Here is a 57671-nt window from a genome sequence, read left to right as displayed (position 1 = left end):
TCGACGATGCGTGCCTGAAATTCGAACCCGGATCCTTCAACGTTCTGCTCGGGCGCACCCTGTCCGGCAAGACCAGCCTCATGCGCCTGATGGCCGGCCTCGACAAGCCCGACAGCGGCCGCGTGCTGATGAACGGCGTCGACGTCACCCAGCGCCCGGTGCGGCTGCGCAACGTGTCGATGGTCTATCAGCAGTTCATCAATTACCCGACCATGACGGTGTTCGAGAACATCGCCTCGCCACTGCGCCAGGCCGGTATTTCGAAAGAGATCATCCACAGCAAGGTGCAGGAAACCGCACGCATGCTGCGCATCGAGAAGTTCTTGCAGCGCTATCCGCTGGAGCTCTCCGGTGGGCAGCAACAGCGCACGGCCATGGCCCGCGCGCTGGTCAAGGATGCTGAACTGATCCTCTTCGACGAGCCGTTGGTCAACCTCGACTACAAGCTGCGCGAAGAGCTGCGTCAGGAAATGCGCGAGCTGTTCAAGGCCCGTCACACCATCGCCATTTACGCCACCACCGAACCCAACGAAGCGCTGGCCCTCGGCGGCACCACGACCATCCTGCACGAAGGCCGGGTGATCCAGAGCGGCCCGTCGACCGAGGTCTATCACCAGCCGCAGTCGGTGCTCGCCGCTGAATTGTTCTCCGAACCGCCGATCAACCTGATGCCGGGACGCATTGCCGGCAACGAAGTCAGCTTCGCCAACTTCGTCCACTTTCCGTTGAACGTCGATCTGCGCCCGGTGGGCGAGGGTGAGTTCCGCTTCGGCGTACGCCCGAGTCATATCTCGCTGGTGCCGAGCAACGATGACGATCTCGAACTGGCCGTGACCGTCGAGGTCGCCGAAATCAGCGGCTCGGAAACCTTCCTGCATGTGCGCAACGAGCATTTCCTGCTGGTGCTGCACTTGCCGGGTGTTCATGAATACGACGTCGATGCGCCGATCCGCATCTATATCCCGACCCACAAACTGTTCGTTTTCGATGCGCAGGGCCGTCTGGTGCAAGCACCGGGCCGGCGTGTCGCGAGGGTTGCCTGATGGCCGAAATCCGTTTGCAGCACCTCGCCCACAGCTACAGCAAAACCCCGAGCGGCGCGGAGGATTATGCGATCCGCGAGATGGATCACGTCTGGGAGCAGGGTGGCGCCTATGCTTTGCTCGGCCCGTCCGGTTGCGGCAAGTCGACCTTGCTCAACATCATTTCCGGCCTGCTCAGCCCGTCCCAGGGCCACGTGTTGTTTGACGGCAAAGCGGTCAACGACCTCACGCCGGAGAAGCGCAACATCGCCCAGGTTTTCCAGTTTCCGGTGGTCTACGACACCATGACCGTGTTCGACAACCTCGCTTTCCCGTTGCGCAATCAGGGCATGGCCGAGGCGAAAGTGCACAGCAAGGTGCAGGAAATTGCCGAAGTGCTCGACCTGCAGAATCTGCTGAGCAAGAAGGCGCGCAATCTCACCGCCGACGAAAAGCAGAAAGTCTCCATGGGTCGTGGACTGGTGCGCGATGACGTCTCGGCAATCCTCTTCGATGAGCCGCTGACGGTGATCGACCCGCACCTGAAGTGGAAGCTGCGGCGCAAGCTCAAGCAGATCCACGAGCAGTTCAACATCACCATGGTCTACGTCACCCACGACCAACTGGAAGCCTCGACGTTCGCCGACAAGATCGCGGTCATGTACGGCGGTCAGATCGTTCAGTTCGGCACGCCACGGGAATTGTTCGAGCGGCCGAGCCACACCTTTGTCGGCTATTTCATCGGCAGCCCGGGGATGAATCTGATCGAGGTGCAGCCGCAGCCCGGCGGCGTCGGTTTCGCTTCGACGCACCTGCCGTTGTCCGACGCCTTGCAGCGCCATATCGAGCACGGCCAGTGGAAAAATCTCAAGGTCGGCATCCGCCCGGAGTTCATTCATGTGTGGGACGAGCCGTTTGACGACGCGATGCGGGCCAAAGTCGTACACGTCGAAGACCTCGGCACCTACAAGATCATGACTCTCAACCTCGACGGCGCACCGTTGAAGGTGCGTCTGGCCGAAGACAAACCGGTGCCGCAGGGCACGGCTTACATCAGTTTCCCGGCGCAATGGCTGATGGTCTATGCCGATGAGTTTCTCCTGGAAGTCAGCGACGAGGAGGTGCAGCCATGAACAAGGTGCAGAACAACAAGGCCTGGTGGCTGGTGTTGCCGGTGTTCCTGCTGGTGGCGTTCAGTGCGGTGATCCCGATGATGACCGTGGTCAACTATTCGGTGCAGGACATCTTTGACCAGTCCAGCCGCTACTTCGTTGGCGCTGACTGGTACAAGCAAGTGCTGCTTGATCCGCGTCTGCACGACTCGCTGCTGCGCCAGTTCATCTATTCCGCCTGCGTGCTGCTGATCGAAATCCCGCTGGGCATCGCCGTCGCGCTGACCATGCCGACCAAGGGTCGCTGGTCCTCGGTGGTGCTGATCATTCTGGCGATACCGCTGCTGATTCCGTGGAACGTGGTCGGCACCATCTGGCAGATTTTCGGCCGCGCGGACATCGGCCTGCTCGGTTCCAGCCTCAATGCGATGGGCATCAGCTACAACTACGCGGCCAACACCATGGACGCCTGGGTGACGGTGCTGGTGATGGACGTCTGGCACTGGACTTCGCTGGTCGCGCTGTTGTGTTTCTCCGGCCTGCGGGCGATTCCCGACGTCTATTACCAGGCGGCGCGGATCGACCGCGCCTCGGCCTGGGCGGTGTTCCGCCACATTCAGTTGCCCAAGCTGAAGAGCGTGCTGCTGATCGCGGTGATGCTGCGCTTCATGGACAGTTTCATGATCTACACCGAGCCGTTCGTGCTCACCGGCGGCGGGCCGGGCAATGCCACGACCTTTTTGAGTCAGACGTTGACGCAGATGGCTGTAGGGCAATTCGACCTCGGTCCGGCAGCGGCGTTTTCGCTGGTGTACTTCCTGATCATCCTGTTGGTGTCCTGGCTGTTCTATACCGCCATGACGCACTCCGACGCCAACCGCTGAGGCCCGGCCATGAGCAAGAGAAAGCTTATTCCATTGCTGGTCTACATCCTGTTCCTGCTGGTGCCGATCTACTGGCTGCTGAACATGTCGTTCAAGAGCAACACCGAAATCCTCGGCGGCCTGACGCTTTTCCCACAGGAATTCACGCTGGCGAACTACAAGGTGATCTTCACCGATCCGAGCTGGTACACCGGCTATCTGAACTCGCTGTATTACGTCAGCCTCAACACGGTGATTTCCCTGAGCGTCGCGTTACCGGCGGCCTATGCGTTTTCACGCTATCGTTTCCTCGGCGACAAACACCTGTTCTTCTGGCTGCTGACCAATCGCATGGCGCCGCCGGCGGTGTTTTTGCTGCCGTTCTTTCAGTTGTATTCGTCGATCGGCCTGTTCGACACGCACATCGCCGTAGCCTTGGCGCACTGCTTGTTCAACGTGCCCCTGGCGGTGTGGATTCTGGAAGGTTTCATGTCTGGCGTGCCCAAGGAGATCGACGAAACGGCCTACATCGACGGCTATAGTTTTCCCAAGTTCTTCGTGAAGATTTTCATCCCGTTAATCGGCTCCGGTATCGGCGTCACGGCGTTTTTCTGCTTCATGTTTTCCTGGGTCGAACTGCTGCTGGCGCGCACGCTGACCTCGGTCAACGCCAAGCCGATTGCGGCAGTGATGACGCGCACGGTGTCGGCATCGGGGATCGATTGGGGCGTGCTGGCAGCAGCGGGGGTGTTGACCATCCTGCCGGGCATGCTGGTGATCTGGTTTGTGCGCAACCACGTGGCCAAGGGCTTTGCCCTCGGTCGAGTCTGAGGAGCTGATGATGGAATGGATGAGCTGGACGACACCGACCGCCGCGTTCTTCATCGGCATCGGTCTGATTCTGGTGGGCATGACCACCTGGGAATTGCGCTCGCCGAGCATTCTGCGGCGCGGGTTTCTGCCGATTGCCACCACCCGTGGCGATCGCTTGTTTATCGGTCTTCTCGGCAGCGCCTACCTGCATTTGCTGGTAATCGGCGTCACCGACTGGAGCATCTGGGTGGCGTCCGCGTTGTCCCTGGTGTGGCTGTTGGCTGTGATGCGTTGGGGCTAGTCGAATCGTTCGGCAACGCGGCTCCACAACTTAAACAGGAGGTCTCTATGTTCGATAAAAACAATAAGCTGCGACATAGCATTTCATTGGCAGCCATGCTGGCACTCAGCGGTCTGAGCGCATCTGCCTGGGCCGACGCCTACGAAGATGCTGCGAAAAAATGGATCGGCAGCGAGTTCAAGCCCTCGACCCTGACGGCCGAACAGCAGCTTGAAGAACTGAAGTGGTTCATCAAGGCCGCCGAGCCGTTTCGCGGCATGGACATCAAGGTCGTTTCCGAAACCCTGACCACCCACGAATACGAGTCCAAGGTGCTGGCCAAGGCCTTCAGCGAAATCACCGGGATCAAACTCACCCACGACCTGCTGCAGGAAGGCGACGTGGTCGAGAAAATGCAGACGGTGATGCAGTCGGACAAGAACATCTACGACGGCTGGGTCAACGACTCCGACCTGATCGGCACGCACTTTCGCTACGGCAAGACCGAATCGATCACCGACCTGATGGCCAACGAGGGCAAGAACTTCACCTCGCCAACTCTCGACATCAAGGACTTCATCGGCATCTCCTTCACCACCGCGCCGGACGGCAAAATCTATCAACTGCCCGACCAGCAGTTCGCCAACCTGTACTGGTTCCGCGCCGACTGGTTCGAGCGCGCCGATCTGAAAGCCAAGTTCAAGGAAAAATACGGCTACGAATTAGGCGTGCCGGTGAACTGGTCGGCCTATGAAGACATCGCCAAATTCTTCAGCGAAGACGTCAAGGAAATCGACGGCAAACGCGTCTACGGCCACATGGACTACGGCAAGAAAGACCCGTCGCTGGGCTGGCGCTTCACCGATGCCTGGTTCTCCATGGCCGGTGGCGGCGACAAGGGACTGCCCAACGGCTTGCCGGTGGACGAGTGGGGGATCCGCGTCGAGGACTGTCATCCCGTCGGTTCAAGCGTGACCCGTGGCGGCGACACCAACGGCCCGGCGGCCGTGTTTGCCACCACCAAATACGTCGACTGGCTGAAGAAATATGCGCCACCGGAAGCGGCCGGCATGACTTTCTCCGAGTCCGGCCCGGTGCCATCGCAGGGCAACATCGCCCAGCAGATTTTCTGGTACACCGCGTTCACCGCCGACATGACCAAACCCGGCCTGCCGGTGGTCAACGCCGACGGCACGCCGAAATGGCGCATGGCGCCGTCGCCTAAAGGCCCGTATTGGGAAGAGGGCATGAAGCTCGGCTATCAGGATGTGGGGTCGTGGACATTCATGAAATCCACGCCTGAGAAACAGAAACTCGCGGCGTGGCTGTACGCGCAGTTCGTGACCTCGAAAACTGTTTCGCTGAAGAAAACCATCGTCGGTCTGACACCTATTCGCGAGTCGGACATCAACTCGCAGGCGATGACCGATCTGGCGCCGAAACTCGGTGGTCTGGTCGAGTTCTATCGCAGCCCGGCCCGCGTGCAATGGTCGCCGACCGGCACCAACGTGCCGGACTACCCGCGTCTGGCGCAACTGTGGTGGAGCCATATCGCCGAAGCCGCCAGCGGCGAGAAGACCCCACAACAAGCGCTCGATGGCCTGGCCAAGGATCAGGACCGCATCATGGAACGCCTCGAACGCTCCAAGGCCCAGGCCACTTGCGCACCGAAGATGAACCCGGAACGCGATGCGCAATACTGGTTCGATCAACCGGGCGCACCGAAGCCGAAACTGGCTAACGAGAAGCCGAAGGGTGAAACGGTGAGCTATAGCGAACTGCTGAAATCCTGGGCGGATGCGCGTAAATGATGTTGGAAATGTAAGAAGCGAACGGCACCGGAAGGTGCCGTTTGCTTTTCTCCCCCTTCACTTGAATCGACAGCGGCCTGGCTCCCATATGTATTGTAATGCACGCATTTCGCATACACCTCGATGTCCCTTCAAGGGCTTGAGGGGGGATGGAAGTCAGCGTTTCACGTTGCGAGCAAATTGAGTCAGCAACTGTTTTTTACTTCGCTCGTATGAGTCTATCGTGTACTGGGCAAGCTCAAAGGGGAACGGCTGCATGTCGACGGGGTAAACTTTAGTATCTCTCTCCGACCAGAGGAAATTATGGTCCTGTACATCCTGGTGATATAGGTCCTTTGCTTCCATTTCATCAAACATCTCCAAAAGTGCATTGGCGCCGCTTGCCGGAATGGAACCTTTCTTGATGTCGCCGAGGGGGATGCCATCGAGTTTTATCATCTTGAGGTAACTCTGATTGTCTTCAATAAGTGCCGTCGCCGAGCCTGCTCCATAGTAAGCATTGAAACCCTCGGCTTCGGTTTTTACATACCCCGGAATACTGTTTCGCTTGTCGGCTCCTCTGAACTTTTTATAGACATGTTTTCCGTCGGCGCTTTCGTATATTTCTCCTTCGCCCCCGCCGCCTATAGCAGGGCGACCACCAATATCATCGGCAATCGACGTTGGCTTGTTCTTCAGCGAAGAATCGGTCAATTGCACTTTCTCCATCAACACTTCGATGGAGTGGCTTGCGCTCGCTACTTCTGGAGACAATGGTGGTGTATCAGAAAATCCAAATCTCGTGCTTTCGTTAATGACAGAGTTTGCTGAAAATGGCGTTGATGATTGCGGCGAAGGCGAAGATCCGATGGTCGCTTGAGTCGGGTACTCCTCATTGACGCCTTCACGAATTCGCCCATCAGTATCGAAGTAGGCCAACGGATTGCCTTTCACCATGCTGAACAGATTCAGACCATCAATCGCCCCGGACGGATCCGGATTCAACCATCGCTGCCAACCCGCCACGTAATACCTGAACCCGTAATAATAAAGCCCGGTCGCATCCCGCTCTTTGCCCGAATAGCGCAGCGTTTTATAGCTTGTCTCGATTTCGCTACGCCCGGCAAACCACGCGGTGGTGCCGAAAGGGTGGTATCGCTCCTGACTGATGAGCTTGCCCGTGGCGTCGAGTTCCAGGGTGCAGGAACCCAAATGGTCGTTGAGGCTGTAACGCGCTTGATCGTTGTCGATGCCTTGGGGCGGTTCGGATTCCCAGTGCAACACCTGCACGCTGCTGCGCCCGGCCTGGACACTGATCACCTGCAGTATTTCTCCCGTACCACTGTGGGTACGGATTTGCAGATTCGGCAGATAACGCACTTCGTTCATCAGCGTTTTAGCGTTGGTCTGCATCAGCCGCACTTTGCGCACGCGCATGCCGTCTGCGGCGTATCGGTATTGCTCGTTATCAGCCGAACGGTCTTCACGCAAAACCAGCCGGACTTCACGCAATCGGTTACGCAAGTCCCAGTTGAAAGTCTGTCCTGGTTGCAGGCCAAGCAGATTGCCATTGGCATCGAAGCCGTTGCGCAAATCTTCCTCGCCCGGGTCCATGCCATCGCGCACCGGCAAGCAGCGGTTACTGTGCTTGGCGGCGACCAGGCGGTGACCGTGGCCTTGTGGGCCGTCGTGGATCAATTTGAGCAAATTGCCACCGCAGTCATAGTGGTAGGTCTGGGTGTAATTGGCGATCGCTGCAGGATCTGCCAGTGAAAGCTTCGATGTCTGACCGGCCTCCCAACCCGTGGCCTCGATCAACTGATCGAGACTGTCATAACGGTAGCGGTTGACCGGTTCGATGCGCTGGTTGGCAAAGTATCGAATCGGGAGGGCGGCGTCTTCAATACTCAGCACGTTGCCTACCGGGTCGTAGACATAACGCAGGTCTTGCAGGATGTCATTGCCGCGCTGGCTTTGCAGGCTGATCAGCCTGCCATCCTCGGCGGCGTAGTCCAATGTGGTGATCACTCCGTTGTCAGCGGTTTCCCGAAGGGTATGTCCTTGGGCATCGTACTGGATGGCGCCGACCAGGGTTTTCGGCGCGATGCCCTTCAATTGCAGTCGAACGTCTCGCAACTGGCCGTCTAGGGTCTGGCTGAAAAGCTGTCGGTGTCCTCTGGCGTCGATTTGTTCGATGGTTTCCGAGAGCGGGTTGAAACGCGAGTAGCTCGTGGCGGCAGGCGCGTCTTCGAGCAATTTGTCACGCTCGCTGAGCGATACCGGCCAGTCAGGAGGGTCGAGTGAGCGCAGAAAGCGTCGAGACTGAGCGATGATTCCACCGGTCAATCCGAACTGTTCGAACAACTGCGTGCCGGCCGGATCATCGAGGCGGATGATCTGTCCGCACTGATTCCGCGTGGCAAATGTCGGATTGCTGCCGGCATAACCATATCGCTCCGTGCACAAAGGTTCTCCGTCATCGGCGTGTTCGAACACAGCCAGTGGTCGCAGCTGTTCGTCATACTCGATGCTGCGCACGCTACCCCGGCCATCCCAACCGTGCAGCGGTTGACGCGCCTCGCCCCACAGACTGACGTGCCATCCGGCATCGACGCTGAGCGTGATCAGCACCTGACCGGTCAGTGAGTAAACCGTCCTGAGATTGGCGGGGGCTGATGCGTCGGCGAACAATCGTGGATCGCGCTGCGCCACCCGTCGCCCGTCAACGTCATGCTGAACCGCGGTGATGCGCGCTTCAGATTCGCTGCCATCTTCGCGCCAGTAGGCAACCTGCCGCACCGGTAAGCCTCGGGCATCAGTGACGCTAAGATGCGGTGTCTGCGCATGCTTGCTCACCTTCCTGTCCACCAGTTGCGTCGCCGTTGTTCCGGCGGCGGGTCGAACAGGTCGTTTTCGTCGAAGGCGACGTTACACCAGATCCAGTACCAGACTTCCCGGCGCAGGTGTTTGAGCGTCGGTGGATTGCCTTGCAGCATTTGCTTCGCCAGCACGGTTGCGGTCGGTCGGCCCACCGCGTCGTAGAACTGCTGGTCGTGAAAAGCATGCTTGCGCATCGAGCGATCATTGATGTAGCGCGGTTGATCGGCGAAGTAGGGCCGGTAAATCCGCACAGTCTGGCCTTTGTTGTTGTATTCCACTGGCTCGCTGACACGCCAGCGTCGCTGGGCCTGGGCGTCTATTGGTTTGCCATTGTCGTCGAGGACCAACTCACCGTTGTCATCGACCTGCCAGGCCACGCCCGGGGGGACCTCATGTTTGGTTTGCAGAGTGCGGCCGAAACCGTCCAGGCAAGCAATGCTGACTCGCACTTGCAGATCGGGATCAAGCGGATAGCGGTCGGCCACCAGAGAGACGGCATACACGGGCTCACGCTGTGCATTATCGATTTGCTGCTGGAGTTCGGTTTCATTCAGATCGGGATTTTCCATAGCGGCAAGGTACTGTCGGGCGCGATCGCAAATGTGTCCTTCGGGCAGAATGTAGCCTTGGCTTTTCGCCCAGTCCCACCACTCTTGGGAGCGTGAGGACGTGCGGGAGATGCAACCCATCCAACTGAACGTATCCCAGAAAGCGGCATGGGCGAAGTTGCCAATGGCTTGTTTCGGATCGGCGATGGCAATGGCCGGGTCGCGGTCTGCCGGCGGGACGTAGGTTTGCAGCGGGTCAAAACCCACCGGTTCTCCAAGTTCGGTGCCGTGGAAACTGCTCACCAGCGGCTCGCCGAAAGCGTTGTAGCGCGCTTCCTGCAGGTTGCGGTTGGCATCTTCAATGGCCGCAGGGAGGAAGGTGCGGTAATCCACGTCGAGGCTGCGGGTAGTGCAGCCGTCCGGTAAGGTCACGGCGGTTGTCACACACCAATACGCGTCATAGGTAATCAGGGTTTCGCCGTGACTGCGGGTTTCACGGTATTTCTGCACGTTATGAAAGCCGTCTAGCGTGTGGTAAGTGGAGAAACCTCTGTGCACTGACCACAGATAGTTCTTCGCATCGTCAGGATCATCGATCGGACCGTGGTCTTGCTCGGGCAGAAACAGCGGCATGATGTGGTAACCGACCTCCTGCGATTCGAGTTTCTCTTTCAGGTTGAAGGGTAATTGGCCATCGACCTCGAGTTTGTCATATGCGCTGAGGGCGACGGCGTCCAGTTCGGCCGTCTCCATGTAGGCGGGCAAACCCTCGAAAGTCGCGGCGCCCGGATCCAGCGTTGCACCGCTGCGAGGGTCGATGTAGCGCTGCAGCGTCAATGCAGACAACACTGCTTGCTGCGCCCATTCGCCATCCTCGCGGGCCATTAGCAAAATATGTTCATGGTGGATCGTTGCGGCACTCAGCGCCGCTTTTTCCAGCACCAGCGAATTGCTGCGCAAGCGGCAGGGCAATCCAAGGCGCCAGGCCTCGTCATTGGGCAAATGAATCGATTCTGACCGGAGCTGCGTCAGGTACCATTTTTGTTGCGCATCGTCATGAGCATCCTTCCACCAGTTCTGCTGATGCTCTTCAGTGAACGGCGGCGCATCGCTGCTGGTTTTGCGTCGCGCGTAGTTCACCGTGAAAGCATGCACCACACGGCCGTAGGGGTCCCATTCCAGATTCAACTGGTGCTGGCACATCGGATCGTCGGCAATTGCCGGTTCGTACTGATAACTGATGGATTCCGCGTCCAGGGGCAAGATCACTGCATAAGGCTGGTACTTGCCTTTGGGGCGCAGCACCCGTGCACCATAGCGATGTTCCTGGACCACATAGGGGACTGCGGTCGCCGCGTCGTCACCGGCGGCGAACACTTCCGAGCGCATTACTCGGCCGCTCAGGGTGCGGGCGATCTCTCGCGCAGTCTCCTCATCGGCTTCGGTGAAAGGTTGCGCGATGCGATCATTGAAGTGATAGAGCTGCAGCAGTGTGGGTTTGAGATCGACCGCATCATCGTCACGGCTGTAATAACCGGTTCTTGACGGGTCGATGGTTTCGCCTGTGTGAAACCAGGTCTTGCTGAGAATCGGCGCGGTGAACTCGGTTGCTGACGCTTCGGTGTCGCTTTGCAGTAGCAGGCGAAAACCACGGAATTCGCGCTCGAAACGGTCGTAATAACCGCCGCGATAGCTGAAGAGCTGTGTCAGTGCGTTGCCGGTGATCTCATCATTTTGGATTTGCTCGTGTACCAGGTGCATGGCCATTGGTAGACCGGACACTGGATTTTCAACACCGGCTGCCTGTTGCTCACGTTTTTCATCCAGCCATTCCTGCGCCGAACTGCGGTAATTCACGCTGGCGCTGCAACCCATGTTGTTGCAGCTTCTGTTGAGGAGATAGGGTTTGGCGTCGACGAAATCGTAACGCCAGTGTCTGGGCGACATGTGCGGCAATGTCACCACCAGGCTCGAGCAGCCCAGGCCTTGCAGATCTGCGCTGGTGACCTGCCAGAGCGCGTCATGGGCGAGGCCCTCAGGCCAGGGAAGATCAATGGATGTCTGGGCGAAACCGCTGCCGGCATGGTTCATGAAAATACGCAGGCGCTCGGCTTCCATGTAGATCAGGTCAGCCGCACCCGAGCCGTCGAGATCCGCCAGCAAGACCCGTGAGGCGTTGAATTCATCGTAGGCAAAGGGCAGGGTGCACAGCACAAAGCCTTTGCCGAAACGACCATGTCCCAAATTCGGCCAGCACTTGACTTCGTTATGACGGATCCGCACCAGATGTTGCTGACCGCTGCCGATGAGATCGGCGAATGCAACGATTTCGCTCGGTGTATTGCTCAGCACAGGCAGCTCATCATCATCGCCTGCGGCGGTTTTTTCCGCATGCGGCACGTCGACGGCCTCGGCGAAGCCAGCCGCGCGACGATTGGCATACAAACGCACGCTGCGCGGGCCGACCAGCGTCAGGTCGCTCAGGCCGTCACCCAGCAAGTCGGCGATCTGCGCCATCGGGTGGGAAAATTCGCCGGGAAATGCATCGAAGGGCACGAACCCTGACCAGTTGCGATCTGGGTCGAGGGTGAAAAATCCGCACATGCCCGGCGCGGCGAGCACCCAGTCGAGCTTGCCGTCGCCGGTCAGATCGGTAAGCGACTGATGCACGGGTTTGCCGGCGTCGGACATCGGCACGCCTTCAAGAAGTTTCCACTCGCTGTACTCGACCTGATCGCTGCCGGTCTCTGCGCGCAACGGCTCGCGGTAATACCAGCCGTGGTCATAACGGCAGAGCACACCCGCCAGGCCCTCACCGTACAGGTCAACCAACTGATATTGATGACCATCGTCGAGGCCGGGCATGGCCGTGAATTCTTTCCAGCCTTGCGGCTGCGGGGCGAGGTCGAACGTGTTGTAGCTGAACTCCATGGGCGGTCGGCTTTCGATCTGGCCGAGGCCGTCATAGGCCTGCTGATGCGCCGCGCTCAGATGGCTGTAACCCAGTGGGCTGAGGCGATATTGCAGGAGCAGGCGCTGCACCAGAACCGGATGGTCACCCAACTCTTTGGGGAAGTGATGAAACATCAGCACTTGTCGACACAGGCGTCGGTTGCCCAGCTCGAAACCGTAGGCGTAGATCCAGTAAGGGTCGCTGCGCTCGGCCCATGGCTGTTGCTCTTCAAACGTTGGCACTTGTTCCAGATCGCTGCTGCGTTCGCCATAGTCGAACACCAGTTGAAAGTGCCACAACTGTTTTTCCCGGCTACCGCTGTCCCAGGCATACAGGTGCGCTGAGGCTTTTTCGTTGCCATAACACACGCGTTTGAGATAGCGCTGAGCGCGATAGTCGCGATACTGCGGAGCGACTGGCAGTTCGGTTTCCGCCTTGTATTCGTAGATGATGTGTTCGCCGCGGGTATTGAGGCTTTCGTCGATCATCCAGACGCCGACGCGCTGCGGGTCGGCAGGGTCGGCCCGGCGTGAATTGGCGGTGGTGCCATAGATATGCAGGCTGCCGTCGGCACCGTGAATCAGCCAGAAACCGGCTTTGTCGGTCTCGTTCGACCAATGTTCGATCAAGGCGAATGCACCCTCGACCCGTGGCCAGTGGCGAACGACGTCATACGCTGTCGTCAGGGGCAAGCCGTTGTATTGCTCAGTAGTGCGGAAGATCAATTCACCGGTGCTTTCATTGCGCTCGGGCAGCCATACATCACCGTCAGGCCCCACGACCTGGTCAGTGCCGTCATAAGTCGGCACGCCATTGACCGTGCGCAGGGTCACCGCGTCAACCGTCAACTGCCAGCCAATCCCGCAGGAACTGTTGCCCGTGCCACTGCTATAGCCCAGACCCAATGGCGGGGCAAAACCGCGTCCGGTGGAAATCGGCAACGACAGTTCCAGCGACGCAGTGCCTTTGGTACCCACGCCGGCCGATCCCTTGCCAATACTCTGGATGGCGCCGCCGCCCTTGGGCAGGCTCGGTGTGTTGATCTGCATTGTCGACTGTTGCGGCGGCGGCTGTTCGTTCATAGCGAACCGCCTTCGCATCTCGCGGTGTAGCACACATGCAGGATGATGTCGGGCAAGCGCTGGAGTATGTGCTCCTGACCCTTGGGAAACGTCAGGATCCAGCGTGAAATCGCGCCGGTGTATTCGAATGGCAGATAGCGTTCGTCCTGGAAGTTGAGCTGAAACATGCCGTTGTCTTCCAGCGAACTCGACAGGGCGATCTGTTGACTGGATCGCAGGTTTTCTTTGACGCTGCTGCCGACCGTGGGGGCCATTTCAACTTTGCTGTAGGTCTGTTTCAGCACCGCTCGAATATCTTGATAAGGCCCAAGCACGGCCGGTAGCGTCACGCTTATAGTCTTGATCCGGCGCAGGTAATGATTTTGCCCGGCGTAATCATCGTCGAACATTTGCTGAGTCAGTTCCAATTCACACGTGCCGTTGTCGATCAGCGATTGCTTGATCTGTGCCCACGGTTTATTGATGGTTGAACTCGGGTCCTTGCCGGTCAAATCCTTCAGTGACACGGTTTTCCTGATTTCCAGATCGCGGCGGTTGTGCTGCACGTACTGGCTGTACATCTGTTGCAGGCTCATCTTCAACTCTTCCCCGGCACCGAGGCCGCGGTACGTGGCATTCCACGCGCCGGGATGGACAAAGGTTCGGGTGAAATCGCCCATTTCGTATTGCCAGCAGGCCTCAGCGGCCTGGCATAGCGATTGTGCGTTGGTGAAGGCGGTATGGTAGAAACCGGCGAATTTGCTGTTGAGCCAGTCGTAGGTCTGTGATCGGCTGAAACGATTGCTGCTCAGCAGGAAATCGTGGGTGGCCTTGGCCTGGTTGAGTGCTGCTCGCGCCTGGCGCAGTTGCAGTTGCGTGGCTTTGTGTTGTTCGTCGGAGACGGCAAGCTGGGCCTTGATTTGCTCGGCTTCGAGTTTTGCCTGGTCGCGGGCCTGGGTCCATTCCTGGGCGCGGCGCCGGTATTGTTCGATGCGATCCATGGTTTGGCTTGCGCCATACGCAACGTGTGAAAACGCTTGCATATGGGCCGCGAAGCCGTTGGCAGCACCTTCCAGGCGTGCGCCACCGGCCGCCATGCCAAATATGTTCGGCGCTACAGTCATTGCCTGGCCGATTCCGTGGGCAATCGTCGCTCCGGTCTGGCCGAGACTTCCCAGCAGGTAAGAAGCTCCCGCGCCGATTTCCAAGGTGCTGACACCGTCTTTCAGCAATTTCTCGTAATAACTCACTCGGTCCAGAATGGTGTCCTGACTCGCCAGCAACGCCTCCTTGTTTTTTTCATCAATCTTCTCGGCCTGAACCTGTATTTGCACCGCCATCTCCGCGAGGTTCCACGCCTGCTGCTGTTGCAGTTCCAGGTACTGCGCCTGCTCCTTGCGTTCGATCAGCGACAGTAGCGTGGCGCCGAACGCGATCACGCTGTCCACCGCGTTCTGCGCGAGTGCGAACATGAAACTGAAGCGACAATGGGGAATCTGCGGGTTCAACAAGCGGCTGAGTGCTGCCCCGGACAAGCCTTGGCCCCAAGCGGCGAGCAGTGCGCGCGGATCCAGCGGCGTGGCGAATAACGGCAGGTTCAGCGGAGCGCCGGCCATATCGAGGTTATGTCGCAGGTTAAACAAGCGGCTTTCGGCTCGATCCCAGTGCATGATCAGTTCGGGGTTGAAGGGCCGACGGAAATACTCAGTGTCCGCGCTCGCCAGTAGCGGGTCATGGCCGTCAGGCCGCAGACACAATAGTGGTGCAGGCTGCGAAGCCGGGGCCCTGCCGATGCGCAAAGGTGGCTGTTGTTGCAGCTGCCGGTGCGCGCTGATCAGGCGCTGTTCGAATTGACGCAGTTGCACATTCTTCGACGAACTCAATTCGTCGAGCGTGAGCGGCAACCATTCGTCGATCTGGCGTACATCCGGGCGCGGTCCCAGCAGATCCATGATGTGGACGTAGCGCATCTTGGCTTCAGCCAGGCCGTCCGGCGTCAACTCTGCATACGCCAGATCAGCCTGGCGGCTTTCGATCTCGATAAACAGTTTCCACAGCGCCTTGCGAAAGTGCACCGGAAAACTCAAGGCAATCTGATGCGGATCGTCCGGGTACAGAATGGCCAGGCTGGGGTCGACCGGACCGGGCCATACCGGCTCTTCCAACGGTACGGCCTGCCAGTAACCGGGGTGTCCCGGGTCCGCGCTTTGTCGTGTCGGGTCAAACAGATACGCAAGCCACTGTTTCGCTTCGTCGTACTGCTGCTCTTCGTTCAAGCGGTAGGCCACCAGCCAGGGCAGGTACAGGAACAGTTCCAGGAAATACAGGTAGTAAGCGCCCGAGAAATCCATGGCTTGCGACCCCTGACCGTCCGGGATAGGTGGTTCTGTGTGCTGGGTCTGGGTTTCCCAGCTCAGCAGAGGTTCCATGCCGCTTTCGGCAAGGTTGATCAGTTGCCGGGCGAAGGTGGTGTTCATGCGCACAGCGGCCCGACGTGATCCTTCGGGTTCCTGCCCGTCGCTCAACTCGATGCCGGAGCCGCTGAAGTCAATGAATTGCGCCTTGCCCAAAGAAGGGCTGTCCCCCAGAGACGGGTCGATCATGCTGTTGATGCTGGGCGCTATTTGCAAGTTTGAGGGAGGCACTTCTGCCCATTCAACGGTCAGCGCCTTGAGTGCTCCGCCAATCAGCGTGGTTGCCAAGGAGCCTGCGTGATAAACCAGAACACCATAGATCAGCGGGATTTTCAGTTCCTTTGGATCCTCAGGCCACTCCACTGGCCAGCCGTCGGGCTGGAGGGTGGATTGATCGACCGAAAACGAATAAGTCAGCGAGGAGTCCTTCGACAGGCTATTGACGATGGCTGTAGACGCCAGCTTGCGCATTGCGCTGAATGTTTCAGGCGGCTTTGTTGACAGAACATTCAGCGGGTGTGCGATGAAAAACTGGTAGCCCACGCTGCTGTTATAGCGCCCTGCTGAAGGATGAAGATCGATTTCATTGTGATCGGTGGTAGAACGCCAAAAGGACGTAAACAAAACCATGCTGGAGCCGATCAGTTCATAGAGCACCCTTCGATTTGCATGTTTACCTGCAAGGCACGCCGTTTCTCCTTGCTTGGTGGCGGGTACCGTAAATTCAGTCGGATTCCCGACAGGGTCGGCGATCAAGCTACGCAGCCGATCAGGGTACCCCTTGAAACAGAATGCCGTATCTGCGACATCCATGAAGTCGGTACCAACAGGTTCAATGATGGAGCCTGGAAGTAGCGGAACTTCAAGGTGATTTTCCGAAGGATCGAACACCAGCGTAACTTTGATGAGCTCCTTGTTTTCGTCGTGTTTGTCGAAGACGGAAAGTTTGAAAATCAGGAGGTTGTTGAATCCTGCCGCCAGTCTTGCGGTCAACTCGATATTGGACGCCGCCCGGTTATAGACAAAGTCGACGTCTTTCACGCTGGTCTCGATTCGCGACTGCCACCCCTGATAATCCCAGGTGGTCTTTTCGCTATCCGGTGTCTGGTACTCCACTGCACCAAACATTGGCGTGCCGGAGGGAAGCCAGTATTGGAACCGACCAGCGTTGCCATTGGCGAAAATATTGCCGATCAGCCTCACGTGGGCTTCGCCGTTCTTGAGGACCTCGACGGAGGGAGGTGAGGCCGGTCTGACCTCCGGCGCCATGCCGAATGACGGTGGCAGCCTTGTAACATTGAAGTTCTTGTCTATCTGTACCGTTCGCAGAAAATCATAGGTATCTGCATCGCCCGGAATCTCGGAAGGGACGCCCTGATAGTTCGAATACAGCATGAGCACCATCGACTCAGGTGACGTCGAGTGGTCATACACCGCAATGGTCTGGGTTTGCTCCGCAATTTCTTCCTGCGGTTTTTCGATCAGCGCTTTGGTCTGGCAGTAACTCTCGATGTAAACCCGCGGCGTACTCCAGGTCTCGTCATATTTCTTGTAGCTGGCATATAGGCGGAACCTGGGATTGACCTTGACGCTCTGGTCGGCCTTGCCGTCAACGGGGGCCTGCATGGCGTCCGCATCCTGAAGCTCCAGCTCGGCCCAGATCACGAACAGACGATTGTTGAACCAGCACGGGCGAATGGTGTGTTCCAGCGCCTTTTCCGAAATGGGCACGTTGGCTTTTTGCCAATCCGACCAGGCATTGGGCAGCGGCTTGTCATATTTGACCGGGGTTTCGCCTGCTGCACTCGCGGGCGCTTTGACCGCGCGCTGCGACATGTCCAGTGAGCGCCAGTAATAAGCATTTTCGGCAGGGGATTTGCCGATGAAATAATAAGTACTGTTGGCAAAATCTTCTCCGTCAATGTAGCCATTGCAGATTTTCAGGTTGGCAATTTCTTCGAACCTGGCAAGGTAAGCCAGCACTGCGGTTTGTACTGTTTCGGGCTGAATCTGCGCCTGGTTGAGGTCATTCTCCAGTTGCTCGAAACTGGCGCTCTTGGTCAGGCGCAGGGTCGGGTCCAGATAGATGTCCGGGAACGTGCGCAACTGCTGGAGGGCGGGCCAGATCGAGTAGCGATTGAGGCCGTCGCGCCAGGTGCTGGTTTGCAAAGGCGTAAAGCTGTCATCGCTGTAACCGGGCTCCAGGTTCAGCATCATGCTGTTGATTTGCTGTTGGTAGCTGGCAATGGCGCAGGCCACCGGACTGGTCGGGACATCCTGGCTGACCAGTACATCCAGCAACCAGAATTCATAAAGGTCGTTGGCGGTCTTGATCGTTTGAGCCAGCCCTTGCTCGATCAGGTAGGGATCGCTGGGTATTGCTTCGTGCAGATACAGGGCGAGCATCGCGTCACGCAGTGCTTCGTTAAGCGGCGCATCGAAGGCAGTCGTCATGATCGTTCCTCAACCATTGTCACGTGATGGGGCGGCGTTAGAGTGGGCGGCCATGACTCCCTCACCGACGGCTTTCCAGGCCAGCAGATCGCTTTGTTCGCCCAGCGCGGTGGCTTGCAATAGGGTTTTGGCGGCCAAGCCGCTGGCCTGACAAGCGGCCTGGCAACGACGGACCCAGTCGACTTGAGCCATCGAGGTGGCGCGTTTATCGGGGAGCGAGCTGGTCAGCTCGGCAACTTGCGCCTGCGGCCAGTTCAGCAAACGAGCAAGGGCAGCATCGGCCGTTTCGCTGGCGAGCTGGCGCAGGGCCTTGTTTTTCAATTGGGCCTTGGCTGGATTGGCGCAGCTGAAATAACTCAGGACATGGTCTTCGGACTGGCTCTGGCTGTGGAACCAATGACTGAAGCGTTCAAGCAGATAGAGATCGGAAAGCGAAGGCATGCTGTTACTGCCTTCCTCGTATGCCGCGCCACCCAGCCACATCGGATTGATTGCAAACAGGCGCAGAGCGCTATTGCTCAAACGCAGCTCTCTGGCGATCTCGGCGTGGCGAGCCACCCGTTGATAATCCTCGATCAACGCTTGGGGCAGCGGGGTCTTGAGTGCTTGCTGCAAAATGCTATAGGGCGTGGCCCACGCCCAGTGAATGACCGCCCGGCAGCAATCCGGCGCGAGTTTCGCGGTTTCCTGGAAAAGCCCTTCGAGCAACTGGGCCTGACGGTCATGCACATCGAGCAGGAACTTGACGAGTCTGTCTGCGCAAGCATCTTTGACAGGTTGGGCCAGCCCTAGACCTTTGAGCGCTTGCGCGACATCGGCCTGTAACCAGGCAACGGGTTCATCTGTCAGGGTCAGTGTGCGATCAAGGCCAGACAGCAGGCCGTCAGCAGTGATCAGATGGTGTTCGATCAGCAACTGAAACCAGTTGATTTCTCCTCGCTTGCGTTTGCCATCCTCTTGCAGTGGCAGACCCAGCGCATTGACTTGCGCCTCGGTCGCCAGGCTGCGGCGCGTATCACTCTGCAGCGTGGTCAGACGCGCCCGCAACTCATCGGGCAGGGGAGCTTGCTCAGCCAATCTGATCTGCTGATCATTTTCCTGCTCTTCGGGATTTGGCGGGGCATCGATGCCCAGGCGTTGCAATACCTGCGTCACGGTCTGCTGACTGTCTTTGAGCCAGTCGAAGGCCCAATCCAGTTGCATCAGCACATCGAGGATGTCCGGATTCGCATCCGCGGTCGTTGCACTCAAGCGGCCGCTGGCCAGTGCGGTTTTGTAAGACGAGCCTCCGAGAAGTCCCGCCAACGCCAGCAGTTCTTCGACCGAGTGACCGAACAACCGGGCTATCCGCGCCTGGCGGTACAACGAGGAAACGGTAGGCAAGTCACGCTTGAGCGCGCCCACGTGCTTTTCGGTCTGACGGGCAATCAACAGCAAAGAGTCTTCGGTGGGTTGCACACCGAGCCCGGCACAGAGTTGCAGCAGGGTTTTCTGCGTCGCGGCATCGAGGGTGGTCAAATCGATGGGTGTTTGATCAAGAATCAGCGGTGTGTCGAACAGTTGCACATGGTTGAACACTTGATCGAACAACGGCACCTCGTCCTTGCCGCTGGCATAGGGGCTGAGGTCGTGCAGCAGCGCCGCGAACTCTTCAGGTTCGATGCTGTAGCGCTGGTTCAGGTAGCGATAGACGCCCAGCGCACGCAGGGTGTTTGCGTTGAGTTCCATGCCCAGGTTTGATTCGCCCTCGGCGCGGATGGCACTGCAGATCAACGTGTCGAGCCTGGCGAAAGGAATGCCGCTCCAGCGTTGCAGGCGGATCATCCGCTGAAGACGATCGAGACGATCAAGTGAGGTTTTGGTCAGACGCCATTGTGTGTTGTCACCCGACGCTATCCGCTCCAGTCCTATGGCGTGGTCTGACTCATCGCTCAGGTCTGTTTCCGGGGCCGGTTCCGGCGCGTTGTCGGACAGTTCAGCACCGGGACCGATGCCATTGACGTAGCAGGCACCGTAGTGATTTGGAAAAGACCCGGTCAGCAGGTCAATCCTGTTCGGGGTCGGCTGCAGGTATGGACAATTGGGCGACAATCGCACTGCAAAGCTGCGGCGGGCCACAAGTTGCTCGACCTGTTCAGCGGTGAGGCCAGTGTGCTGCATGAAGTCGGTCAACAGGGTCAATTGCTGCACAGGCGCATCGCTGGTGACTTCGACACCGTAGGCGCCTTTGAAAAAGTTCTTTTCTGTCGTCGTCAGGCGGTACTGCTCATCCAGCGTAAAGGCGAAGCGCTGTCTGGCCAGACGGACCGGTTGCTCCACCGTCCCGGTGGCGGTGATCAGATCGAATCTGGCTGTGTATTCCTGCTCGGTCGGCGTGGGAAGGGTGGCAGCCTGGAAATGCACAACGATGGGTTTATCTATCGCAGCGTGCAGACGATTTATCAGCCAGCCAGTCCCTGTGAGGTCCGGCACGTTAGAGCTCAGATCGATACTGGCAGGCACGGTCTTGTCGTCTTTACGAAAGGTCAGTGAGACAACGGTTTTGGAGCCGCCTTGATTCGTTGGTGCGTCCGCCAACGGAGTCGCGACCACGTAGTCGGGCTGCCCGGACAGGAGCAAGTAACATCTGCTTGGTGTGGTATGTGGCCGCAGGTAGGCAGTGAGAGGGTTTTGCCAGCCGTTGATGAGATTGCTGCGGGTCAGATAAAAATGGCTGAACACCGGGGGGGCGAGCAGCAATTGCTGCTGTTGCGGGCTCAACCCGCACAGCAACCGTTGTGCCTGTAGCGCCGGTTGCTGCAATTGCCCGTAGTCATTGATTGCCACCTGTTTGATCGGTAGCAACAGACTGGCCCGGTAATTCAACTCGCCCAGACGCGGCTTATTATCAGCGAGCCCAAGTTGGCATTGGTGATGATAGAAGTTGTAGGGCAGTTCGAAGGGGTAGCTCCGTTCGGCCAGTACCTGATAGGTGGATTTGCTTTTGTCGGGAAGATTGCCATCCAGATAGGTGCGCAGATGACTTTCCAATACCTGCGTGACAATTTCCAGCATTGGTCTCGGTGTGAAGGTGCTCTCCTGGCTGATCAACAGGTCCTTGAGGTCAGGACGGCGTTGGTCCATCAACAGTCGCTTGGGATCCTCACTGGTGGCTTCCAGTTGCAGGGAAAATCTCCGCAGTTCAGTCAGGTAGGCCACCGGACTATCGTTGGCGGCAATGGCTCCGACCTTGGTGAACTCGTCCCAGTTTTCATTGAACATGCGTTGATAGGTAGCGCCCAGCGAAACCAGCGAACTCACACCACTGCGTTGAGCCAGTTGCTGCAACGTGCCGGAAGAGGTCTGGTATTCCCGATACAGGCGCGAAATGAGCGCCGCATATTTCATCGCATTGTCGTAGGCCACATCGGCGTTGGCGTCGCTGTATAGGGCGAGCTGGCGAGCGAACGCTGCTTTGGATAGACGGACGATGTCGAAAACTGACGTAAAGCCCATTTGCTGCATGGCGGTGGGGAAGTCGTTGCGGTCTGTCTTCAATCTGGCGTCGGAACTGATGAGGGCGTTCATCAGGGAGGGGGTGTCGGCCATGACTTTGGATCTCCTGCCAGAAGGGGGCATTGGAAAAATGCCTGGGCAGGAACAAAGTAACGACAAAATGAACTTGGGTAACCTGTCAAACCTGACAGGTTTTCAACAGTTTTTTAGGCCTTATGGAAATCAATTGAATTGCTGTTATGCAATTTGCAAATGCTGACTTTTCCATGCTCAAGCATGACCGTCCGTCCGAACTGTCACAGTTGACAGGTAGCCGCAAGGAATGCACGACGTCAAGAATCGCATCTGAAGATCGGCAATTGCGCCGGGATAACGGGAGCGATGGATATGGATGACGAAAACAAGCTGCAACCGAATGGCCTGTGGCCGGCGCCTTTGATTTTGTCACCTTTAAGCAACTCTACAGTCTCGCCAGGCGGGTTCAATATCGTCGCTCTATCTCCTGGAGGAGTCACTGATAGTTGGAAAATCGAATGCTGGGGAGAAGCAACTGACCATCATGGTTCAGAAGATGAGTGGGCAAAGCTGGAGCATTGGGTACCTGATACGTCTTTTGATCGCTTTGGTGCGTACTTCAATTTCAAAGTCAGGTACAAGCAGGTCTGGGTCTGGAGTGAATGGGCTGAATGTCACAATTTGTATGTGCCGCAACCTGTACCGCCCGATCCGGCCAAACCGCCAAAACCGACCATTTATCCGCCACCCAAGCCGGCATCAGTAAGAGAGTCACTGGGCATTGGCGGCGTTTTGCTTAATGCCAAGGTGCACATGTACACCGACAGAGACATACCGGTGCCTGGCATTTACGTTGTCAACACAGGCATTTTCATGCCAACAGCGGAGTGGGTTGCAGGTACCACTCGGGTCAAGGTTGTGCAGATCCTGAACGGCATGGCTTCGGATCCGAGCAATCTGGTTTCCGTTTCAGTGGGGCTATCCAGACCAAGCATTGACTGGCCACCGAACCCGGCCATGGGTAATCAAACGCTAAACATAACCGGCGTAGAGACAGGTGACGTCACGCTGCGAATGTTTACCGAGGCAGACGCACTTGTCGCTGGCAGTTTCACCGGTAGTGGCGCAACTCGCGTATTTACGCCCACAGAGAGATGGCGCGGTGGCACGACCGTTGTATCTGTTGTGCAGACCCTGGGCGGTGTGTCTTCCGATCCAAGCCTTTCGGTCTCCGTTAGAGTGAAGCCATTCAAACCCTACATCTCACTCCCGCCCAACCCGTCTTCCAGTACCCAGTCACTGGAAATTACCGGTGTTGCGAACGGCGACGTTACTTTGCAGATGTCTAACGCCGCCGATGGCGTGGTGGCCGGCAGTTTTACCGGCAGTGACAGCAAACGTACTTTCACCCCAACGGCGAACTGGGCTGCGGGTATCACCCGCGTCAAGGTCGTGCAGACTGTAGACGGTATGCATTCTGATCCGAGTGGACCGGTTTCTGTGCCAGTGAAACCGTCCAGACCAAGCATTGCCGAACCACCGAAACCGGCGTTGGGCAATCAAACGCTAAAAATAAGCGGTGTGGTGAGCGCTGTGGTCAGCCTGCAAATGTATACCGCCGCAAATGCCCCTGTAGCTGGCAGCTTTACCGGCAATGGCGATACTCGCATTTTTTATCCAGCGGTCAACTGGGGTGGGGGCATCACCGTGGTCACGGTTGTGCAGAGTGTTGACGGTATAGCCTCCGACCCGAGCGCCCCGGTTCCTATTGCAGTGAAGCCGTCCAAACTAACCATTACACCACCACCCAGTCCGGCTGCAGCGAAAGAGCCGTTGATCATTACCGGTGTTTCCTCGGGCGTTGCCGTCCTACAAATGTCCACCACCGGAGGTGCGCCGATAGAGGGCGAGTTCGCCGGTAGTGGCACGGAGCGTACCTTTGTATCAAAAACTGGCTGGAAGCCAGGCAGTACGGACGTCTGGGCCGTGCAAACGATAAACGGGATGGTCTCGGATCCAAGCGATCCGGTCACTGTTTCGGTAATAGAGAAGCCTCCCGCCCCCGTAATCATTCAGCCTCTACCCCACACCGTTCATCATGCCGATGTCAGGGTGCAAGGAACGTGCATTGCGGGAGCGACGATCACCTTGCAAAGTGCCGCTGGCACCTCTCTGCAAGGCGACCTGACCTACGATGCAACGACATGGTCTTTCGAGTACCTGTGGCTGCCCGGTCCTAAACATATCAAGGCGCAGCAGAGTGTGAATGGAGATACGTCTGAAGCAACCGCTGTCCTCGAGTTCTACATCAAGCCAGCTACGCCTGACATCGAGCCGCCAACCGACCCGGCAACACCGAAACAGCCTTTGAAAATCACCGGTGTCGCGTCAGGCGTCGTCACCCTGCAAATGTTCACCCAACCCGATAGAGCTGTGCCTGGCGAATTCGCCAGCAACGGAGCCGACCGCCTCTTCACACCGGCGGAGGACTGGTCGCCCGGCGAAAACACCGTCTACGTCATCCAGACAGTAAACGGCGTGGACTCTGACCCCAGTGACTTGTGCACTTTCACCGTGGAGGTGGAGGACCGGCCCGACGCCCCTCAATTCCAGCAACCGCAGGCGGGGGGCTTAACCTCACGGTATCCCTCCCTCAAGATCGCCGGCCTGCCAGGCGCGCTGCAAACCGTTCGTTTTGAGAACGGTGCGACGTTGCACGAAGAGACAGCGGGTGCAGACGGGATCCTGACATTCACAGTGGTGGAACCGTTGGATCCAGGCACCATTGTCCTTGAGGCTAAACAGGCCAGCGGTGGGACTGATTCGGATTGGAGCGCGCCGCATCGGTTTACGGTCAAGGCTGCCCCGTCAACTCCATCGATCGAAGCGCCACGGGCGAACTCCGAAACATCACGCTATCCGAGGATTCGAGGCACAGGAGCAACGGGAGGTGAGATTGTCCTGCGTCATGCGCTTGATCCCAAGGAAGAGTTTGCCATCGTCGACGGTTCAACCCGGTGGAATTGGACCGCAGAAAAAGCGTGGCCCCTCGGAGACTACGCCGTGCAGGCCCGGCAGACATTCGACGGCGACTGGTCCGACTGGACTGAGGCTCGCTCCTTCAAGGTAAGCGAATCGCGGTATGCCATTGGCGACGCTACACCCGCCATCGGTACACCGGTGGTGGGCACCGAGCAGAGCGTGCTGTTGCGAATCCAGGTCATCTCCGGTGTCAGCGGGGAGGTAGCGGCTGGCGTGGAGGTGAAGTGGCGCGTCAATGGCGAGGAGGAATTGCTGGCGACAACGCAGACCGACGTCAACGGCTGGACCAGTTATCGCTATACACCTGAGACAGTCGGCAAGCATGAAATTCTGGCGGACGTCACTCAGGATAACGCCGGTGTGATTTTGACCGAACTCTATGAAGTGAATGCCGTACTGGACGATGTCTGGGCGCAGGCAGCAGAGCTTTATCTGGACGGTGAGCGCGTCGACCCTGCAAGCGAACTCGTGCTGTTGAGAAAAAACCTGCCCTATAAGCTGGAGCTGAAGATTGCCGACGACAGTGTTTTGATTGGCTCTACCGTCACTTTGCAGAACTTCTGGGGCGCGAAGGAACGAGGCCTGACTTTCAACCCTGATCTGGGCACGCCGCTGACAATAAACAAAGGATCGTCAATCCATTGGTATATTTCTACCGAAGAGGCGAACAGTGGTTTTTATGGTTTGAGTCTGGCCAGTTCGATACTGCCCGACTGGGAGCTGCCCGGGCGAGTGGAAGCGGGGGATTTGGCTGACGCCGTGAGGTTTGATCTGGATGGGTTCCCCCAGGTGTTCGGTGGTGCCCCGGCGTACCCCTGCCTTGGGGCCACGCATACATTGACTTTGCGACCCCAGGACAGCAGTTTTTTGCTCGGCCAGGACGTGGTTCTGGAGTTGAGTGCGCAAGCGGCCGATCTAGGCGTGACCTTGAGTCCGAGCATCCCGCAAACGCTCGGCGAGGACGGGTTGAGCTGGTTGCTGAACTGCGTCGACAGTACCAGTGCCGGCGATTTCGCAGTCTGGTTGAAGGTGCCGGCGCTGGAATTCAGTTCGCTGGAGTTGCCCATGTCGCTGGCGCATAACAGTGCTGAGGTATCTGAAAGATTCGGCCCTCAGCAAATGGGAGGTTCGGCCTCGTTCTGGAGATATGGCATTCGCGCGGTTTCCACTTTCACGGGGCTGCCGGCGGGGGGAGTGCCGGTGACCGTCGCGGTGACTGGCAAGCCAACCATGGAAAATGTTACTGCTCGCGATGGCTGGATATTTATCAGCTACTACGACGGAGAGTCTGCAAGCCTGACCATTCGTAACCGCTATGGAAAGTAGTGGCTGAGCAAGCGTCGACAAGGGGAGTGAGGCGCGGTAATCGTCGAGGGTAGTTTGCTGTGCAACAAATCCCGGACAAAAAAAACGGCACCTGCGAAGGTGCCGTTTTCATGTGTAGCCAGATCAGCCGAGCAATCAGCCCGCCAGACCAGCCTGCTGTACCAGCACCAGCAATGGCTGCGGGTACACGCCCAGGAAGAATGCGACCAGCGCGATGGCCAGCAGCATCACGCCGCCTGCTTTCTGTTCCCAGTGCAGCTGGGCGTCGTGGCGACGCAGGTTTGGCTCGATCAGGTACAGGGTGACCATCACGCGCAGGTAGTAGAACACGCCGATGGCGCTGCCCAGTACCAGTGCGCCGACCAGCCACCACTGACGCGTTTCGACGCCGCTGGCGATGATGTAGAACTTGCCGATGAAGCCAGCGGTCAGCGGAATGCCGGCCAGGGACAGCATCATCACGGTGAGCACGGCGGTCAGGTACGGACGGCGCCAGAACAGGCCGCGGTACTCGTACAGGGCGTCGGCGTCGCGGCCGTTGTACGGCGAGGACATCAGGGTGATCACGCCGAACGCGCCGAGGCTGGTGATGACATAAGTCACCAGATAGACGCCGATGGCTTCCACCGCCAGACCCTTGCTCGCCACCAGCGCGATCAGCAGATAGCCGAAGTGCGCAATCGACGAGTAACCGAGCAGACGCTTGAGGTTGCTCTGGGTCAGGGCCAGCAGGTTACCGAACAGGATCGAGGCGACCGCGATAACGCTGAGCACATCGCTCAGCACACCACTGCTGGCAGCAGGGGAGAGCTGGAACAGACGCACCATCACCGCAAACACCGCGACCTTCGAAGCGGTGGCGAGGAACGCCGCCACCGGTGCCGGAGCACCTTCGTAGACGTCCGGCGTCCACAGGTGGAACGGTACCAGCGACAGCTTGAACGCCAGACCGATCAGCATCATGCCCAGGCCCAGTTGCGCCAGCGGGCTTGGCAGGCCGGTCGCAGCCAGGGCCTGACCGATGCCGACGAAGCTCAGCGAACCGGCGTCGGCGTAGAGCAGCGCCATACCGAACAGCAGGAACGCGGAACCGGCGGCCGACAGCACCATGTACTTGATGCCGGCTTCCAGCGAACGCTTGTTGAAGAAGGCGTAAGCCACCAGACCGTAGACCGGTACCGAGAGCAGTTCCAGACCGATGAACAACCCGGCCAGGTGCTGCGCGCTGACCAACACCAGACCACCGGCGGCGGCCATCAGGATCAGCAGGTACAGTTCTTCGCGATTGCCCGGGTAACCCGAACCGCCATCACCCAGATAGGCGTGGGCGAGGGTGACGCAGGCGAGGGTGGCGACCAGGATCATCGCCATGTACAGACAGGCAAACGCGTCGATCTGCAGCAACGGGGTCACGGCCAGAGGCGCGACTTTCAACGCAGGCAGGATCGACAGCAGGGCCAGGTTCAGACCCGCCACCGAAATCAGGAAGGTCTGCGAGTGGTTGCGGCGCCAGGCGATTGCCAGCATCACCACGATAATGGTGAGGCTGGTGATCAACAGTGGCGCAAGCGCAATAAAGTGTTGAATCGTGAATTCCATAGCGCTCTTACCGGGCCGAAGCGAGTTGAGAGAAGGCGGTGCCGAGCCACTGCTGCACGCCATGCATGGTGGCGGCAGAGGTGTCGAGGAACGGTTGCGGGTAGACGCCGAGGTAAATCAGCAACACCGCCAGACCGAGCACCATGATCAGTTCGCGCGCGTCCATGCCGTGCAGCACCGCGTCGGATTTCGACGGGCCGAAGTAGGCACGGTGAATCATGATCAGCGAGTAGACCGAACCGAACACCAGACCCGAAGTGGCAATCGCCGTGACCCATGGAGCGCTGGCGAAGGAACCGATCAGGATCAGGAACTCGCCGACAAAGTTACCGGTGCCCGGCAAGCCCAGCGACGCCGCCGCGAAGAACAGGCTGATCGCCGGCAGGTACGCGATACGCGACCACAGACCGCCCATCTCACGCATGTCACGCGTATGCAGACGCTCGTACAACTGACCGCTGAGGATAAACAGCGCCGCTGCCGACAGACCGTGCGCCAGCATCTGGATCACTGCACCTTGCAGCGCCAGTTGGCTGCCGGAGTAGATGCCGATCAACACGAAGCCCATGTGGGAAACGGAAGAGAAGGCAATCAGACGCTTGATGTCGGTTTGTGCGAACGCCAGGAACGCGCCGTAGAAGATCCCGATCAGACCGAGGGTCATGGCGATCGGCGCGAACTCCGCCGAAGCGTTCGGGAACAGCGGCAGGGCGAAACGCAGCAGACCGTAGGCCGCAGTTTTCAGCAGGATACCGGCGAGGTCGACGGAACCGGCTGTCGGTGCCTGGGCGTGAGCATCAGGCAGCCAGGAGTGGAACGGTACGACGGGCAGCTTGACCGCGAAGGCGATGAAGAAGCCGAGCATCAGAATGTACTCGGTGGTCATCGACATCTTGGTTTTCAACAGGTCGGCGTAGTTGAAGGTGATCACGCCGGTGTTGTTGAAGTTGACCAGCACCAGACCGAGGATCGCCACCAGCATGATCAGGCCGGACGCCTGCGTGAAGATGAAGAACTTGGTCGCTGCGTAGATCCGGGTTTTCTTGCCGTCCGAAGAACTGTGACCCCAGAGCGCGATGAGGAAGTACATCGGCACCAGCATCATTTCCCAGAAGAAGAAGAACATGAACAGGTCGAGGGCGAGGAATACGCCGACCACACCGCCCAGGATCCACATCAGGTTGAGGTGGAAGAAGCCAACGTGACGTTGAATCTCTTTCCACGAGCAGAGTACCGAGAGGATACCCAACAGACCGGTCAGCAGGATCATCAACAGCGACAGGCCGTCGAGGGCCAGGTGCACGTTGATGCCGAAACGCTGGATCCAGACATGCTTGAACTCAAGCGCCCAGGTCGGATCGGCGCCCGGCGCCGGTGCGAATGAATAGTCACCGTGGGCCCACAGCCAGAGGCCGAGCGCGAGTTCCAGGGTCATGGTCAACAGCGCAATCCAGCGCGGGAGGGTGGCGCCGAAGCGCTCACCCATCCAGCACAGCAGGCCGCCGATGAAGGGGATCAGGATTAGCCAAGGCAGAATCATGACGGGCTCGTTTCCTTTCGCAAATTCGCAAGGTTCATATCAGACCGCTACCAGCACGATGGCGCCGATCACCAGCACGGCACCAGCAGCCATCGAGGCGGCGTACCAACGCAGTTGACCGGTCTCGGTGCGGCTCAGGGCAGTGTGACCACCCTTGGCCATACGCGGGATCAGACCGATGGTCTGGTCGAGCGGGTCTTTGCGCAGTACATGGCTGATCGCAAGGTACGGCTTGACGAACAGTTTGTCGTAGATCCAGTCGAAGCCCCAGGCAGCGAACCACCAGGCCGAAAGGAAACGGCCGATGCCGCTGTTGGCAATTGCCGTGACGAAGCGACGCTTGCCGAGGAACAGCAGCGCTGCCAGCAGGATACCGGCCAGGGCGATGGCGCCCGAGGCGATTTCCAGACTGTGCTTGGCTTCGCCACCGGCATGGCCAACGCTTTGCGGCAGTACGCCGTGCAGCGGTGGCACGATCATCGCGCCGACGAAAGTCGACAGCACGATCAGCACCGACAATGGCAGCCAGTGGGCAATGCCGTGGCCGGCGTGGGCTTCGGTCTTGGCTTCACCGTGGAACGCGATGAAGATCAGGCGGAAGGTATACAGCGACGTCATGAACGCACCGACCAGACCTGCGTAAAGCAGACCCTGGTTACCGCTGGCGAACGCTTCCCAGAGGATTTCGTCCTTGGAGTAGAAGCCTGCGGTAACCAGTGGCAGAGCGGCCAGCGCGGCACCACCGACGATGAAGCTGGCGTAGGCCAGTGGCAGTTTCTTCCACAGACCGCCCATCTTGAAGATGTTCTGCTCGTGGTGGCAGGCAACGATCACCGCACCGGAAGCAAGGAACAGCAGGGCCTTGAAGAAGGCGTGAGTCATCAGGTGGAAGATCGCGCCTTCCCAGGCACCAACGCCCAGCGCCAGGAACATGTAGCCGATCTGGCTCATGGTCGAGTAGGCGAGGATACGTTTGATGTCGGTCTGCACCAGCGCGGCGAAACCGGCCAGTACCAGGGTCACGCCACCGACGATGCCGACGAGGTGCAGGATGTCCGGCGCCAGCGCAAACAGACCGTGGGTACGGGCAATCAGGTAGACACCGGCGGTGACCATGGTCGCGGCGTGGATCAGTGCCGAAACCGGGGTTGGGCCGGCCATCGCATCCGCGAGCCAGGTTTGCAGCGGCAGTTGCGCCGATTTGCCGACAGCACCGCCGAGCAGCATCAGGGTTGCCAGAACGATCCAGAAATCGCCGACCTTGAAGTGCTCAGGCGCACGCACCAGCAGTTCCTGGACGTTCAGCGTGCCCAGTTGCTGGAACAGGATGAACAGGCCGATGGCCATGAACACGTCGCCGATGCGGGTGACGATGAATGCCTTGAGTGCCGCGTTACCGTTGTTGCGGTTGCTGTAGTAGAAACCGATCAACAGGTACGAGCACAGGCCCACGCCTTCCCAGCCGAAGTAGATGAACAGCAGGTTATCGCCGAGGATCAGGAACAGCATGCTGGCGATGAACAGGTTGGTGTACGAGAAGAAGCGCGAGTAACCGTCTTCACCACGCATGTACCAGGACGCGAACAGGTGGATCAGGAAGCCGACGCCGACGACCACGCCGAGCATGGTCACCGACAGGCCATCCAGGTACAGCGCGAAGTTCGGCTGGAAACCTTCCACCGACATCCAGCGCCACAGCACCTGGGTGTACACGCCACCTTCCGGCGGCGCGACGTTGAATTGCCAGATCACGTAAGCGGTGACGATGGCCGACAGGCCGATCGAACCGACACCGATCAGCGCCGAGAGGTTTTCCGAGAAGCGGCCGCGCGAGAACGACAGCAACAGGAACCCGATCAGAGGGAATACGAAAGTCAGAAAGAGTAGGTTCATCCGCGCATCTCACTGGCAGCGTCGATATCGAGCGTGTGGAAGCGGCGATACAGTTGCAGCAGGATCGCCAGGCCAATACTGGCCTCGGCTGCGGCAAGGCTGATCACCAGGATGAACATGATCTGTCCATCCGGCTGCGCCCAGCGGGCGCCCGCAACGATGAAGGCCAGGGCAGAGGCGTTCATCATCACTTCCAGACTCATCAACACGAACAAAATGTTGCGGCGGACCATCAGGCCGACCAGACCAAGGCAGAACAGGATGCCGGCAACGGCTAAACCATGTTCGAGAGGGATAGCAGGCATGTCTTACTCCTTCGCCTCGTTACGGCCCAAATGGAACGCCGTGACGGCTGCGGCGAGCAGCAGCATCGAGGCGAGTTCGACCACCAGCAGGTACGGGCCGAACAGGCTGATGCCCACGGCTTTCGCGTCTACGGTGGTGTGGCCGATGGCCTGGCCGCTCTGGTGAGCGAACAGCACATACAGCAGTTCGGCCAGCAGCAGCGCGGCGAGGATCACCGGTCCTGCCCAGATGCCGGGCTTGAGCCAGGTGCGTTCCTGCTGCACCGAGGCGGGACCGAGGTTGAGCATCATCACCACGAACACGAACAGCACCATGATGGCACCGGCGTAGGCGATCACTTCCAGCACACCGGCGAACGGCGCGCCGAGGGCGAAGAAGGTCATGGCCACGGCAATCAACGAGATGATCAGGTAGAGCAGGGCGTGCACAGGGTTGGTGTTGGTGACCACACGCAGCGTGGACACCACAGCAATACCCGATGCGAAATAGAAAGCGAATTCCATCGTTCTTCCTTAAGGCAGCAAGCTCTTCACGTTGATCGGTTCGGCTTCGTTCTGCGCAGCGCCTTTCGGCTTGCCAGCGATTGCCATACCTGCAACACGATAGAAGTTGTAATCAGGGTTTTTGCCGGGGCCGGAGATCAGCAAATCTTCTTTCTCGTACACCAGGTCCTGACGTTTGAACTCGGCCATCTCGAAATCCGGGGTCAGCTGGATCGCGGTGGTCGGGCAGGCTTCCTCGCAGAGACCGCAGAAAATGCAGCGCGAGAAGTTGATCCGGAAGAAGTCCGGGTACCAGCGACCGTCTTCGGTTTCAGCTTTCTGCAGCGAGATGCAACCCACCGGGCAGGCCACGGCGCACAGGTTGCAGGCTACGCAGCGTTCTTCGCCATCGGGGTCGCGGGTCAGGACGATGCGGCCACGGTAACGCGGCGGCAGGTAGACCTGCTCCTCGGGGTATTGCAGGGTGTCGCGCTTGCGAAAGCCATGGCCGAAGACCATGACCAGGCTGCGCAACTGGGTACCGGTACCCTTAACGATGTCGCCAATATATTTGAACATGGGTCAAATCCTCACTGAACCGCAACCGCAGGCGTGTTCATCAACACAACCGCAGCGGTCACCAGCAAATTGATCAGGGTCAGTGGCAGGCAGAATTTCCAGCTGAAATCCATCACCTGGTCATAACGCGGACGCGGGATGGAAGCGCGCAGCAGGATGAACAGCATGATGAAGAACGCGGTCTTCAGTGCGAACCAGACGAAGGACAGTTGCGGCAGGATGCCGAACGGACCGTGCCAGCCACCGAAGAACAGGGTGACCAGCAGCGCCGAGATCAGGATGATGCCGATGTATTCACCGACGAAGAACATGCCCCATTTCATACCGGCGTATTCAATGTGGTAACCGTCGGCCAGTTCCTGTTCCGCTTCCGGCTGGTCGAACGGGTGACGGTGAGTCACGGCGACGCCAGCGATGAAGAAGGTACAGAAGCCGAAGAACTGCGGAATGATGAACCAAAGGTTCTGCGCCTGGTATTCGACGATGTCGCGCATGTTGAACGAGCCGACCTGGACCACGATGCCCATCAGGGCCAGGCCCATGAACACTTCGTAGGACACGGTCTGCGCCGAGGCACGCAAGCTGCCGAGAAGAGCGAACTTGTTGTTGCTCGACCAGCCGGCGAACAGCACCGCGTAGACCGACAGACCGGCCATGGCGAAGAAGAACAGCAGGCCGATGTTCAGATCCGCCACGCCCCAGGTCGGGGTGATCGGGATGATCGCAAAGGCGATCAGCAGGGCGGACATGGCCACCACCGGCGCCAGGGTGAAGATCACCTTGTCGGCGAACGGCGGGGTCCAGTCTTCCTTGAAGAACATCTTCAGCATGTCGGCGGCGATCTGGAACATGCCGAACGGGCCAACGCGGTTCGGACCGTAACGGTCCTGCCACCAGCCCAGCAGGCGACGTTCGACAAAGCTGAGCAAGGCGCCTGCGACCACCACGGCCAGCAGGATCACGATGGCTTTGATGACCGTCAGGATCACATCGATCACTTCAGGGGTGAACCAGGTCATTGCGCTGCCTCCTGCAGACCGTCGACGGACACACCGGCGAATGCCGGTGGAATGCCGGCGATGCCCGCAGGCAATGCCACCAGACCGGCGCCCAGTTCTTCATTGATGCGCAGCGGCAGACGCAATGTCTGCCCGGCAACGTTCAGGCTCAGCAGGGCACCGTCGTTGACGCCGAGGCGATCCGCTTCGGATTTCGCCAGCGCGACGTAAGGTGCCGGAATGCGTTCCTGTACCGGGGCGGCTTTCGAAGAGTTTTCTTCGCTGCCGAACAGGTGGTAGAACGGCACGGCCTGCCAAGTGCCCGGCGCCGGATTGAATGCGCGCGGAGCAGCAGCGAACCAGTTCAGCGAGTCGCCAGTGCTTTCGATCAGGCGCGTGCCCGGATCGCCAGCGCGCAGATGACCACCGACTTCGTCCTGGAACTTGTTCCAGGCTTGTGGCGAGTTCCAGCCCGGCGACCATGCGAATGGCACTTGTTGACGCGGTTCGGCGGAGCCCGAGTAACCTTCCATGGAGAAGGCGAACGCGGTGTCCTGGTCTTGCGGGGTGCGTGGTTCGTGAACGCTGATGTCGGCGCGCATGGCGGTGCGACCGGAATAACGCAGCGGCTCACGGGCCAGTTTCAGACCCTTGATGCGGAAAGCAGCCGACGGTGCAGCATCGACGATGCGCGCCAGTTGCGCGGTGCTCGAGGCAACGGCGGCGGTGACGTGGTCGAGTTGCGTCCAGTCGATCGGCTGGTTCAGCAGGGTCGCGCGCAGGGCATGCAGCCAGCGCCAGCCTTCGTGCACCAGAATGCTCGCGTCCAGGTATTGCGGATCGAAAACCTGGAAGAAACGCTGGGCGCGGCCTTCCTGGCTGACCAGCGTACCGTCGCCCTCGGCGAAGCTCGCCGCTGGCAGAACCAGGTGCGCGCGATCAGTGGTGGCGGTTTTCTGATGGTCAGCGACGATCACCACTTTAGCGGCGTCCAGTGCAGCATCGACCTTGGCGTTGGCAGTGCGGGTGTACAGATCGTTTTCCAGCACGACGATCGCGTCGGCCTTGCCATCGATGACCGCTTGCAGCGCGGCGTCGACCGACTCGCCACCGAGCATGGCCAGACCGAGGCTGTTGGCCTCCGGCACGATCAGGCTGATCGAACCGTTCTTCTCGCGCAGCTTCAGGGCTTTGGCGATGTTCGCGGCAGCTTCGATCAAGGCTTTGGAGCCCAGCGAAGTACCGGCGATGATCAGCGGGCGCTTGGCGGCGAGCAGGGCATCGGCGATGCGCTGCGCCAGTTCCAGGGCTTCGGTGTCCAGACCTTCAACGGCCGGCGCGCTGGCATCCAGCGCGTGAGCCACGGCGAAACCGATGCGCGCCAGATCGTCGGGAGCGGCGTGTACGCATTCTTCGGCAACGTCGTCGAGTTTGGTTTCGGCGAGGCTGGCGATGAACAGCGGGTTCAGCGCGTGCTGGCCGATGTTCTTCACCGCCGCGTCGAGCCAAGGCTGGACGCGCATGGCTTCAGCCATGTCTTCAGCCTTGCCCTTGACCGACTGACGCAGAGCCAGCGCCATGCGCGCGGCGGTCTGGGTCAGGTCTTCGCCGAGGACGAAGATCGCGTCGTGGTCTTCGATGTCGCGCATGTTCGGCACTGGCAGCGGGCTGTCGTTCAGCACCTGAAGGACCAGACGAATGCGCTCCAGCTCGGAGGCTTCGATACCCGAATAGAAGTGCTCGGCGCCTACCAGTTCGCGCAACGCGTAGTTGCTCTCGAGGCTGGCGCGCGGCGAACCGATACCGACGATGTTGCGTCCGCGCAGCAGGTCGGCGGCTTTGTCCAACGCAGCGTCGAGGCTGAGCTTGGTGCCATCGGCCAGCAGCGGCTGACGTGGGCGGTCGGTGCGGTTCACGTAGCCATAACCGAAACGGCCACGGTCGCAGAGGAAATACTGGTTCACCGAACCGTTGAAACGGTTTTCGATGCGACGCAGCTCACCGTAACGCTCGCCCGGAGAAATGTTGCAACCGCTCGAGCAGCCATGGCAGATGCTCGGGGCGAACTGCATGTCCCACTTGCGGTTGTAGCGCTCGGAGTGAGTCTTGTCGGTGAACACGCCGGTCGGGCAGACCTCGGTGAGGTTGCCGGAGAACTCGCTCTCGAGGGTGCCGTCTTCAACGCGACCGAAGTACACGTTGTCGTGGGCGCCGAATACACCGAGGTCGGTACCGCCGGCGTAGTCCTTGTAGAAACGCACGCAGCGGTAGCAAGCGATGCAGCGGTTCATTTCGTGGGAAATGAACGGGCCGAGTTGCTGGTTCTGGTGGGTGCGTTTGCTGAAGCGATAACGGCGCTCGTTGTGGCCGGTCATCACTGTCATGTCTTGCAGGTGGCAGTGACCGCCTTCCTCGCACACCGGGCAGTCGTGCGGGTGGTTGGTCATCAGCCATTCGACAACGCTGGCGCGGAACGCCTTGGATTCTTCATCGTCGATGGAGATCCAGGTGTTGTCGGTGGCAGGGGTCATGCAGGACATGACGATGCGACCACGGGTGTCGTTCTCGTCGGTGTACTGCTTGACCGCGCACTGGCGGCAGGCCCCGACGCTACCAAGCGCGGGATGCCAGCAGAAATATGGAATGTCGAGGCCCAGCGACAGACATGCCTGTAACAGGTTGTCTGCCCCGTCGACTTCGAGCGCTTTGCCGTCTACGTGGATAGTGGCCATGGTTCAAAGGTCTTCGTTGGCCCGGTGTCAGCGGGCGTGGCTAATGGAATCTTGTTATGCGTCCGAATCCAAACAGCCCCGGAGGGCGTCATCGGACGAAAGGCGAAGGGCACGGACCCTTCGCCTTTTTAAGCGTTTAAGCGCCGACTACGATCGGCCTTGCCAGAGGCGGGACGGCGGCGCTGACAGGCGCGATACCGGCTTCGAACTCTGGACGGAAGTATTTGATCGCGCTGCCCAGCGGCTCCACGGCTCCCGGTGCGTGAGCACAGAAGGTCTTGCCCGGGCCGAGGAAACCGACCAGGCCCAGCAGGGTCTCGATATCGCCCGGCTGGCCCTTGCCCTGTTCGATGGCCATCAGGAGCTTGACGCTCCATGGCAGACCATCGCGGCACGGGGTGCAGAAACCGCAGGATTCGCGAGCGAAGAACTGCTCCATGTTGCGCAGCAGCGAGACCATGTTGACGCTGTCGTCCACCGCCATCGCCAGACCGGTACCCATCCGGGTGCCGACCTTGGCGATACCGCCGGCGTACATTTGCGCGTCGAGGTGCTCCGGCAGGAGGAAACCGGTACCGGCACCCCCTGGTTGCCAGGCCTTGAGCTTGAAGCCGTCGCGCATGCCGCCGGCGTAATCTTCGAACAGTTCACGACCGGTGACGCCGAATGGCAGTTCCCACAGGCCCGGGTTCTTGACCTTGCCGGAGAAGCCCATGAGTTTGGTGCCCATGTCTTCGGAGCCTTCGCGGGCCAACGATTTGTACCAGTCAACGCCGTCGGCAATGATCGCCGGCACGTTGCACAGGGTTTCGACGTTGTTCACGCAGGTCGGCTTGCCCCACACGCCGACGGCGGCCGGGAAGGGCGGCTTGGAGCGCGGGTTGGCGCGGCGGCCTTCGAGGGAGTTGATCAGCGCGGTTTCTTCACCGCAGATGTAACGCCCGGCACCGGTGTGGACGAACAGCTCGAAATCGAAACCCGAACCGAGAATGTTCTTGCCCAGCAGGCCGGCCGCCTTGGCTTCTTCCACGGCACGGTTGAGGTGCTTGGCGGCGGTAGTGTATTCGCCGCGCAGGAAGATGTAGCCACGGTAGGTTTTCAGCGCGCGGGCACTGATCAGCATGCCTTCGATCAGCAGATGGGGCAGTTGCTCCATCAGCATGCGGTCTTTCCAGGTGTTCGGCTCCATTTCATCCGCGTTGCACAGCAGGTAGCGGATGTTGATGGATTCGTCCTTGGGCATCAGGCCCCACTTCACGCCAGTGGGGAAGCCGGCGCCGCCGCGACCCTTGAGGCCAGCGTCTTTGACGGTCTGGACGATGGCGTCCTGATCCATCTCGGCGAAGGCTTTGCGTGCAGCGGCGTAACCGTTCTTGGCCTGGTACTCGTCGAGCCACACGGCTTCGCCGTCATCGCGCAGACGCCAGGTCAGCGGGTGAGTCTCGGCCGAGCGCTGGATGCGGTTGGCTGGACCAAAAGATGTCAGGGTCATACGTAGCCCTCGAGCAGTTTGGCCACGCCAGCAGGCTGCACGTCGCCAAAGGTGTCGTCGTCGATCATCAGCGCCGGTGCCTTGTCGCAGTTGCCGAGGCAGCAGACAGGCAGCAGGGTGAAACGACCGTCGGCGGTGGTCTGACCCAGGCCGATGCCCAGATTGTTCTGGATTTCGCTGACCACCGACTCGTGGCCGCCGATGTAGCAGACCATGCTGTCGCAGACGCGAATGATGTGACGGCCGACCGGCTGACGGAAGATCTGGCTGTAGAACGTCGCCACGCCTTCAACGTCGCTGGCCGGGATGCCGAGGATCTCGCCGATCGCGTAGAGGGCGCCATCCGGCACCCAGCCGCGTTCTTTCTGGACGATCTTCAGGGCTTCGATCGACGCCGCGCGCGGGTCTTCGTAGTGATGCAGCTCGTGCTCGATGGCCGAGCGCTCGGTTTCACTCAAGGTGAAACGGTCTGTCTGGATAAGCGTGCTGTTCATGCTTAGCGGTCCACGTCGGCCATAACGAAGTCGATACTACCCAGGTACGCAATCAAGTCCGCGACCATGCTGCCTTTGATCACCGAAGGGATCTGCTGCAGGTGCGGGAAGCTCGGAGTACGGATCCGGGTACGGTAGCTCATGGTGCCGCCGTCGCTCGTCAGGTAATAACTGTTGATGCCCTTGGTCGCTTCGATCATCTGGAAGGATTCGTTGGCCGGCATGACCGGGCCCCACGAAACCTGCAGGAAGTGCGTGATCAGGGTTTCGATGTGCTGCAGCGTGCGCTCTTTCGGCGGCGGCGTGGTCAGCGGGTGATCCGCCTTGTACGGGCCTTCCGGCATGTTGCGCATGCATTGATCGATGATCTTGATGCTCTGGCGCATCTCTTCGACGCGGACCATGCAGCGGTCATAGGCATCGCCGTTGACGGCCAGTGGCACTTCGAATTCGAAGTTCTCGTAGCCCGAGTACGGACGCGCTTTGCGCAGGTCGAAATCGCAACCGGTCGAACGCAGGCCGGCACCGGTGACGCCCCATTCCAGGGCCTCTTTGGTGTTGTAGGCAGCGACGCCGACAGTACGCCCCTTGAGGATGCTGTTCTGCAGGGCGGCCTTGGTGTATTCGTCCAGACGCTTGGGCATCCACTCGACGAAATCCTTGACCAGTTTTTCCCAGCCGCGCGGCAGGTCGTGGGCGACGCCACCGATGCGGTACCAGGCCGGGTGCAGACGGAAACCGGTGATCGCCTCGATCACCGTGTACGCCTTCTGGCGGTCGGTGAAAGTGAAGAACACCGGGGTCATGGCGCCGACGTCCTGGATGTAGGTACCGAGGAACAGCAGGTGGCTGGTGATCCGGAAGAATTCGGCCATCATGATGCGGATGACATCGACCTTCTGCGGCACTTTGATGCCGGCGAGCTTCTCGACCGAGAGCACGTACGGCAGGTTGTTCATCACGCCGCCGAGGTAGTCGATACGGTCGGTGTACGGAATGTAGCTGTGCCAGGACTGACGCTCGCCCATCTTCTCGGCGCCACGGTGGTGGTATCCGATGTCCGGGACGCAGTCGACGATCTCTTCACCGTCCAGCTGCAGGATGATGCGGAACGCACCGTGCGCCGAAGGGTGGTTCGGGCCGAGGTTGAGGAACATGTAGTCCTCGTTGGCTCCGGAACGCTTCATGCCCCAGTCTTCCGGACGGAAACGCGCGGCTTCTTCCTCAAGCTGCTGCTTGGCGAGGTTGAGGCTGAACGGATCGAATTCGGTGGCGCGCGCCGGGAAGTCCTTGCGCAGCGGGTGACCTTCCCAGGTCGGCGGCATCATGATGCGCGACAGGTGCGGGTGGCCTTTGAAGTCGATGCCGAACATGTCCCAGACTTCGCGCTCGTACCAGTTGGCGTTGGGCCAGATGCTGGTGACGGAAGGCATGCTGAGGTCGCCTTCGGACAAGGCCACCTTGATCATCACGTCACTATTACGCTCCAGCGACATGAGGTGATAGAACACGGTGAAATCGGCGCCGGTTGGCAGCCCTTGACGCTTGGTGCGCAGACGCTCGTCCACGCCGTGCAGGTCATAGAGCATGACGTACGGCTTGGGCAGGTTGCGCAGGAAAGTCAGGACTTCAACCAGTCTGGCACGGGCCACCCACAGCACCGGCATGCCGGTGCGGGTTGCCTGCGCGGTGAACGCTTCGGCGCCAAAACGGTTGTTCAGTTCGACGACCACATCCTGGTCGTCTGCCTTGTAAGGCGGGATGTACAGAGCACTGCCTGTAGTCATGGTTATTTTTTCGCTTTCGGTCAACGTAAAGAATGAAGCCAGCTTCTCGTTACTTGGAACAGAACTGGATCAGACTTCGTCAGGGCTGCGCAGATTGGTGACTGCGATTCGCTGTTCGCGGCGCTGTTCCTTCTGCGATGGCATGTCGGCGCGATATACGCCTTGATCACCAACGACCCAGGAAAGCGGACGACGCTCCTGTCCAATCGATTCCTGCAACAGCATCAAGCCTTGCAGAAATGCTTCCGGACGGGGCGGGCAGCCAGGTACGTAGACGTCCACGGGCAAGAACTTGTCCACCCCTTGAACCACGGAGTAGATGTCGTACATGCCGCCGGAGTTGGCGCACGAACCCATGGAGATAACCCATTTCGGTTCGAGCATTTGCTCGTAGAGACGCTGAATGATCGGCGCCATCTTGATGAAGCAGGTACCGGCGATAACCATGAAGTCGGCCTGACGCGGCGAGGCCCGGATGACTTCGGCGCCAAAGCGCGCGATGTCGTGGGGCGCCGTGAAGGCGGTGGTCATTTCCACGTAGCAGCACGACAGGCCGAAGTTGTACGGCCACAGGGAGTTCTTACGTCCCCAGTTGACCGCGCCACTCAGCACGTCTTCCAGCTTGCCCATGAAAATGTTTTTGTGGACTTGATCTTCTAACGGATCGGCAACGGTTTCCCGCTGGCCAATCGGATACTGCTCGTTAGGAGCATCGGGGTCGATCCTGGTGAGATTGTATTGCATTGCCAAAGCCTCATTGTTTCAGCTTCGCCTGCCGCTTGCGACGAGCTTCCGGAGCCCAGTCAAGGGCGCCCACTCGGAACAGGTAGACAAGACCTGCCAACAGAATTGCTATGAAAACGAGAGCTTCGACGAATCCGGTCCAGCCGCTTTCGCGGACGGACACAGACCATGCAAAGAGAAAGAGGGCTTCGATATCGAAGATCACGAAGAGCATCGCGACCAGATAGAATTTGGCTGAGAGCCGCAAGCGGGCGCCACCGGTAGGTAGCATGCCCGACTCGAACGGTTCGTTTTTGCTGCGACCCCAGGCTTTTGACCCGAGGAGGCTGGAGACGCCAAGCATGAAGGCACACAGGCCGACGACACCCAGAAGGAAAATGGCAAAGCCCCAGTTGTGGGCCATGAGTCCTGTCGCTTCGGGCATGCTGGTAATCCTTAACAGAGAGCAAAGGTCTCTGAGCTTGATAAAGAAATAAGGCAGTGACGATATGTCGCAGCAATCAATCGGGCTGATTTTATGGCTAAACACCCGGCAAGTAAAATTCCAAAGGCGAAATTATTTACCGGATTAAGGACATAGCGTCTCCTGAAGGCGCTGCGGCCCATGCGTTGCGGGCATTAGCCGGGTTTCCGTCAATTATGTTTTGTAGGCTTTGTAACGAACATAGTTGCTGCTAAATGATAATTGATATCGTTTGGAGTGGTTTTGTAACTGTTTAACCAGTGAGTGGCTGGGAAGTTGTCTTACTTGCGCATTACTGCAAGTAGCGAAGCCTACCGTTTTAGCGGAAATTTCTGACGCTTGTAGCGCTTCAGATCAATGTTCCACCTCTCGGCTGACGGTAGCCCTGTGGGAGCGAGCCTGCTCGCGAAAGCGGTGGATCAGCCTCCAGATGTGCAAGCTGACTTATCGCCTTCGCGAGCAGGCTCGCTCCCACAGGAAATTTATGGGGGCTTTGAGATTCCAACAGGCAAAAAAACGCCCCGATCCAGTCGGGGCGTCAGTCTTGCGGCTTTGCGGTTAGCTTTTTATTCGATCCGCAAAGGCCGTTTGCTCAGGTGAGGCCGAATCAGTGGAACTGTTCTTCTTCGGTCGAACCGGTCAGCGCGGTCACCGAGGACGAGCCGCCCTGGATCACAGTGGTCATGTCGTCGAAGTAGCCAGTGCCCACTTCCTGCTGGTGCGCAACGAAGGTGTAACCCTTGGCGGCGTCAGCGAATTCCTGCTCTTGCAGCTTCACGTAGGCGGTCATGTCGTTGCGGGCGTAGTCGTGCGCCAGGTTGAACATGCTGTGCCACATGTTGTGAATGCCGGCCAGGGTGATGAACTGGTGCTTGTAGCCCATGGCGGACAGTTCGCGCTGGAACTTGGCGATGGTCGCGTCGTCCAGGTTCTTCTTCCAGTTGAAGGAAGGCGAGCAGTTGTACGACAGCAGCTGGTCCGGGTATTCCTTTTTGATCGCTTCAGCGAAGCGACGGGCTTCTTCCAGATCCGGTTTGGCGGTTTCGCACCAGATCAGGTCGGCGTACGGTGCGTAAGCCAGGCCACGGGCGATCGCTTGATCCAGGCCGGCACGTACCTTGTAGAAACCTTCCTGAGTACGCTCGCCGGTCACGAATGGCTGATCGTACGGGTCGCAGTCGGAAGTCAGCAGGTCAGCCGCGTTGGCGTCGGTGCGGGCCAGAATGATGGTCGGCGTGCCGGCAACGTCAGCGGCCAGACGGGCAGCGGTCAGCTTCTGTACGGCTTCCTGGGTTGGCACCAGAACCTTGCCGCCCATGTGGCCGCATTTCTTCACCGAAGCCAGTTGGTCTTCGAAGTGAACGCCGGCGGCGCCTGCTTCGATCATGCTCTTCATCAGCTCGTAGGCGTTGAGTACGCCGCCGAAGCCTGCTTCAGCGTCGGCCACGATTGGCGCGAAGTAGTCGATGTAGCCGTCATCGCCCGGATTCTTGCCGGCTTTCCACTGGATCTGGTCAGCGCGACGGAACGAGTTGTTGATGCGCTTGACCACGGTCGGTACCGAGTCAACCGGGTACAGCGACTGATCCGGGTACATCGATTCGGCGGAGTTGTTGTCCGCAGCCACCTGCCAGCCGGACAGGTAGATCGCCTGGATACCGGCCTTGACCTGCTGAACAGCCTGGCCGCCGGTCAGGGCGCCCATGCAGTTGACGAAATCTTTCTCTGGACGGAAGGACGGCTTGGCACCCTGGGTAACCAGGTTCCACAGCTTCTCGGCGCCCATCTTCGCGAAGGTGTGCTCAGGCTGAACCGAGCCACGCAGGCGGACCACGTCGGCAGCGGAGTAAGTGCGAGTCACGCCTTTCCAGCGCGGGTTCTCGGCCCAGTCTTTTTCGAGGGCTGCAATTTGCTGTTCGCGTGTCAGTGCCATGGAGATAAACCTCGTCGCGTCTTTTATGAAAAGTTGTTCTGCGGTGGAAAATTCCTGCGCTCGCTGACCAGAAGCTTAGGTGGTCAAGTCGGATTCGGCGGGGTAGGCGACGGGATGAACGATGGGCTCGAGGGGAAGTGAGCAGGTAGTGGCGCGGTGCGGGCGCATTCCGGCGTCGTGGGCCTTTATACGGTCTGCAGCGTGAAGCCGGGTTACCTAAATACGCTTCCGTCCCTCGGGACAACTTCGTTCCAGTCGGCAACCTCGTCAAACACACCTTGTGGGCGGTACAGACACGAAACGGCTCGCGGGGTAGGTGCGAGCGGCGCTTCGAAGGCCCTTGCCAGGGCCTCTGATTAGCGGGAGCGAGGCCATCATGCCTTCGCTTTTTTTTCGCGTCAAACGTTTTGTAGTGCTTTTTTTCAAGCACTACATCTTTCGTCTAATACGACTAATCAGTCAGTTTTCGGTGCTTTAGTCCAGCGTGTCGACTTTCACCCGCAAGGTCATGTCATCCCGGCCTTGAGTCGAGTAGCTGCGGGTCAGCCCCTGTTTATCGGCCTGAGTCTGGCTGTTGACGCCCGCCAGAGTGATCCACTCACCGAGGCGCCCGGTGACGGTTGTGTCGGTGCTTTGCACGTTCACTACATCGGGACGTTCCTGGCTCATGCGGTCACGGTTGGTACTGATCGCCAGATGAACGGTTTCGCCGGTGACGCTGGCGGTGACATAGAAACCCTGGGTGACGTTGCGGTATTGAGTCTCGCTGCTGTAACCGCCGTAGGAATCGCTCTGGGTGTTGGTGATCGGCACGCTCTGGCCAACCTGAATCAGCGCCGGAGTGCCTTCGCTGGTCTGCACTTGCTGAACGCCGCCGTTGCGGCTGGTAGTGCTGCGGCTGATGATCCGGATCTGGCTCGGCTGGGCGCCATTGACCGCATAACCTTCGTCGCCACGGCCGTTGTTTTCGTTGGTGTCGACGGTGATCAGCAAGCGCTTCGGTGCGGTATCGAGTTGCGCCAGCAAGTCCTTCAGTTCCTGAATCTTGCCCGGCTCGGCTTTGACGATCAGTTGATTGCCATAAGCGCTGACCTGACCGTCCTGGCCGATGAAGTCCTGCGCGACCGGCAGCATGTCAGCGCTGGTGTGGTATTTGAGGGGAACGATTTCTGTGGCTGCCAGCACCGAAAAACTGCAGCCGAGCAGCAGGGTGGTTAGCAGGGTGCGTAGGGACATGTCCGTTATCTCCGCGTTCGAAAGGCTTGATATTGCCAGTTTGTCGGCTTGGGGTGGGGCAAGTTGAATCGTAGACAGCAAAACGCCCCGGCATCCGAAAATGGCGGGGCGTTTTGTGGTGTGCTTGCGGCCATTGTGGCGAGGGGATTTATCCCCGCTCGGCTGCACAGCAGTCGCCGACCCATCGCGCTCGATTTAACTGACTCACCGAGTTTTCTGGATTTGGGGCTGCTTCGCAGCCCAGCGGGGATAAATCCCCTCGCCACAGGGATCTAGAGGTCTCGGAATCAGGCCGAATGCCGAACCATATCGACATGCGGAATCCCGGCCTCAAGAAACTCCTCGCTGACCAGGCTGAAGCCCAGGCGCTCATAGAACGCCGTGGCCTGCACCTGAGCGCTGAGCTTTTGTTGCTTCAAGCCGCGCGCTTCGGCTTCGGCGATGACCGCTTGCATCAGCGCGTCACCGACCTTCATTCCGCGCCAGTCTTTGAGTACCGAAACCCGACCGATATGCCCATCGGGCAGCAGTCGCGCCGTGCCGATCGGGAAGTCGCCTTCGAACGCCAGAAAATGCACGGCGGTCGCGTCATCGGCGTCCCACTCAAGCTCGGGTGGCACCGATTGTTCGGCGATGAACACCGTTTCACGAATGCGCCGGATCTCGGCGATATCCTTCTGCCAGTCTGCGACACGAACGCGAATTTTATTCATCGGCAAACCCCAGGCTTCCTTGCTTGACCAGTTCGCAGAGCAGGCTGCGGCCGTCTTCATCGCTCAGCCATTCGCCGAGGTTGTCGGCGTGCAGGGCGTCAGCGGCGCAGATCAGCTTCAACAGTTCGCGCAGCTTGCCCGGCAGGTAACGGCTCTGGCCGCTGGCGAACAGCAGTAGATCGTCGTCGACTTCCGACCAGGCCAGGCGCGCACTCGGGTTGCGGATCAGCACGGCGCCGTCCTGCAGGGCGGCGAGGAAGTCTTCTTCTTCGACGTCTTCCGGGCCGACCACCAGTTCCGGGTAGCGCGGCTCGGTCATGTACTGGCCGAACCAGGTCAGCAGCAGGCGCTCATCGCTCATGTGTTCGGCGAGCAGGCTTTTCAGACGATCCAGCGCATCGTGTTGAATCTGGTGCGGATCGACCGCCGGCTTGGCGTCGGCATCGGTGTAGCGCTCTTCGTCGGTCAGGAACTGGCTGAGGAAGTCGGTGAAGTGGGTCAGCACTTCAGCAGCGCTCGGCGCACGGAAGCCGACCGAGTAGGTCATGCAGTTGTCGACTGCGACGCCGCAATGGGCCAGACGCGGCGGCAGGTAGAGCATGTCGCCTGGCTCCAGCACCCATTCTTCGGTCTCGTGGAATTCAGCGAGGATGCGCAGGTCAGCGTGCTGCAGGAGCGGGCTCTCGGAATCGCACATCTGGCCGATTTTCCAGTTGCGCTTGCCATGGCCCTGCAGCAGGAACACATCGTAGTTGTCGAAATGCGGGCCGACGCTGCCACCCGGTGCGGCAAAGCTGATCATCACGTCATCGACGCGCCAGCTCGGCAAGAAGCGGAAGTTTTCCAGCAGTTCGCTGACTTCCGGCACGAACTGATCAACCGCTTGCACCAGCAGGGTCCACTCTTTTTCTGGCAATTTGCTGAACTCGTCTTCGGCGAACGGGCCGCGACGCAATTCCCATGGGCGCTCGCCGTGCTCGATGACCAAGCGCGATTCGACTTCTTCTTCCAGGGCCAGGCCGGCCAGTTCGTCGGCGTCGATCGGGCTTTCGAAGTCAGGAATCGCCTGACGAATCAGCAGCGGTTTTTTCTGCCAGTAGTCACGCAGGAATTCGCGTGCTGTGAGGCCGCCCAGAAGTTGAAGAGGAATATCGGAATTCATATGTAACCTATTGAAAAAAAGCACTTTTCAGACGGGAATAAAAACGCCCGGCGCGGCCGGGCGTCTCAAACGGAGCAAACGGTCGATCAGATGCGTTTGGCTTGTGCCACTGCGTTGCCGATGTAGTTGGCCGGCGTCAGTTGCTTGAGCTCGGCTTTGGCTTCGGCTGGCATGTCCAGGCCATCGATGAAAGTCTGCAACGCTTCAGGGCTGATGCCCTTGCCACGGGTCAGTTCTTTCAGCTTTTCGTACGGGTTTTCGATGTTGTAGCGACGCATCACGGTCTGGATCGGCTCGGCCAATACTTCCCAGCAAGCATCGAGGTCAGCGGCAATCTTCTGCTCGTTGAGCTCGAGTTTGCTGATGCCTTTGAGGCTGGCTTCGTAAGCGATCACGCTGTGGGCGAAGCCGACACCGAGGTTGCGCAGGACGGTGGAGTCGGTCAGGTCGCGCTGCCAGCGGGAGATCGGCAGCTTGCTCGCCAGGTGCTGGAACAATGCGTTGGCGATACCCAGGTTGCCTTCGGAGTTTTCGAAGTCGATCGGGTTGACCTTGTGCGGCATGGTCGACGAACCGATTTCACCAGCGATGGTGCGCTGCTTGAAATAACCCAAGGAGATATAGCCCCAGATGTCGCGGTCGAAGTCGATCAGGATGGTGTTGAAGCGTGCGATAGCGTCGAACAGCTCGGCGATGTAGTCGTGCGGTTCGATCTGCGTGGTGTACGGGTTGAAGCCCAGGCCCAGTTCATCTTCGATGAAGGCGCGGGCGTTGGCTTCCCAGTCGATCTGCGGATAGGCCGACAGGTGCGCGTTGTAGTTGCCGACAGCGCCGTTGATCTTGCCCAGCAGCGGCACGGCAGCGACTTGGGCGATCTGACGCTCGAGACGGTAAACCACGTTGGCCAGTTCTTTACCCAGAGTAGTCGGCGAAGCCGGCTGGCCGTGGGTGCGCGACAGCATCGGCACGTCGGCGAAACGGATGGCCAGTTCGCGGATGGCGTTGGCGGTCTGGCGCATCAGCGGCAGCATCACGTCGTCACGACCTTCGCGCAGCATCAGGGCGTGGGACAGGTTGTTGATGTCTTCGCTGGTGCAGGCAAAGTGGATGAATTCGCTGACCTTGGCCAGCTCCGGCAGCTTGGCCGCCTGCTCTTTGAGCAGGTATTCGATCGCTTTGACGTCGTGGTTGGTGGTGCGCTCGATCTCTTTGACGCGCTCGGCGTGCTCCAGCGAGAAGTTTTCAGCCAGTTCATTGAGAACGGCGTTGGCCTCGGCGGAGAAGGCTGGCACTTCAGGGATGCCAGCATGGGCGGCCAGGCGCTGAAGCCAGCGCACTTCAACCAGAACGCGGGCACGGATCAGGCCGTACTCGCTGAAAATCGGGCGCAGGGCCTGGGTTTTGCCGGCGTAGCGGCCGTCAACAGGGGAAACCGCAGTGAGCGAAGAGAGCTGCATGGGGTGTTCTCGGACAGTCGGGCAACGAAATGGGGCGCGTATCATACATGAAAAAATCCGCCGGTCCGTCGCCAACTGACCGGCGTATTACGCGTTACAGACTACAAAGCCTTCATGACGCGGCGTTTACTCGCTGCGCATCAACGGATAAAGCTCTTTGAGCAGCTTGCGGCGGCTGATCACCAACTGCCAGCGATGACCACCGAGCTGACGCCACAGGCGCGCCGAGCGGATACCGGCGAGGAGCAGGGCGCGGATCTTCGAGGCATTGCTCGGCTGTTGCAGGTTGCGCATGTCGCCGTGCACCTGAATGCGCTGGCGCAGAGTGCTCAAAGTGTCCTGGTACAACGCACCGCAAGCGGCCACGACGTTTTCGTGGGCCGGGCCAAAATGCTCCACCTGCGACTGGATCTGCGGCAGGCGTTTGGCAATCGTCTCAAGCATGTCGTCACGCTTGGCCAGTTGCCGCTCCAGACCGAGCATCGACAGGGCGTAGCGCAACGGCTCGCGCTGCAAGGTGCTCGGATCGCGCTCAAGGGCGCCAATCAGCGCGCGATAACCCTCGCGCAGATTGATGTCGTCGCCGCCGTAGACGTCCAGCGTATCTTTCGGGTCGCGGACCAGCAGGCTGCCGAGCATGCAACTCAGGCCGGCCTCGTTGGTCTGGCCGGTCTTGGCGATGCGATCGACCAGCACGGCGGCGAGAAACACGCCGCCCAGCGCCGTCAGTTGCTCCTGAGTCGGGCTCATGCCTGGCCGCTCCACGGCTCGGCCACTTCGATCACGCCGCCGCCGAGGCAGATTTCACCGTCATAGAAAACCACCGACTGGCCCGGCGTCACCGCGCGTTGCGGCTCGTCGAACACGGCGCGATAGCCGCTGGCGGTTTTTTCCAGGGTGCAGGCCTGATCGCTCTGGCGATAGCGCACTTTCGCCGTCAGGCGCAGCGGCTGACTCAGGTCGATCGGGTTGACCCAGTAGATTTCCGAAGCGAGCAGGGCGCTGGAGAACAGCCACGGATGGTTGTTGCCCTGGCCGACGATCAGCTCGTTGCTCTGCAGATCCTTGCGCAGCACGTACCACGGCTCGTCACCGGCATCCTTCAAGCCGCCGATGCCGAGGCCCTGACGCTGGCCGATGGTGTGGTACATCAAGCCGTGGTGACGGCCGATGACTTCGCCTTCGGTGGTCTTGATCTCGCCCGGTTGTGCCGGCAGGTATTGCTTGAGAAAATCGCTGAAACGGCGCTCGCCGATGAAGCAGATCCCGGTGGAATCCTTCTTCTTGGCGGTGGCCAGTTCGTACTTCTCGGCAATCTCGCGCACTTGCGGCTTTTCCAGTTCGCCGACCGGGAACAGGGTCTTGGCGATTTGTTCGCCGCCGACGGCGTGCAGGAAATAGCTCTGATCCTTGTTCGGATCGAGGCCCTTGAGCAGTTCGGTGCGATCATCGATATCACGGCGGCGCACGTAGTGGCCGGTGGCGATCAGGTCGGCGCCGAGCATCATCGCGTAGTCGAGGAACGCTTTGAACTTGATCTCGCGGTTGCACAGAATGTCCGGGTTCGGCGTGCGCCCGGCCTTGTATTCGGCGAGGAAGTGCTCGAACACGTTGTCCCAGTACTCGGCGGCGAAGTTGGCGGTGTGCAGCTTGATGCCGATCTTGTCGCAGACAGCCTGAGCATCCGCCAGGTCGTCCATGGCGGTGCAGTATTCCGTTCCGTCGTCTTCTTCCCAGTTCTTCATGAACAGGCCTTCCACTTCGTAACCCTGCTCGATCAGCAGAAGGGCAGAAACGGAAGAGTCCACGCCGCCGGACATGCCGACAATGACGCGCTTCTTGGATGTGTCAGAAGGGGCTGGATCACGCATAGGGATTCAATGAGTGTCTTGGAAAAGGGCGCGATTCTATCAGGCTCGCGGCCGCAAGGCTAAAGAGAAGGGCGGATCAGTTCGAGGCTGAAGTGATGACCGGCCAGATAATCGTCGATGCAACGGATGATCAGTTCACTGCGCCAGTTATCGCGCTGGGCGATTAATTCGTCGCGGGTCAGCCACTTGGCGCCGACAATTCCGTCGTCAAGCTGGAAATCCGGGTGATGCTGCACGGCTTTGGCGCTGAAGCATATGCGCTGGTAAGTCACGCCGTTGCTCGGTGCGGTGTACAGATAAATGCCGATCACGCCTGTCGGTTCGACGTCCCAGCCGGTTTCTTCAAGGGTTTCGCGAATGGCCGCATCGATCAGGGTTTCATCCGGATCGAGATGGCCGGCGGGCTGGTTGAGCACATTGCGCCCACCTTTGTGCTCTTCGACCATCAGGAAGCGACCGTTGTCCTCGACGATGGTGGCGACGGTGATGTGGGGGAGCCATTCCATAAAACCTTCCTCAATCTATTGGTTAAACCCCAATCCCTGTGGGAGCTGGCTTGCCAGCGATAGCGGTGGTTCAGTCACCATCCATGCTGGATGATAAACCGCCATCGCTGGCAAGCCAGCTCCCACAAAGTTTTGTGGTGATCACAAAACCCGGAAACACAAACCCCGGCACAAGGCCGGGGTCTGTTCACCGCATTACAACCTTAAACCAGCGCAGCAATCGCCGCGTTGAAGGTTGCGCTTGGACGCATGGCCTTGCTGATCAGCTCGGCGTCGGCGTGGTAGTAACCGCCGATGTCGACTGGCTTGCCCTGAACGGCGTTGAGCTCGGCAACGATGGTTGCCTCGTTCTCGGTCAGGGTTTTGGCCAGAGTCGCGAACTGCGCTTGCAGTGCAGCGTCTTCGGTCTGGGCAGTCAGGGCCTGAGCCCAGTACATCGCCAGATAGAAGTGGCTGCCGCGGTTGTCGATGTTGCCGACCTTGCGCGATGGCGACTTGTTGTTGTCGAGGAACTGGCCGGTGGCCTGGTCCAGGGTTTTCGACAGCACCAGTGCTTTCGGGTTGTTGTAGTTCACGCCCAGGTGCTCAAGGGAAGCGGCGAGGGCAAGGAACTCACCCAGCGAATCCCAGCGCAGGAAGTTTTCTTCAACCAGTTGCTGCACATGCTTCGGAGCCGAACCGCCGGCACCGGTTTCGAACAGACCACCGCCGTTCATCAGCGGCACGATCGACAGCATCTTGGCGCTGGTGCCCAGTTCCATGATCGGGAACAGGTCGGTCAGGTAGTCGCGCAGTACGTTGCCGGTCACCGAAATGGTGTCCTTGCCTTCGCGGGTGCGCTGCAGGGTGTACTTCATCGCGTCGACCGGCGCCATGATCTGGATGTCCAGACCGCTGGTGTCGTGGTCCTTCAGGTAGGCCTGAACCTTCTCGATCACCACGCCATCGTGAGCGCGCATCGGGTCGAGCCAGAAGATCGCCGGCGTGCTGCTCGCGCGAGCACGGTTGACGGCCAGTTTGACCCAGTCCTGGATCGGCGCGTCTTTGGTCTGGCACATGCGGAAGATGTCGCCGGCTTCGACAGCCTGTTCCATCAGCAGCTTGCCCTTGCTGTCGGTGACGCGAACAACGCCGTCAGCCTTGATCTGGAAGGTCTTGTCGTGGGAGCCGTACTCTTCGGCTTTCTTCGCCATCAGACCAACGTTCGGCACGCTGCCCATGGTGGTCGGGTCGAAAGCGCCGTTGGCTTTGCAGTCTTCGATCACAGCCTGGTAGATGGTCGCGTAGCAACGATCCGGGATCACAGCCTTGGTGTCGTGCAGCTGACCGTCGGTGCCCCACATCTTGCCGGAGTCACGGATCATCGCTGGCATCGAGGCGTCAACGATGACGTCGCTCGGCACGTGCAGGTTGGTGATGCCTTTGTCGGAGTTGACCATCGCCAGCGAAGGACGAACGGCGTAGACCGCTGCGATATCGGCTTCGATCTGCGCTTGCTGCTCGGCCGGCAGGGCCTTGATGCGCGCGTACAGATCGCCGATGCCGTTGTTCAGATTGAAGCCGATCTGGTTCAGCACGTCAGCGTGCTTGGTCAGTGCGTCTTTATAGAACTCGGCAACGATCTGGCCGAACATGATCGGGTCGGAGACCTTCATCATGGTCGCTTTCAGGTGAACCGAGAGCAGCACGCCCTGGGCCTTGGCGCTTTCGATCTCGGCAGCGATGAACGCACGCAAGGCGTTTTTGCTCATCACGGCGCAGTCGAGGATCTCGCCAGCCTGAACGGTGGTTTTTTCTTTCAGAACGGTGGCAGCACCGTCCTTGGCGATCAGTTCGATCTTCACAGCGTCAGCGGCGTCGATCAGGACAGCTTTTTCGCTGCCGTAGAAATCGCCGGTGCTCATGTGCGCGACGTGAGACTTGGAGTCCTTGGCCCAGGCGCCCATTTTGTGCGGGTGCTTGCGCGCATAGTTCTTCACCGACAGCGGAGCGCGGCGGTCGGAGTTGCCTTCACGCAGAACCGGGTTCACGGCGCTGCCCTTGACCTTGTCGTAACGCGCCTTGGCGTCTTTGTCGGCGTCGCTGGTCACGGTTTCCGGGTAGTCCGGCAGGTTGTAGCCCTGCGCCTGCAGCTCTTTGATCGCGGCTTGCAGCTGTGGCACCGAAGCACTGATGTTCGGCAGCTTGATGATGTTGGCTTCAGGCGTAACGGCCAGGTCGCCCAGTTCGGCGAGGTGGTCGGCTACGGCTTTGTCGCCCAGTTGCTCGGGGAAGCTTGCCAGGATGCGCGCTGCAAGAGAGATATCGCGGGTTTCCACGGCGATATCGGCCGAGGCGGTGTAAGCCTCGATGATCGGCAGCAGGGAATAGGTGGCGAGGGCAGGAGCTTCGTCGGTGAAGGTATAGATGATCTTCGAGCGGGTGGGCATATTCGGATTAACTCTCTCTTCTTTGCTAAAGCGTGCGCAGAAACTCGAGGGGCGCCGGGTAAGCGCGTTCGTTCAAAGTCATCCATGAACCGAATGTCGAGATTCTTCGCGGTGATGTTGGGTGCATCAGTAGAGCGTCAAGCAGTCAGGCTGCGGTAACAACCCGACCAATCAGGCGGAAAGTCTCGTGCTAGAGAGGCCAGCCGTCGTGACCCTGTGGTCAGCGGGCGGCATTATACATAGGTAGCTGGCAATCTGCCGATGGTTCATATGCAACGATTCTCGTCCATTGGTCTAAAGGTCGCAGGGCGCGACCGGGCAAAGACTCGTTACGAATGCTGGAGTTTGGCGCTTTTCCCTTTGCTTTCAGGCTTGTAGGAAACGAGATGTGCGCGGCGCAGGAACATAGGGTTTGCGTGTTGATTCAACTGGGTTACGCTCGAAGCAAGCCAGGTGTTCAATCCAAACAATGGAGTTCAGCATGGGTTACAAGAAGATTCAGGTTCCAGCCGTCGGCGACAAAATCACCGTCAATGCAGACCATTCTCTCAATGTTCCTGATAACCCGATCATCCCCTTCATCGAAGGTGACGGTATTGGTGTCGACATCAGTCCGGTGATGATCAAGGTTGTCGATGCTGCTGTTGAAAAGGCCTACGGCGGCAAGCGCAAGATTTCCTGGATGGAAGTCTACGCCGGCGAAAAGGCCACTCAGGTTTATGACCAGGACACCTGGCTGCCGCAGGAAACCCTCGACGCGGTCAAGGATTACGTGGTTTCGATCAAAGGCCCGCTGACCACTCCGGTCGGTGGCGGCATCCGCTCGCTGAACGTGGCCCTGCGTCAGCAGCTCGACCTGTACGTCTGCCTGCGTCCGGTGCGCTGGTTCGAAGGCGTGCCAAGCCCGGTGAAAAAGCCCGGCGATGTCGACATGACCATCTTCCGCGAGAACTCCGAAGACATTTACGCCGGTATCGAATGGAAGGCCGGTTCGCCGGAAGCCACCAAGGTCATCAAATTCCTTAAAGAAGAAATGGGCGTCACCAAGATCCGTTTCGACGAAAACTGCGGCATCGGCGTCAAGCCGGTCTCCCGCGAAGGCACCAGGCGTCTGGCGCGCAAGGCTCTGCAATACGTGGTCGACAATGATCGCGACTCGCTGACCATCGTGCACAAAGGCAACATCATGAAGTTCACCGAAGGTGCCTTCAAGGAATGGGCCTACGAAGTGGCGGCCGAAGAATTCGGTGCGACGCTGCTCGATGGCGGTCCGTGGATGCAGTTCAAGAACCCGAAAACCGGCAAGAACGTTGTGGTCAAGGACGCCATCGCCGACGCCATGCTCCAGCAGATCCTGCTGCGCCCGGCCGAATACGATGTCATCGCTACGCTTAACCTCAACGGTGACTACCTGTCTGACGCCCTGGCGGCGGAAGTGGGCGGTATCGGCATCGCGCCGGGTGCCAACCTGTCCGACACCGTGGCGATGTTCGAAGCGACCCACGGTACCGCACCGAAATATGCCGGCAAGGATCAGGTCAACCCGGGCTCGCTGATTCTCTCGGCCGAGATGATGTTGCGTCATATGGGCTGGACTGAAGCGGCGGACCTGATCATCAAGGGCACCAACGGTGCGATCGGCGCCAAGACTGTTACTTATGATTTCGAGCGTTTGATGGATGGCGCGAAGCTGGTGTCGTCTTCCGGGTTTGGGGATGCGTTGATTTCGCATATGTAAAAGTTGCAGGTACGCAAAAACCGCCTGACTCGATGGGTTGAGTCAGGCGGTTTTTTTATGACCGAATATTTTGAGGCTTCAACTGGTTGCCGTTTGTTTTTCCGTGGCAATCGAGCTCGACGCCGAAGCGACTTCGACCGAAGTTATCTTCACGGCATGCAAGCCTTTAGGGCCTTGAACGATCTCGAAGTTCACCGCCTGACCCGCTTTCAGGGTCTTGTACCCATCCATTTCAATGGCCGAGTAGTGGGCAAAGAAATCAATGTCCTTGCCATCCTCATCGCGACCTTCCCGGGCGTCGGTATTGATAAAGCCGAATCCCTTGGCATTGTTGAACCATTTCACCTTGCCGACAGCCATGCTCAAATCCCTCTGCAACAGACTCCATCGCTGGAGTATCATCCACGACATCCGCAATCGAATTCGATAAAAGAATTGACTCCGCGGATCTTTTTTACCCACTGTGGGCTCTATTGGTTGTAACACCGTTTTCCCGATAGTCAAGGTGACCGGGCAGTCGTAGTTGAAAACGTGTGCAACCGCCCCCACCACTGTATTCGCACAACTGACGAACCTTTTTTTCCATGCATGCAATCAGCCAGATTCGACTAACATTCAATCAGGATCGCCCGCTTCTCCAAAAGGATCTTCCACAGGAGCACGACGACGATTCGGCAGGCGTTGCTGTTCAGGAAGCAAAGCCCGCGTTACAGGCGCCGCCGATGTACAAGGTGGTTTTGTTCAACGATGACTACACACCGATGGATTTCGTCGTCGAAGTGCTCGAGGTGTTTTTTAACCTGAATCGCGAGCTGGCGACCAAGGTCATGCTGGCCGTCCATACAGAAGGACGGGCAGTATGTGGAGTGTTTACCCGCGACATCGCCGAGACAAAGGCCATGCAGGTCAACCAGTACGCCAGGGAAAGCCAGCATCCGCTACTCTGTGAAATCGAGAAGGACGGTTAATCGCCGACCACTTGGGTATGAGGTGAAGCTATGTTAAACCGCGAGCTCGAAGTCACCCTCAATCTTGCCTTCAAGGAGGCTCGTTCGAAGCGTCATGAGTTCATGACCGTCGAACATCTCCTGCTGGCCCTATTGGATAATGAGGCTGCCGCCACCGTTTTGCGTGCCTGCGGCGCAAACCTCGACAAACTCAAGCATGATCTGCAGGAGTTCATCGACTCCACCACGCCATTGATCCCCGTCCATGACGAGGATCGCGAAACCCAGCCAACCCTGGGCTTCCAGCGTGTCCTGCAGCGTGCTGTTTTTCACGTACAGAGCTCGGGCAAACGCGAAGTGACCGGCGCCAACGTGCTGGTCGCCATCTTCAGTGAGCAAGAGAGTCAGGCCGTGTTCCTGCTGAAACAGCAGAGCGTGGCGCGCATCGATGTCGTCAACTACATCGCCCACGGCATTTCGAAAGTACCGGGGCACGGCGATCACTCTGAAGGTGAACAAGATATGCAGGACGACGAGGGCGGTGAGTCTTCTTCTTCAGGCAATCCTCTGGATGCTTATGCCAGCAACCTCAACGAACTCGCGCGCCAGGGTCGCATTGATCCGTTGGTTGGTCGTGAGTCGGAAGTCGAGCGTGTCGCGCAGATTCTTGCGCGCCGGCGCAAGAACAATCCGCTGCTGGTGGGCGAGGCAGGCGTGGGCAAAACCGCGATAGCCGAAGGCTTGGCCAAGCGCATCGTCGACAATCAGGTGCCGGATCTGCTGGCCAATGCGGTTGTTTATTCGCTCGACCTCGGCGCTCTGCTTGCGGGTACCAAGTATCGCGGTGATTTCGAGAAGCGCTTCAAGGCGCTGCTCAATGAGCTGAAAAAGCGTCCGCAGGCGATTCTGTTCATCGACGAGATCCACACCATCATCGGTGCGGGTGCTGCGTCCGGTGGCGTGATGGATGCGTCCAATCTGCTCAAGCCGCTGCTGTCGTCTGGCGACATTCGCTGCATCGGTTCGACCACATTCCAGGAGTTTCGCGGCATCTTCGAGAAGGACCGTGCCTTGGCGCGTCGCTTCCAGAAGGTCGATGTCGTCGAGCCGTCGGTGGAAGACACCATCGGTATCCTGCGTGGCCTGAAAGGGCGTTTCGAGCAGCATCACAATATCGAATACAGCGATGAGTCGTTGCGTGCCGCTGCCGAACTGGCGTCGCGCTACATCAATGACCGGCACATGCCGGACAAGGCCATCGACGTGATCGACGAGGCGGGGGCCTACCAGCGTCTGCAACCGGTGGAGATGCGCGTCAAGCGTATCGAAGTGCCACAGGTCGAGGACATCGTCGCGAAGATCGCACGGATTCCGCCAAAGCACGTCACCAGTTCCGACAAGGAGCTGCTGCGTAATCTGGAGCGTGATCTGAAGCTGACGGTGTTTGGTCAGGACGCGGCGATCGATTCGCTGTCGACCGCGATCAAACTGTCCCGTGCCGGGCTCAAATCGCCGGACAAGCCGGTCGGTTCGTTCCTGTTTGCCGGGCCTACCGGTGTCGGTAAAACCGAGGCCGCGCGACAACTGGCCAAGGCGCTGGGCATCGAGCTGGTGCGCTTCGACATGTCCGAGTACATGGAGCGTCACACCGTATCGCGTCTGATCGGTGCGCCTCCAGGCTATGTCGGTTTCGATCAGGGCGGTCTGCTGACCGAAGCGATCACCAAGCAGCCACATTGCGTATTGCTGCTCGATGAAATCGAGAAGGCGCATCCGGAAGTCTTCAACCTGTTGTTGCAGGTCATGGACCACGGCACGCTGACCGACAACAACGGGCGCAAGGCGGACTTCCGCAATGTGATCGTGATCATGACCACCAACGCCGGTGCAGAGACGGCAGCGCGGGCTTCGATCGGTTTCACCCATCAGGACCACTCGTCCGATGCGATGGAAGTGATCAAGAAGAGCTTCACGCCGGAATTCCGTAACCGTCTGGACACCATTATCCAGTTTGGTCGCCTCAGCCATGAGGTCATCAAAAGTGTGGTGGACAAGTTCCTCACCGAGCTTCAGGCGCAGCTGGAAGACAAGCGTGTGTTGCTTGAGGTTACTGATGCGGCACGCAGCTGGCTGGCGGCGGGTGGTTATGACTCGGCGATGGGCGCACGTCCGATGGCGCGTCTGATCCAGGACAAGATCAAGCGTCCGCTGGCGGAGGAGATTCTGTTTGGCGAGCTGGCCGAGCATGGCGGTGTGGTGCACATCGACATCAAGGATGGGGAGTTGACGTTCGACTTCGAAACCACGGCTGAGATGGCCTGACGGTCGTATATCAAGAGGGCGCCTTCGGGCGCCTTTTTGTTGCTCGTTGTTTGATAGTTTTGGGTGTATATCCGTTGCTGCGGTTACGGCTGCTTAGGGTTTCGCCCTTACGGCGACTCACTTTTTTTACAAACGCCTAAAAAAAGTAAGCAAAAAAACGCTTGCTCCTGCGTTCGGCCC

The 57671-nt window shown here is 59.1% G+C and carries 37 protein-coding genes (1 of these 37 running past the window's edge); 10 read left to right on the top strand and 27 right to left on the bottom strand.

Features of this window, described 5'->3' with window-relative positions; all coding sequences use genetic code 11:
- The 6 genes in view from AC0Z5Z_RS10135 to AC0Z5Z_RS10110 are tightly spaced (at most 47 nt apart) and all read left to right on the top strand, a layout consistent with a single transcriptional unit that may run on beyond the window.
- Nucleotides 1–1043, top strand: the 3' portion of a protein-coding gene (locus AC0Z5Z_RS10135) for an ABC transporter ATP-binding protein (protein ID WP_016775291.1). Its footprint begins 52 nt before the window's first position; 1043 of the gene's 1095 nt are visible here — the last part of the coding sequence; its start codon lies beyond the left edge, outside the window; the stop codon is at nt 1041–1043.
- On the top strand, nt 1043–2155 hold the full coding sequence (locus tag AC0Z5Z_RS10130) for an ABC transporter ATP-binding protein (protein WP_485611012.1): 1113 nt from the start codon (nt 1043–1045) through the stop codon (nt 2153–2155). The genes AC0Z5Z_RS10135 and AC0Z5Z_RS10130 overlap by 1 nt, the downstream gene beginning before the upstream one ends.
- The gene (locus tag AC0Z5Z_RS10125) at nt 2152–3018 is read left to right on the top strand and encodes a carbohydrate ABC transporter permease (protein WP_007912484.1); all 867 of its coding nucleotides are present in this window, start codon (nt 2152–2154) and stop codon (nt 3016–3018) included. Before AC0Z5Z_RS10130 ends, AC0Z5Z_RS10125 begins: the two co-directional genes overlap by 4 nt.
- A 9-nt stretch (nt 3019–3027) precedes the next feature.
- Nucleotides 3028–3828: a carbohydrate ABC transporter permease gene (locus AC0Z5Z_RS10120; RefSeq protein ID WP_041477086.1), complete on the top strand. Its 801-nt coding sequence runs from the start codon at nt 3028–3030 to the stop codon at nt 3826–3828.
- A 10-nt stretch (nt 3829–3838) separates the two neighbouring features.
- On the top strand, nt 3839–4111 hold the full coding sequence (locus tag AC0Z5Z_RS10115; protein ID WP_038861868.1) for a DUF2160 domain-containing protein: 273 nt from the start codon (nt 3839–3841) through the stop codon (nt 4109–4111).
- A gap of 47 nt (nt 4112–4158) precedes the next feature.
- The gene (locus tag AC0Z5Z_RS10110; RefSeq protein WP_016775286.1) at nt 4159–5901 is read left to right on the top strand and encodes an ABC transporter substrate-binding protein; all 1743 of its coding nucleotides are present in this window, start codon (nt 4159–4161) and stop codon (nt 5899–5901) included.
- Nucleotides 5902–6057: 156 nt separating this feature from the next.
- On the opposite strand, the gene AC0Z5Z_RS10105 is transcribed toward AC0Z5Z_RS10110, so the two are convergent.
- From AC0Z5Z_RS10105 to AC0Z5Z_RS10090, 4 genes are read right to left on the bottom strand one after another with little or no spacing between them, the layout of a single operon-like run.
- Nucleotides 6058–8736, bottom strand: coding sequence for an RHS repeat domain-containing protein (locus AC0Z5Z_RS10105; protein WP_485611011.1), 2679 nt, complete (start codon nt 8734–8736; stop codon nt 6058–6060).
- Nucleotides 8733–13343 (bottom strand): SpvB/TcaC N-terminal domain-containing protein, encoded by a 4611-nt coding sequence (locus tag AC0Z5Z_RS10100; protein ID WP_485611010.1) that lies wholly within the window; start codon nt 13341–13343, stop codon nt 8733–8735. Before AC0Z5Z_RS10100 ends, AC0Z5Z_RS10105 begins: the two co-directional genes overlap by 4 nt.
- Entirely contained in the window at nt 13340–18190 is a 4851-nt protein-coding gene (locus AC0Z5Z_RS10095) for a Tc toxin subunit A-related protein (RefSeq protein WP_485611009.1), read from the bottom strand. The genes AC0Z5Z_RS10100 and AC0Z5Z_RS10095 overlap by 4 nt, the downstream gene beginning before the upstream one ends.
- Before the next feature lie 9 nt (nt 18191–18199).
- Nucleotides 18200–21778 (bottom strand): Tc toxin subunit A, encoded by a 3579-nt coding sequence (locus tag AC0Z5Z_RS10090; RefSeq protein ID WP_485611008.1) that lies wholly within the window; start codon nt 21776–21778, stop codon nt 18200–18202.
- Nucleotides 21779–22072: 294 nt separating this feature from the next.
- Between AC0Z5Z_RS10090 and AC0Z5Z_RS10085 the strand changes: the two genes are divergently transcribed.
- Nucleotides 22073–26068 (top strand): fibronectin type III domain-containing protein, encoded by a 3996-nt coding sequence (locus tag AC0Z5Z_RS10085; protein WP_485611007.1) that lies wholly within the window; start codon nt 22073–22075, stop codon nt 26066–26068.
- A 135-nt stretch (nt 26069–26203) separates the two neighbouring features.
- Here AC0Z5Z_RS10085 and nuoN read toward each other — a convergent pair whose 3' ends face one another.
- From nuoN to AC0Z5Z_RS09975, 22 genes are all read right to left on the bottom strand, one after another.
- Entirely contained in the window at nt 26204–27667 is a 1464-nt protein-coding gene (nuoN, locus tag AC0Z5Z_RS10080; protein ID WP_024013420.1) for an NADH-quinone oxidoreductase subunit NuoN, read from the bottom strand.
- Nucleotides 27668–27674: 7 nt separating this feature from the next.
- Entirely contained in the window at nt 27675–29207 is a 1533-nt protein-coding gene (nuoM, locus tag AC0Z5Z_RS10075) for an NADH-quinone oxidoreductase subunit M (protein WP_016775285.1), read from the bottom strand.
- A gap of 39 nt (nt 29208–29246) precedes the next feature.
- Nucleotides 29247–31100 (bottom strand): NADH-quinone oxidoreductase subunit L, encoded by a 1854-nt coding sequence (gene nuoL / locus AC0Z5Z_RS10070; RefSeq protein WP_024013419.1) that lies wholly within the window; start codon nt 31098–31100, stop codon nt 29247–29249.
- The gene (gene nuoK / locus AC0Z5Z_RS10065; protein ID WP_003180046.1) at nt 31097–31405 is read right to left on the bottom strand and encodes an NADH-quinone oxidoreductase subunit NuoK; all 309 of its coding nucleotides are present in this window, start codon (nt 31403–31405) and stop codon (nt 31097–31099) included. Before nuoK ends, nuoL begins: the two co-directional genes overlap by 4 nt.
- Nucleotides 31406–31408: 3 nt before the next feature.
- Nucleotides 31409–31909 carry an NADH-quinone oxidoreductase subunit J gene (gene nuoJ, locus AC0Z5Z_RS10060; RefSeq protein ID WP_007951462.1) on the bottom strand — a complete coding sequence of 167 codons (501 nt, stop codon included), beginning with the start codon at nt 31907–31909 and terminating at the stop codon, nt 31409–31411.
- A 9-nt stretch (nt 31910–31918) separates the two neighbouring features.
- On the bottom strand, nt 31919–32467 hold the full coding sequence (gene nuoI / locus AC0Z5Z_RS10055) for an NADH-quinone oxidoreductase subunit NuoI (protein ID WP_016775283.1): 549 nt from the start codon (nt 32465–32467) through the stop codon (nt 31919–31921).
- 11 nt (nt 32468–32478) lie between these two features.
- On the bottom strand, nt 32479–33486 hold the full coding sequence (nuoH, locus tag AC0Z5Z_RS10050) for an NADH-quinone oxidoreductase subunit NuoH (protein ID WP_016775282.1): 1008 nt from the start codon (nt 33484–33486) through the stop codon (nt 32479–32481).
- Nucleotides 33483–36197, bottom strand: coding sequence for an NADH-quinone oxidoreductase subunit NuoG (gene nuoG, locus AC0Z5Z_RS10045; protein WP_485611006.1), 2715 nt, complete (start codon nt 36195–36197; stop codon nt 33483–33485). Before nuoG ends, nuoH begins: the two co-directional genes overlap by 4 nt.
- 136 nt (nt 36198–36333) lie before the next feature.
- Complete coding sequence (nuoF, locus tag AC0Z5Z_RS10040) at nt 36334–37689, bottom strand: NADH-quinone oxidoreductase subunit NuoF (RefSeq protein WP_024013417.1); 1356 nt, start codon at nt 37687–37689, stop codon at nt 36334–36336.
- Nucleotides 37686–38183: an NADH-quinone oxidoreductase subunit NuoE gene (gene nuoE, locus AC0Z5Z_RS10035; protein WP_003223804.1), complete on the bottom strand. Its 498-nt coding sequence runs from the start codon at nt 38181–38183 to the stop codon at nt 37686–37688. Before nuoE ends, nuoF begins: the two co-directional genes overlap by 4 nt.
- A 2-nt stretch (nt 38184–38185) precedes the next feature.
- A complete protein-coding gene (nuoC, locus tag AC0Z5Z_RS10030; protein WP_056788887.1) occupies nt 38186–39970 on the bottom strand; it encodes an NADH-quinone oxidoreductase subunit C/D in 1785 nt (594 codons plus the stop codon).
- Nucleotides 39971–40039: 69 nt separating this feature from the next.
- The gene (locus tag AC0Z5Z_RS10025; RefSeq protein WP_016775278.1) at nt 40040–40714 is read right to left on the bottom strand and encodes a NuoB/complex I 20 kDa subunit family protein; all 675 of its coding nucleotides are present in this window, start codon (nt 40712–40714) and stop codon (nt 40040–40042) included.
- Nucleotides 40715–40724: 10 nt separating this feature from the next.
- Nucleotides 40725–41138: an NADH-quinone oxidoreductase subunit A gene (locus AC0Z5Z_RS10020; protein WP_003223812.1), complete on the bottom strand. Its 414-nt coding sequence runs from the start codon at nt 41136–41138 to the stop codon at nt 40725–40727.
- 646 nt (nt 41139–41784) lie between these two features.
- On the bottom strand, nt 41785–43110 hold the full coding sequence (gene aceA / locus AC0Z5Z_RS10015; protein ID WP_016775277.1) for an isocitrate lyase: 1326 nt from the start codon (nt 43108–43110) through the stop codon (nt 41785–41787).
- Between the two features lie 474 nt (nt 43111–43584).
- Complete coding sequence (locus AC0Z5Z_RS10010; protein ID WP_485611005.1) at nt 43585–44346, bottom strand: secretin N-terminal domain-containing protein; 762 nt, start codon at nt 44344–44346, stop codon at nt 43585–43587.
- A 287-nt stretch (nt 44347–44633) separates the two neighbouring features.
- A complete protein-coding gene (locus tag AC0Z5Z_RS10005) occupies nt 44634–45059 on the bottom strand; it encodes a GNAT family N-acetyltransferase (RefSeq protein WP_016775275.1) in 426 nt (141 codons plus the stop codon).
- Nucleotides 45052–46221: a ribosomal protein uL16 3-hydroxylase gene (locus tag AC0Z5Z_RS10000; protein WP_016775274.1), complete on the bottom strand. Its 1170-nt coding sequence runs from the start codon at nt 46219–46221 to the stop codon at nt 45052–45054. Before AC0Z5Z_RS10000 ends, AC0Z5Z_RS10005 begins: the two co-directional genes overlap by 8 nt.
- An 86-nt stretch (nt 46222–46307) precedes the next feature.
- Nucleotides 46308–47678 carry an adenylosuccinate lyase gene (gene purB, locus AC0Z5Z_RS09995; protein ID WP_003223822.1) on the bottom strand — a complete coding sequence of 457 codons (1371 nt, stop codon included), beginning with the start codon at nt 47676–47678 and terminating at the stop codon, nt 46308–46310.
- A gap of 126 nt (nt 47679–47804) precedes the next feature.
- A complete protein-coding gene (gene hflD / locus AC0Z5Z_RS09990) occupies nt 47805–48428 on the bottom strand; it encodes a high frequency lysogenization protein HflD (RefSeq protein WP_039763308.1) in 624 nt (207 codons plus the stop codon).
- Nucleotides 48425–49549, bottom strand: a complete 1125-nt coding sequence (gene mnmA / locus AC0Z5Z_RS09985) for a tRNA 2-thiouridine(34) synthase MnmA (protein WP_150634940.1) — start codon at nt 49547–49549, stop codon at nt 48425–48427. The genes hflD and mnmA overlap by 4 nt, the downstream gene beginning before the upstream one ends.
- 59 nt (nt 49550–49608) lie before the next feature.
- On the bottom strand, nt 49609–50055 hold the full coding sequence (locus AC0Z5Z_RS09980; RefSeq protein WP_252867866.1) for an NUDIX hydrolase: 447 nt from the start codon (nt 50053–50055) through the stop codon (nt 49609–49611).
- A gap of 203 nt (nt 50056–50258) precedes the next feature.
- Nucleotides 50259–52484: an NADP-dependent isocitrate dehydrogenase gene (locus AC0Z5Z_RS09975; RefSeq protein WP_460161053.1), complete on the bottom strand. Its 2226-nt coding sequence runs from the start codon at nt 52482–52484 to the stop codon at nt 50259–50261.
- Nucleotides 52485–52965: 481 nt separating this feature from the next.
- On the opposite strand from AC0Z5Z_RS09975, the gene icd reads away from it, so the two are divergent.
- On the top strand, nt 52966–54222 hold the full coding sequence (gene icd / locus AC0Z5Z_RS09970) for an NADP-dependent isocitrate dehydrogenase (RefSeq protein WP_056788899.1): 1257 nt from the start codon (nt 52966–52968) through the stop codon (nt 54220–54222).
- 78 nt (nt 54223–54300) lie between these two features.
- On the opposite strand, the gene AC0Z5Z_RS09965 is transcribed toward icd, so the two are convergent.
- Nucleotides 54301–54582, bottom strand: coding sequence for a cold shock domain-containing protein (locus tag AC0Z5Z_RS09965; protein WP_041477073.1), 282 nt, complete (start codon nt 54580–54582; stop codon nt 54301–54303).
- Between the two features lie 224 nt (nt 54583–54806).
- On the opposite strand from AC0Z5Z_RS09965, the gene clpS reads away from it, so the two are divergent.
- A complete protein-coding gene (gene clpS / locus AC0Z5Z_RS09960) occupies nt 54807–55190 on the top strand; it encodes an ATP-dependent Clp protease adapter ClpS (protein ID WP_011334948.1) in 384 nt (127 codons plus the stop codon).
- A gap of 30 nt (nt 55191–55220) precedes the next feature.
- Nucleotides 55221–57491 (top strand): ATP-dependent Clp protease ATP-binding subunit ClpA, encoded by a 2271-nt coding sequence (gene clpA, locus AC0Z5Z_RS09955; protein ID WP_016775266.1) that lies wholly within the window; start codon nt 55221–55223, stop codon nt 57489–57491.
- Nucleotides 57492–57671: the final 180 nt, after the last annotated feature.

It is taken from the genome of Pseudomonas sp. 1L-E-NC-VB-C3, assembly GCF_057291535.1.
Note: the sequence above shows the minus strand (reverse complement) of the source record. Positions and strands in the feature narration are given on the sequence as shown.

Excerpts from the sequence above, each read along its gene's own strand:
- AC0Z5Z_RS10130 (WP_485611012.1), top strand. The coding sequence starts at position 1,043 with ATGGCCGAAATCCGTTTGCAGCACCTCGCCCACAGCTACAGCAAAACC.
- AC0Z5Z_RS10125 (WP_007912484.1), top strand. The coding sequence starts at position 2,152 with ATGAACAAGGTGCAGAACAACAAGGCCTGGTGGCTGGTGTTGCCGGTG.
- AC0Z5Z_RS10120 (WP_041477086.1), top strand. The coding sequence starts at position 3,028 with ATGAGCAAGAGAAAGCTTATTCCATTGCTGGTCTACATCCTGTTCCTG.
- AC0Z5Z_RS10115 (WP_038861868.1), top strand. The coding sequence starts at position 3,839 with ATGGAATGGATGAGCTGGACGACACCGACCGCCGCGTTCTTCATCGGC.
- AC0Z5Z_RS10110 (WP_016775286.1), top strand. The coding sequence starts at position 4,159 with ATGTTCGATAAAAACAATAAGCTGCGACATAGCATTTCATTGGCAGCC.
- AC0Z5Z_RS10100 (WP_485611010.1), bottom strand. The coding sequence starts at position 13,343 with ATGAACGAACAGCCGCCGCCGCAACAGTCGACAATGCAGATCAACACA.
- AC0Z5Z_RS10095 (WP_485611009.1), bottom strand. The coding sequence starts at position 18,190 with ATGACGACTGCCTTCGATGCGCCGCTTAACGAAGCACTGCGTGACGCG.
- AC0Z5Z_RS10090 (WP_485611008.1), bottom strand. The coding sequence starts at position 21,778 with ATGGCCGACACCCCCTCCCTGATGAACGCCCTCATCAGTTCCGACGCC.
- AC0Z5Z_RS10085 (WP_485611007.1), top strand. The coding sequence starts at position 22,073 with ATGGATGACGAAAACAAGCTGCAACCGAATGGCCTGTGGCCGGCGCCT.
- nuoN (WP_024013420.1), bottom strand. The coding sequence starts at position 27,667 with ATGGAATTCACGATTCAACACTTTATTGCGCTTGCGCCACTGTTGATC.
- nuoM (WP_016775285.1), bottom strand. The coding sequence starts at position 29,207 with ATGATTCTGCCTTGGCTAATCCTGATCCCCTTCATCGGCGGCCTGCTG.
- nuoL (WP_024013419.1), bottom strand. The coding sequence starts at position 31,100 with ATGAACCTACTCTTTCTGACTTTCGTATTCCCTCTGATCGGGTTCCTG.
- nuoK (WP_003180046.1), bottom strand. The coding sequence starts at position 31,405 with ATGCCTGCTATCCCTCTCGAACATGGTTTAGCCGTTGCCGGCATCCTG.
- nuoJ (WP_007951462.1), bottom strand. The coding sequence starts at position 31,909 with ATGGAATTCGCTTTCTATTTCGCATCGGGTATTGCTGTGGTGTCCACG.
- nuoI (WP_016775283.1), bottom strand. The coding sequence starts at position 32,467 with ATGTTCAAATATATTGGCGACATCGTTAAGGGTACCGGTACCCAGTTG.
- nuoH (WP_016775282.1), bottom strand. The coding sequence starts at position 33,486 with ATGACCTGGTTCACCCCTGAAGTGATCGATGTGATCCTGACGGTCATC.
- nuoG (WP_485611006.1), bottom strand. The coding sequence starts at position 36,197 with ATGGCCACTATCCACGTAGACGGCAAAGCGCTCGAAGTCGACGGGGCA.
- nuoF (WP_024013417.1), bottom strand. The coding sequence starts at position 37,689 with ATGACCCTGACATCTTTTGGTCCAGCCAACCGCATCCAGCGCTCGGCC.
- nuoE (WP_003223804.1), bottom strand. The coding sequence starts at position 38,183 with ATGAACAGCACGCTTATCCAGACAGACCGTTTCACCTTGAGTGAAACC.
- nuoC (WP_056788887.1), bottom strand. The coding sequence starts at position 39,970 with ATGACTACAGGCAGTGCTCTGTACATCCCGCCTTACAAGGCAGACGAC.
- AC0Z5Z_RS10025 (WP_016775278.1), bottom strand. The coding sequence starts at position 40,714 with ATGCAATACAATCTCACCAGGATCGACCCCGATGCTCCTAACGAGCAG.
- AC0Z5Z_RS10020 (WP_003223812.1), bottom strand. The coding sequence starts at position 41,138 with ATGCCCGAAGCGACAGGACTCATGGCCCACAACTGGGGCTTTGCCATT.
- aceA (WP_016775277.1), bottom strand. The coding sequence starts at position 43,110 with ATGGCACTGACACGCGAACAGCAAATTGCAGCCCTCGAAAAAGACTGG.
- AC0Z5Z_RS10010 (WP_485611005.1), bottom strand. The coding sequence starts at position 44,346 with ATGTCCCTACGCACCCTGCTAACCACCCTGCTGCTCGGCTGCAGTTTT.
- AC0Z5Z_RS10005 (WP_016775275.1), bottom strand. The coding sequence starts at position 45,059 with ATGAATAAAATTCGCGTTCGTGTCGCAGACTGGCAGAAGGATATCGCC.
- AC0Z5Z_RS10000 (WP_016775274.1), bottom strand. The coding sequence starts at position 46,221 with ATGAATTCCGATATTCCTCTTCAACTTCTGGGCGGCCTCACAGCACGC.
- purB (WP_003223822.1), bottom strand. The coding sequence starts at position 47,678 with ATGCAGCTCTCTTCGCTCACTGCGGTTTCCCCTGTTGACGGCCGCTAC.
- hflD (WP_039763308.1), bottom strand. The coding sequence starts at position 48,428 with ATGAGCCCGACTCAGGAGCAACTGACGGCGCTGGGCGGCGTGTTTCTC.
- mnmA (WP_150634940.1), bottom strand. The coding sequence starts at position 49,549 with ATGCGTGATCCAGCCCCTTCTGACACATCCAAGAAGCGCGTCATTGTC.
- AC0Z5Z_RS09980 (WP_252867866.1), bottom strand. The coding sequence starts at position 50,055 with ATGGAATGGCTCCCCCACATCACCGTCGCCACCATCGTCGAGGACAAC.
- AC0Z5Z_RS09975 (WP_460161053.1), bottom strand. The coding sequence starts at position 52,484 with ATGCCCACCCGCTCGAAGATCATCTATACCTTCACCGACGAAGCTCCT.
- icd (WP_056788899.1), top strand. The coding sequence starts at position 52,966 with ATGGGTTACAAGAAGATTCAGGTTCCAGCCGTCGGCGACAAAATCACC.
- AC0Z5Z_RS09965 (WP_041477073.1), bottom strand. The coding sequence starts at position 54,582 with ATGGCTGTCGGCAAGGTGAAATGGTTCAACAATGCCAAGGGATTCGGC.
- clpS (WP_011334948.1), top strand. The coding sequence starts at position 54,807 with ATGCATGCAATCAGCCAGATTCGACTAACATTCAATCAGGATCGCCCG.
- clpA (WP_016775266.1), top strand. The coding sequence starts at position 55,221 with ATGTTAAACCGCGAGCTCGAAGTCACCCTCAATCTTGCCTTCAAGGAG.